51 protein-coding genes (2 of these 51 cut by a window edge) are annotated in these 56,525 nt (G+C 61.7%); 28 read left to right on the top strand and 23 right to left on the bottom strand.

Annotated features, from left to right (window positions below; translation table 11 throughout):
* Positions 1-1,217, bottom strand: the 5' portion of a protein-coding gene (locus PQV96_RS09185; RefSeq protein WP_273625073.1) for a CoA-acylating methylmalonate-semialdehyde dehydrogenase. 307 nt of this gene lie to the left of the window's left edge; the window shows 1,217 of its 1,524 coding nt (coding positions 1-1,217); it begins with the start codon at positions 1,215-1,217; its stop codon lies off the left edge, out of view.
* Positions 1,218-1,384: 167 nt separating this feature from the next.
* Between PQV96_RS09185 and PQV96_RS09180 the strand changes: the two genes are divergently transcribed.
* Complete coding sequence (locus PQV96_RS09180) at positions 1,385-2,284, top strand: LysR family transcriptional regulator (protein ID WP_273625072.1); 900 nt, start codon at positions 1,385-1,387, stop codon at positions 2,282-2,284.
* Between the two features lie 36 nt (positions 2,285-2,320).
* Here the strand turns inward: PQV96_RS09180 and PQV96_RS09175 are convergent, their stop codons facing one another.
* The 9 genes from PQV96_RS09175 to PQV96_RS09135 all read right to left on the bottom strand — a co-directional run bounded on the left by PQV96_RS09175 (position 2,321) and on the right by PQV96_RS09135 (position 14,967).
* Positions 2,321-4,039, bottom strand: a complete 1,719-nt coding sequence (locus tag PQV96_RS09175) for a PAS domain-containing sensor histidine kinase (protein WP_273625071.1) — start codon at positions 4,037-4,039, stop codon at positions 2,321-2,323.
* Between the two features lie 584 nt (positions 4,040-4,623).
* The gene (locus tag PQV96_RS09170; RefSeq protein ID WP_125958944.1) at positions 4,624-5,955 is read right to left on the bottom strand and encodes an IS4 family transposase; all 1,332 of its coding nucleotides are present in this window, start codon (positions 5,953-5,955) and stop codon (positions 4,624-4,626) included.
* A gap of 411 nt (positions 5,956-6,366) precedes the next feature.
* Complete coding sequence (locus tag PQV96_RS09165) at positions 6,367-8,406, bottom strand: ABC-F family ATP-binding cassette domain-containing protein (protein ID WP_198845645.1); 2,040 nt, start codon at positions 8,404-8,406, stop codon at positions 6,367-6,369.
* 205 nt (positions 8,407-8,611) lie between these two features.
* The gene (gene prmB, locus PQV96_RS09160) at positions 8,612-9,520 is read right to left on the bottom strand and encodes a 50S ribosomal protein L3 N(5)-glutamine methyltransferase (protein ID WP_273625070.1); all 909 of its coding nucleotides are present in this window, start codon (positions 9,518-9,520) and stop codon (positions 8,612-8,614) included.
* Entirely contained in the window at positions 9,517-10,710 is a 1,194-nt protein-coding gene (gene dapE / locus PQV96_RS09155; RefSeq protein ID WP_273625069.1) for a succinyl-diaminopimelate desuccinylase, read from the bottom strand. The genes prmB and dapE overlap by 4 nt, the downstream gene beginning before the upstream one ends.
* 39 nt (positions 10,711-10,749) lie before the next feature.
* Positions 10,750-11,910 (bottom strand): PilT/PilU family type 4a pilus ATPase, encoded by a 1,161-nt coding sequence (locus PQV96_RS09150; RefSeq protein WP_273625068.1) that lies wholly within the window; start codon positions 11,908-11,910, stop codon positions 10,750-10,752.
* Positions 11,911-12,006: 96 nt separating this feature from the next.
* Entirely contained in the window at positions 12,007-12,840 is an 834-nt protein-coding gene (gene dapD, locus PQV96_RS09145; protein ID WP_273625067.1) for a 2,3,4,5-tetrahydropyridine-2,6-dicarboxylate N-succinyltransferase, read from the bottom strand.
* 5 nt (positions 12,841-12,845) lie between these two features.
* Positions 12,846-14,051, bottom strand: a complete 1,206-nt coding sequence (gene dapC / locus PQV96_RS09140; RefSeq protein WP_273625066.1) for a succinyldiaminopimelate transaminase — start codon at positions 14,049-14,051, stop codon at positions 12,846-12,848.
* Positions 14,052-14,174: 123 nt separating this feature from the next.
* A protein-coding gene (locus tag PQV96_RS09135; RefSeq protein ID WP_420482192.1) for an IS5 family transposase occupies positions 14,175-14,967 on the bottom strand; the annotation gives its coding sequence in 2 pieces (ribosomal slippage) (positions 14,175-14,708 and positions 14,710-14,967; 792 coding nt in all).
* Positions 14,968-15,097: 130 nt separating this feature from the next.
* Here PQV96_RS09135 and PQV96_RS09130 point away from each other — a divergent pair.
* Positions 15,098-16,585 carry a methyl-accepting chemotaxis protein gene (locus PQV96_RS09130; protein ID WP_273625064.1) on the top strand — a complete coding sequence of 496 codons (1,488 nt, stop codon included), beginning with the start codon at positions 15,098-15,100 and terminating at the stop codon, positions 16,583-16,585.
* A gap of 87 nt (positions 16,586-16,672) precedes the next feature.
* On the opposite strand, the gene rsxB is transcribed toward PQV96_RS09130, so the two are convergent.
* The 3 genes from rsxB to PQV96_RS09115 all read right to left on the bottom strand — a co-directional run bounded on the left by rsxB (position 16,673) and on the right by PQV96_RS09115 (position 20,107).
* The gene (gene rsxB, locus PQV96_RS09125; RefSeq protein WP_082758836.1) at positions 16,673-17,335 is read right to left on the bottom strand and encodes an electron transport complex subunit RsxB; all 663 of its coding nucleotides are present in this window, start codon (positions 17,333-17,335) and stop codon (positions 16,673-16,675) included.
* 32 nt (positions 17,336-17,367) lie between these two features.
* Positions 17,368-18,768 carry a polyhydroxyalkanoate depolymerase gene (locus tag PQV96_RS09120; RefSeq protein ID WP_066697121.1) on the bottom strand — a complete coding sequence of 467 codons (1,401 nt, stop codon included), beginning with the start codon at positions 18,766-18,768 and terminating at the stop codon, positions 17,368-17,370.
* A 265-nt stretch (positions 18,769-19,033) separates the two neighbouring features.
* Positions 19,034-20,107: a GTP pyrophosphokinase gene (locus PQV96_RS09115; protein ID WP_273625063.1), complete on the bottom strand. Its 1,074-nt coding sequence runs from the start codon at positions 20,105-20,107 to the stop codon at positions 19,034-19,036.
* A gap of 295 nt (positions 20,108-20,402) precedes the next feature.
* On the opposite strand from PQV96_RS09115, the gene PQV96_RS09110 reads away from it, so the two are divergent.
* Both PQV96_RS09110 and PQV96_RS09105 read left to right on the top strand, forming a co-directional pair.
* On the top strand, positions 20,403-23,093 hold the full coding sequence (locus PQV96_RS09110; RefSeq protein WP_273625062.1) for a bifunctional diguanylate cyclase/phosphodiesterase: 2,691 nt from the start codon (positions 20,403-20,405) through the stop codon (positions 23,091-23,093).
* Positions 23,094-23,181: 88 nt separating this feature from the next.
* A complete protein-coding gene (locus tag PQV96_RS09105) occupies positions 23,182-24,066 on the top strand; it encodes an HTD2 family dehydratase (RefSeq protein WP_273625061.1) in 885 nt (294 codons plus the stop codon).
* Between the two features lie 390 nt (positions 24,067-24,456).
* Here the strand turns inward: PQV96_RS09105 and dusA are convergent, their stop codons facing one another.
* Complete coding sequence (gene dusA / locus PQV96_RS09100; protein WP_242638258.1) at positions 24,457-25,428, bottom strand: tRNA dihydrouridine(20/20a) synthase DusA; 972 nt, start codon at positions 25,426-25,428, stop codon at positions 24,457-24,459.
* Between the two features lie 327 nt (positions 25,429-25,755).
* Here dusA and PQV96_RS09095 point away from each other — a divergent pair, with 327 nt between their 5' ends.
* On the top strand, positions 25,756-26,343 hold the full coding sequence (locus PQV96_RS09095; RefSeq protein WP_273625059.1) for a lysophospholipid acyltransferase family protein: 588 nt from the start codon (positions 25,756-25,758) through the stop codon (positions 26,341-26,343).
* A gap of 87 nt (positions 26,344-26,430) precedes the next feature.
* Here PQV96_RS09095 and PQV96_RS09090 read toward each other — a convergent pair whose 3' ends face one another.
* The gene (locus PQV96_RS09090) at positions 26,431-26,883 is read right to left on the bottom strand and encodes an Lrp/AsnC family transcriptional regulator (protein WP_273625058.1); all 453 of its coding nucleotides are present in this window, start codon (positions 26,881-26,883) and stop codon (positions 26,431-26,433) included.
* A 168-nt stretch (positions 26,884-27,051) separates the two neighbouring features.
* Between PQV96_RS09090 and PQV96_RS09085 the strand changes: the two genes are divergently transcribed.
* Positions 27,052-28,188, top strand: a complete 1,137-nt coding sequence (locus PQV96_RS09085) for a saccharopine dehydrogenase family protein (RefSeq protein ID WP_273625057.1) — start codon at positions 27,052-27,054, stop codon at positions 28,186-28,188.
* 41 nt (positions 28,189-28,229) lie between these two features.
* Here the strand turns inward: PQV96_RS09085 and PQV96_RS09080 are convergent, their stop codons facing one another.
* Complete coding sequence (locus PQV96_RS09080) at positions 28,230-28,865, bottom strand: GntR family transcriptional regulator (protein WP_273625056.1); 636 nt, start codon at positions 28,863-28,865, stop codon at positions 28,230-28,232.
* 131 nt (positions 28,866-28,996) lie between these two features.
* On the opposite strand from PQV96_RS09080, the gene scpA reads away from it, so the two are divergent.
* The 6 genes from scpA (at position 28,997) to bioB (ending at position 37,929) form a co-directional block, all read left to right on the top strand.
* Positions 28,997-31,168 (top strand): methylmalonyl-CoA mutase, encoded by a 2,172-nt coding sequence (gene scpA, locus PQV96_RS09075; protein ID WP_273625055.1) that lies wholly within the window; start codon positions 28,997-28,999, stop codon positions 31,166-31,168.
* Complete coding sequence (gene meaB / locus PQV96_RS09070) at positions 31,165-32,193, top strand: methylmalonyl Co-A mutase-associated GTPase MeaB (protein WP_207374813.1); 1,029 nt, start codon at positions 31,165-31,167, stop codon at positions 32,191-32,193. The genes scpA and meaB overlap by 4 nt, the downstream gene beginning before the upstream one ends.
* A gap of 46 nt (positions 32,194-32,239) precedes the next feature.
* Positions 32,240-33,772 (top strand): acyl-CoA carboxylase subunit beta, encoded by a 1,533-nt coding sequence (locus tag PQV96_RS09065; RefSeq protein WP_273625054.1) that lies wholly within the window; start codon positions 32,240-32,242, stop codon positions 33,770-33,772.
* A 35-nt stretch (positions 33,773-33,807) separates the two neighbouring features.
* The gene (gene accC, locus PQV96_RS09060) at positions 33,808-35,856 is read left to right on the top strand and encodes an acetyl-CoA carboxylase biotin carboxylase subunit (RefSeq protein ID WP_207374815.1); all 2,049 of its coding nucleotides are present in this window, start codon (positions 33,808-33,810) and stop codon (positions 35,854-35,856) included.
* Between the two features lie 111 nt (positions 35,857-35,967).
* Positions 35,968-36,438 carry a VOC family protein gene (locus tag PQV96_RS09055; protein ID WP_207374816.1) on the top strand — a complete coding sequence of 157 codons (471 nt, stop codon included), beginning with the start codon at positions 35,968-35,970 and terminating at the stop codon, positions 36,436-36,438.
* Between the two features lie 453 nt (positions 36,439-36,891).
* Positions 36,892-37,929: a biotin synthase BioB gene (bioB, locus tag PQV96_RS09050; protein WP_207374818.1), complete on the top strand. Its 1,038-nt coding sequence runs from the start codon at positions 36,892-36,894 to the stop codon at positions 37,927-37,929.
* Between the two features lie 297 nt (positions 37,930-38,226).
* Here bioB and PQV96_RS09045 read toward each other — a convergent pair whose 3' ends face one another.
* From PQV96_RS09045 to PQV96_RS09035, 3 genes are all read right to left on the bottom strand, one after another.
* Positions 38,227-38,580, bottom strand: coding sequence for a carboxymuconolactone decarboxylase family protein (locus tag PQV96_RS09045; RefSeq protein WP_207374819.1), 354 nt, complete (start codon positions 38,578-38,580; stop codon positions 38,227-38,229).
* A 41-nt stretch (positions 38,581-38,621) separates the two neighbouring features.
* Positions 38,622-38,813: a YgaP family membrane protein gene (locus PQV96_RS09040; RefSeq protein ID WP_044394699.1), complete on the bottom strand. Its 192-nt coding sequence runs from the start codon at positions 38,811-38,813 to the stop codon at positions 38,622-38,624.
* Between the two features lie 83 nt (positions 38,814-38,896).
* A complete protein-coding gene (locus PQV96_RS09035) occupies positions 38,897-39,277 on the bottom strand; it encodes a rhodanese-like domain-containing protein (RefSeq protein ID WP_207374820.1) in 381 nt (126 codons plus the stop codon).
* A gap of 103 nt (positions 39,278-39,380) precedes the next feature.
* On the opposite strand from PQV96_RS09035, the gene PQV96_RS09030 reads away from it, so the two are divergent.
* From PQV96_RS09030 to PQV96_RS08980, 11 genes are all read left to right on the top strand, one after another.
* Positions 39,381-39,746 (top strand): ArsR/SmtB family transcription factor, encoded by a 366-nt coding sequence (locus PQV96_RS09030; RefSeq protein WP_242638257.1) that lies wholly within the window; start codon positions 39,381-39,383, stop codon positions 39,744-39,746.
* A 166-nt stretch (positions 39,747-39,912) separates the two neighbouring features.
* Positions 39,913-40,293 carry a response regulator transcription factor gene (locus PQV96_RS09025; RefSeq protein WP_207374821.1) on the top strand — a complete coding sequence of 127 codons (381 nt, stop codon included), beginning with the start codon at positions 39,913-39,915 and terminating at the stop codon, positions 40,291-40,293.
* Between the two features lie 669 nt (positions 40,294-40,962).
* On the top strand, positions 40,963-41,133 hold the full coding sequence (locus tag PQV96_RS09020) for a hypothetical protein (RefSeq protein WP_273625053.1): 171 nt from the start codon (positions 40,963-40,965) through the stop codon (positions 41,131-41,133).
* Between the two features lie 193 nt (positions 41,134-41,326).
* Complete coding sequence (locus tag PQV96_RS09015; protein WP_273625052.1) at positions 41,327-42,541, top strand: replication initiation factor domain-containing protein; 1,215 nt, start codon at positions 41,327-41,329, stop codon at positions 42,539-42,541.
* An 11-nt stretch (positions 42,542-42,552) separates the two neighbouring features.
* Positions 42,553-42,873: a hypothetical protein gene (locus PQV96_RS09010; RefSeq protein WP_273625051.1), complete on the top strand. Its 321-nt coding sequence runs from the start codon at positions 42,553-42,555 to the stop codon at positions 42,871-42,873.
* A 3-nt stretch (positions 42,874-42,876) separates the two neighbouring features.
* Positions 42,877-43,092, top strand: coding sequence for a hypothetical protein (locus PQV96_RS09005; RefSeq protein WP_273625050.1), 216 nt, complete (start codon positions 42,877-42,879; stop codon positions 43,090-43,092).
* A gap of 315 nt (positions 43,093-43,407) precedes the next feature.
* Entirely contained in the window at positions 43,408-43,620 is a 213-nt protein-coding gene (locus PQV96_RS09000) for a hypothetical protein (protein WP_273625049.1), read from the top strand.
* A gap of 32 nt (positions 43,621-43,652) precedes the next feature.
* The gene (locus PQV96_RS08995; protein ID WP_273625048.1) at positions 43,653-43,928 is read left to right on the top strand and encodes a hypothetical protein; all 276 of its coding nucleotides are present in this window, start codon (positions 43,653-43,655) and stop codon (positions 43,926-43,928) included.
* Between the two features lie 115 nt (positions 43,929-44,043).
* Positions 44,044-45,405, top strand: a complete 1,362-nt coding sequence (locus tag PQV96_RS08990; RefSeq protein ID WP_273625047.1) for a hypothetical protein — start codon at positions 44,044-44,046, stop codon at positions 45,403-45,405.
* Position 45,406: 1 nt separating this feature from the next.
* Positions 45,407-45,742 (top strand): DUF2523 family protein, encoded by a 336-nt coding sequence (locus PQV96_RS08985; RefSeq protein ID WP_273625046.1) that lies wholly within the window; start codon positions 45,407-45,409, stop codon positions 45,740-45,742.
* Positions 45,739-47,112 (top strand): zonular occludens toxin domain-containing protein, encoded by a 1,374-nt coding sequence (locus tag PQV96_RS08980; protein WP_273625045.1) that lies wholly within the window; start codon positions 45,739-45,741, stop codon positions 47,110-47,112. The genes PQV96_RS08985 and PQV96_RS08980 overlap by 4 nt, the downstream gene beginning before the upstream one ends.
* A 221-nt stretch (positions 47,113-47,333) precedes the next feature.
* On the opposite strand, the gene PQV96_RS08975 is transcribed toward PQV96_RS08980, so the two are convergent.
* A complete protein-coding gene (locus tag PQV96_RS08975; RefSeq protein WP_273625044.1) occupies positions 47,334-47,684 on the bottom strand; it encodes a hypothetical protein in 351 nt (116 codons plus the stop codon).
* A gap of 797 nt (positions 47,685-48,481) precedes the next feature.
* Here PQV96_RS08975 and gloA point away from each other — a divergent pair.
* The gene (gene gloA, locus PQV96_RS08970; protein WP_066695315.1) at positions 48,482-48,895 is read left to right on the top strand and encodes a lactoylglutathione lyase; all 414 of its coding nucleotides are present in this window, start codon (positions 48,482-48,484) and stop codon (positions 48,893-48,895) included.
* Positions 48,896-49,023: 128 nt separating this feature from the next.
* Here the strand turns inward: gloA and PQV96_RS08965 are convergent, their stop codons facing one another.
* Complete coding sequence (locus tag PQV96_RS08965) at positions 49,024-49,629, bottom strand: isochorismatase family protein (protein WP_207375156.1); 606 nt, start codon at positions 49,627-49,629, stop codon at positions 49,024-49,026.
* A gap of 229 nt (positions 49,630-49,858) precedes the next feature.
* Between PQV96_RS08965 and PQV96_RS08960 the strand changes: the two genes are divergently transcribed.
* The 4 genes from PQV96_RS08960 to PQV96_RS08945 all read left to right on the top strand — a co-directional run bounded on the left by PQV96_RS08960 (position 49,859) and on the right by PQV96_RS08945 (position 55,444).
* The gene (locus PQV96_RS08960; protein ID WP_273625043.1) at positions 49,859-50,443 is read left to right on the top strand and encodes a C40 family peptidase; all 585 of its coding nucleotides are present in this window, start codon (positions 49,859-49,861) and stop codon (positions 50,441-50,443) included.
* A 186-nt stretch (positions 50,444-50,629) separates the two neighbouring features.
* Positions 50,630-51,250, top strand: a complete 621-nt coding sequence (locus PQV96_RS08955) for a hypothetical protein (protein WP_273625042.1) — start codon at positions 50,630-50,632, stop codon at positions 51,248-51,250.
* A 9-nt stretch (positions 51,251-51,259) separates the two neighbouring features.
* Positions 51,260-54,067, top strand: a complete 2,808-nt coding sequence (locus PQV96_RS08950) for a DEAD/DEAH box helicase (RefSeq protein ID WP_273625041.1) — start codon at positions 51,260-51,262, stop codon at positions 54,065-54,067.
* A 195-nt stretch (positions 54,068-54,262) separates the two neighbouring features.
* The gene (locus PQV96_RS08945; RefSeq protein ID WP_273625040.1) at positions 54,263-55,444 is read left to right on the top strand and encodes an HPP family protein; all 1,182 of its coding nucleotides are present in this window, start codon (positions 54,263-54,265) and stop codon (positions 55,442-55,444) included.
* Between the two features lie 11 nt (positions 55,445-55,455).
* Here PQV96_RS08945 and PQV96_RS08940 read toward each other — a convergent pair whose 3' ends face one another.
* Positions 55,456-56,010, bottom strand: coding sequence for a DUF3592 domain-containing protein (locus tag PQV96_RS08940; protein WP_273625039.1), 555 nt, complete (start codon positions 56,008-56,010; stop codon positions 55,456-55,458).
* A protein-coding gene (locus PQV96_RS08935; RefSeq protein ID WP_207375162.1) for a DUF3592 domain-containing protein crosses the window boundary here: on the bottom strand, positions 56,007-56,525 show its 3' portion. The gene runs 78 nt beyond the window's last position; only the last 519 of its 597 coding nucleotides appear in the window; the start codon falls outside the window, past its right edge; the stop codon is at positions 56,007-56,009. Before PQV96_RS08935 ends, PQV96_RS08940 begins: the two co-directional genes overlap by 4 nt.

Here is a 56,525-nt window from a genome sequence, read left to right as displayed (position 1 = left end):
TCCAGCGTGTCGGCAGCGGCCAGGCACAGCACGGGGCCAAAGATTTCCTGGTCGTAGATGGACATGCCGGGCTTGACTCCGCTGAATATCGTGGGGCCTACAAAGTTGCCGTTTTCGTAGCCGGGCACGCTGGGGTTACGGCCATCCAGCTCCAGGGTGGCGCCGTCGGCAATGCCGCGCTCGATCAGGCCCACCACGCGGTCGCGGGCGGCGCAGGAGATCAGCGGGCCCACATCGGTGCCTTTTTCCGTGCCGCCGCTCACCTTGAGGGTCTTGGCCTTGGCCACCAGTTCGGGAATCCACTTTTGCGATTCGCCCACCAGAATGACGACCGACAGGGCCATGCAGCGCTGACCTGCGGCACCAAAGGCGGCACCGGCCAGGGCGTTCAGGGTCTGTTCCTTGTTCGCATCGGGCACCACGATGGCGTGGTTCTTCGCGCCCATCATGCACTGCACGCGCTTGCCGTTGAGGCTCGCGCGGTTGTAGACATGGGTGCCCACCTTGGTGGAGCCGACGAAGCTGATGGCCTTGATATCGGCGTGGTCGCAAATGGCGTTCACTGCGCCTTCACCGCCATGCACCACGTTGAGCACGCCTGGGGGGATACCGGCTTCGAGCGCCAGTTCGCACAGGCGCATGGTCACCATGGGGTCTTGCTCGGAGGGCTTGAGCACAAACGTGTTGCCCGTGGCAATGGCCATGGGGAACATCCACAGCGGGATCATGGCGGGGAAGTTGAAGGGGGAGATGCCCGCGCACACGCCCAGGGGCTGCAGCACGGTGTAGGTGTCTACGCCGTTGGCCACGTTGTTGGCCAGCTCGCCCAGTTGCAGGTTGCCAATGCCAGCTGCGTGTTCCACCACTTCCAGGCCGCGGAAGACATCGCCTTCGGCGTCGGGCAGGGTCTTGCCTTGTTCGGCCGTCAGCTGCGCGGCCAGCTCGCTCATGTTTTCACGGATCAGCTGCTGCAGCTTCAGGAAGATGCGCGAGCGGGTGCCGATGGGGGTCTTCTTCCAGGTCTTAAACGCTTCCTTGGCGCTGGCCACGGCTGCGTTGATTTCTTCGGGCGTGGCGAAGGGCACGCGGGCCAGCACTTCTTGCGTGGCGGGGTTCACCACGTTGCGCCACTGCGTGGTTTGGGATTCGACAAACTGGCCGCCAATGAGCAGCTTGACGGTGGGGGCCAGGACGGCCGTGGATGTGGGTGCGTTCATGTTGTCTCCTCAAAGGGGTGCTTCAGGACAGCAGTGCGTTAGCAAAGCCAGCTGCCGCATGGTATGTGTGCAAAAAACAAATAACAATATGGATTTGTGCACTTTTGATCTGCAAAAATGCACATCATTGGCGGTGCGTGAAACTGCCGCGATAGAGGACGACCGGTATGGATTGGGACAACCTGCGCTATTTTCTGGAGCTGGCTCGCGCGGGCACGCTGGCTGCGGCAGCCCGGCGCCTGGCGGTGGAGCACACCACGGTGTCGCGCCGCATCCAGGCGCTGGAAAAGCAGATGGGCGCAGCGCTGTTTGCGCGCGAGGCCGGAGGCCACCGGCTCACCGAGGCTGGGCGCCAGTTGCTGCCGGTGGTGGAGGCGATGGAATCCGCCGTGATGGGCGCAGAACGCGCCGCACCAGCATCGCACGAAGGGCCCTCAGGCTTGGTGCGTGTGGGGGCAACCGAAGGGTTCGGTACGTTGATACTGGCGCCACACCTCGCCCAGCTCACGCGAAAGCACCCGCATTTGTCGATTGACCTGCTGGCGCTGCCGCGCATGCTGCTCCTGTCGCGGCGCGAGGCGGACATTGTGATATCGCTGGAGCGGCCCACACGCGGCTCGGTGATCGTGAGTCGGCTTTCTGACTACAGCCTGTATCTGTACGGCCAGCGTGAATACCTGGCCCGCAAGCCGCTGGTGGCCACGCGTGAGGATCTGCGTCACCACGCGTTTGTCAGCTACGTGGACGATTTGCTGTTCACCAAAGAGCTGCAGTTTCTGGACGCTTTGCACCAGCCCGAGCGCTTCGCGTTTCGCAGCACCAGCATTACGGCGCAATACGAAGCCGTGCGCGCGGGGGCAGGCCTGGCGGTGTTGCCTTCGTTTCTGGCTGACCGCGACCCGGTGCTCACGCGCGTCTTGCCGCAAGAGGGGCAGTTCACCCGCACGTTCTGGATGAGCATGCCGTCTGAATCCAAGCACCTGGCGCGCATGCAGGTGACCTGGGCATTTCTGCGCGAAACCGTGGCCGCGCAGCAAGAGTTGCTCAAGCCCAAGGCTGTACGTTAGGCGAGCGCTGGGACCCCCCTGCGACCCGGCTGAGGATTAAGCGGGAGTAAGACCTGTTGGAGGAGTGGCGTCGCCCTGGCTCGGCGCGCTTGGCAAGGTCAACTCAACCCAGAAGCAGCTGCCCTTGCCCAATTCGCTCTCCACGCCCACGCGTCCGCCCATGCCTTCCACCAGGCGCTTGCAAAGCGCCAGCCCCAGCCCCGCACCTTCAAAAGAGCGCGTGACCGATCCGTCCATCTGTTCAAAGATCGTGAAAAGCCTGGGCTGGTCTGCGGCGGCAATGCCAATGCCCTGATCGATGACCCGCAACGACCAGGTGGTGCGCCCGCCCGCTTCCTGGGCATGGATCTCCAGGCGGATGGCGCCGCTGTGGCTGAACTTCACGGCGTTGTCGAGCAGGTTCAGCAGCACTTGCTGGATGCGTTCTGCGTCACCCAGATGCCACTGTGCGGGCAGGCCTGATGCGGGCACGAGTTCCAGCGACAAGCCTTTTTGTGCCGCAAGCGGGGCGATCAGCCTTACCGAGCTGGCAGCCACCTCGGGCACGGACAAAGGCTCTTGGCGGAAGGGGACCTGGTGTGCCTCTAGCGCCGCCAGGTCGATCAGATCGTTGAGCAGCACCATGAGCTTTTTCGCGGCCGTCTGCACTTCTTGCAGCATGGGCCGTACATCGGCTACGGCCGCACGCTTCAGTGCCAGTTCCGTCATCCCCATGATGAGTGTCATGGGCGTGCGTAGTTCGTGCCCTATATTCGCCAAGAACAGGGTTTTGGTGCGCAATGCGGCTTCGGCAGCCTGCTTGGCCACAGAAAGAGCAGACGTGCGCTCCTTGACCCGCTCTTCGAGCAATTGCCGCTCTTGCTGCAGCACGCTCTCCAGGCGCACACGCTCTGTCACATCGCGGCCAATGCTGTGGTACCCAGCGGGCCGGCCACGGGCGTCGAAATAGGCCCGGCCAGTCATTTCAAACCAGCGGATTTCTCCGTTCTTGCAAGGCAGCGGCAGGATGGCCAGCCGTTCTTTCTGGCGAAGGGCCTGGTCCAGGCGCTGCGCGCCCTCGGCCGTCAAGATGGCGGAGATGGGCCGCCCAACCACTTCATGCGCAGGCACGCCGCGCAGCCGCTCGTCGGCAGAACTCACATCTGCCACCGTCATGTCTGGGTTGATGCGCCAGATCACGTCCTCGGCCCCTTCAGTGAGCAGCCGGTACTGCTGCTCGCGCTTGGACAGGTGCTTGTACAGGCGCTGGCCGTGCGAAACGAAGATGTAAAAACACATGCTGCACAACAGGGTTGCCAGCGTGAAAACGATCAGCGCGTGCTGCGTGTAAGGGTGGGGTTGGATGCTGTTGGTACCCAGCACCAGTGCCAGACTGGCAAACGTGTAAGCAATACCCGCTCGCTTGCCCAGCAGGATGTAACCAGTGCCTACCCCCGTGAGGAACCAGAGGGCTCGCAGCTCATTGGCCTGAGATTTCGTGAGTGCATAGGTGAACAGCAACAGCGCCGCCACCGTCATCACGATAGAGACCGCGGCGTAGTGCTGGGGGGCTGTCCGCACAATCGCCCACAACGCCAGCATGAGCAATATGCCCCCAATCAGCACCTGGCTCCAATAGGGCGGCGGCACGATGAGCGGCGTCAGCCCCAGAACTAGCAGAACCAGGCTGAACCCCACATTGGCCAGAAGTATCCAGTTGAGCAGGCGTATCTGGAACGCACGCATGCTGATGACGCTGGGCAGGGAGAAGGGCATGGTGCTCGCCACTTTGAGATGAAGTCTATATTTTATGTTTTTATCATAAATTTTTTTCAAATAAATCAAATTTTATGATTGCAAGCCGCGGCACATTTGGCTTGGTGCTGGGAAGAAGCAGCGCGCTGCCCCGGTGTCGCACTGTGTGTGCGTGGGGGTCTGCCCAGCTTTCCACTGCGGTGGGCTTGCAGGCGGCGCCATGAAAAAAGGGAACGTGACAATCACGTTCCCTTGGTAATTTGGGTGTATCGGCGGTAGGAGATTCAGCGTTTTTCTACACCTAGGGTGAGCATTTCATGGGGCTAAAAAAGACCCACATACCGAATGCTCAACATGCCAATCAAAGCGCTGCCGGTGCGCGTTTGCGGTCACGTTCGTCGTCGGGCCAAGCGTTCAAAATTGTGGTGTTCATGGGGAAAAGCTCCTGAGATAGTCAGTCAACGCACTTACCGGATGGGTGGTTGACAGCATCGCCTTCACAAACACAGAAACTTGCACAGGTTTCGGTCAGAGATGGAGTGGGGGATGCGCCACCTTCCAGAAACTCCCAAACAGAAAAAAGCCCCGGAGTGTGGCAATGCCGCTCAGTTAAGTCTGAGCGGCATTTTTTTGACGGGATACTGGGTCTTGGTCATACGAACCTCACGCGGATACCGCCTGTGGGATCTGCGAGGCGGCAGCACGAAGCGGCGGATGTTCTTTCTCATGGCCGCAAGCTTGGCCGGGATGGCCCCAGGGGTGTGTGATCCTGAACTCCACAGCCACTCATCCACGATGTAGCGCAGCGCCGTGATGAAGCTGATGCGACAGGGCTGCACTTTGGCCTCGTCTGCGATGCGCGTGATCTCCAAGCGGATCAGGTTGTACATCAGCAAGGTTGCCCACAGCTCTTGCTTGACCCCATCGGGTTGCTGGCTGCGCAACGTCATCGCCTGGCCCAGCATGTCCGTCTTCATCTCTCCATAGGCCAGCTCAATCTCCCAGCGTTCGTGGTACAGCGCGAACACCTCCTCGGCCTTGTAGCGTGCCGGATCCATCAGGGACGTGAACAAGGTTCTGGGTTTGCCATCGAGTTCACGGGTGATGGCGCGCACCTCCCACGTGAGCGGCAAGCCGGGGTCTTTCTTGCGAGCTTGGGGCGAGACCTTCATGCGCAAGCTCACATCGCCAGGGCCATGCGTTTGCACCACCTCGCCCCTGAGTCCGGCACGCGCAGGGATCAGCCAGTGACGTCCCTGGCGGTGTTGCAGCGGCCACAGCAGACTTGCCGAGTAAAACCCTTTGTCCACAATCACCAGCGAGTCAGGCGGCAACTTCGGCCACAAGCGTTCAGCCAATGCGTACTCACTGGTGTCGTAGGCATCCAGGCTGGCATCTACCAATAAACGAGCTCTGGCATCGAGCAAGCAGGCCATGCGCACCAGGGGGAAGGGACTTTGGTGGTCTGCGTGGTTGCGCTGGCAACCAAAGTGCTGGCGGTTGTCTTGTGTGTCGGGGGTACGCCAGACCACGCCATCCAATGCGTACAGCGCCAAGCCTTGCCAGCGGTGGCGAGCGGCCTGCTGGTGCGCCCAATGGGCAGCAGTGTGGCGAAACAGCCATTGCAGGGGCTCACTGCCCAGCCGTTGGCGCGCCTGGCTCAGCGCGCTGGAGCTGATGGGTTCATTGTGCTGCCCAGGCAGTGCCAGCTCCAGTACCTCGGCCACGTTCACGATGGAGCGGTCTCTAAGCAAGGCCACACCCAATACCAGCCAAAGTGCCTGCTCCATGGGCAGTCGCCGCTTGCGCAGCGTGGCTACACCCGTCATCTGCAAGGCCTGTTCAATCCACTGCTGGGGTATGTTGCTTTGAACGACACCCCATTGTTCGGGGCTCGCAAACTCATGGGTATCGTTCAGGTACTCTTGCAGCAGCATTGGCTATCGCTTGACCTCTATGGCCAAAGCTCAATTGATCAAGCCTGCACTGTACAAACAACAAAGACCCCGAAGGGCCTTTGCTTAACTTACTGGCATTGCCGGAGTGTGGGGCTTTGAAAGAGGAACCTTGAGATGCGACGCCAATGTCGCCTGTTGCTCAGCAGCGGGCTGGAGCGCGTTTGCGATCGCGTTCGTCGTCGGGCCAAGCGTTCAACATGTGGGTGGTGTTCATACTGGAAAACTCCTGTGATGGAACCACAACGTGTGCCGTGCATGCCCGGTTGACACCATGATCCAAAAAATTTCTGTTTTTTGTATGGCTTGATTTGCTCCTGAATTGATAGCTGCTAGCGCTTTCTGGGTAAGCGCTAAGCCCAGAAATCGTCAGCAGTAGCCGGTGATGCTCATTCAAGCAGGGCTGCTGGCACCCATGTCTTCCAGGGCCGCAGAAATCTCCAGCCACCGCTCTTCCAACTTCTCCGTTTCGTCCTGCCCTTGCTTGAGTCGTTTGCCGCAGTCGGCAATTTCCGCAGGGGGCAGGGGCTGGGTGAGCCGGGTTTCCAGTTCAGAACGCTCGGCCGCCAAGGTGGCCAAGCGTTTGTCGATCTGCTCCAGCTCTTTCTTGAGCGGGCGGGCTTTGTCTGCCAGTTGCTGGCGCGCCTGGGCATCCAGGCGGCGCTGTTCTTTGCTGTCCTTGATCTGAGGCGCGGGGGCCGCAGCCGCAGATGGAGGAGGCGCCGTTTCTGGCGCGGGGGTGGCTGGGGCTGCTGCTGCGATGCGGGCGGCGGCCTCGTCCTGGCGCGTTTGCTCGCGCAGGCGCTTGGATTCTTCCAGCAGGTAGCGCTGGTAGTCGTCCAGATCCCCGTCGAAGGGGCCGACCACGCCACGCCCGACCAGCCAGAATTCGTCGCACACCGCGCGCAGCAGGGCCCGGTCATGGCTGACCAGCATCACGGTGCCCTCGAATTCGTTGAGAGCCATCGACAGGGCCTCGCGTGTGGCCAGGTCGAGGTGGTTGGTAGGCTCGTCCAACAGCAGCAGGTTGGGGCGTTGCCAGACCATCATGGCCAGCACCAGGCGGGCTTTTTCGCCGCCGCTCATGGTGCCCACGGCCTGCTTGACCATGTCGCCGCTGAAGTTGAAGCTGCCCAGAAAGCTGCGCAGGTCCTGTTCGCGGGTGGATTCGCGGGCATTGGCGCCCATCTCGCGGGCCAGGCGGATCATGTGCTCCAGCGGATTTTCGCCAGGGCGCAGCACGTCCAGTTCCTGCTGGGCGAAGTAGCCGATGGACAGGCCCTTGCCCTCCGTCACCGTGCCAGCCAGTGGCGCCATTTCGCGGGCGATGGTTTTCACCAGCGTGGATTTGCCCTGGCCATTCGCACCCAGGATGCCGATGCGTTGCCCGGCCAGAACCGAGCGGTTGACGCCTTGCAGAATGGTTTTGTTGCCGTCGTCGGTCTGGTAGCCAAACGAAGCATCGCTGATGGCCAGCATGGGATTGGGCAGGTTGACCGGCTCCTTGAACTCGAAGGTGAACTCGGCCTCGGCCAGCAGGGGCGCGACGCGTTCCATGCGTTCCAGCGCCTTGACACGGCTTTGCGCCTGCTTGGCTTTGCTGGCTTTGGCCTTGAAGCGGTCAATGAACTTCTGCAGGTGCGCAATCTTGTCCTGCTGCTTGGCATAGGCGGCCTGTTGCAGCTCCATTTGCTGGGCACGCAGCTCTTCAAATTTGCTGTAGTTGCCGCCGTAGCGCGTTAGCTTGGCGCTGTCGATTTGCAGCGTGACGTTGGTGACGGCATCCAGAAACTCGCGGTCATGGCTGATGACGATCATCGTGCCGGCGTATTTTTTGAGCCAGGCTTCGAGCCACACCAGCGCATCCAAGTCCAAGTGGTTGGTGGGCTCGTCCAGCAGCAGTAAGTCAGAAGGGCACATCAGCGCGCGTGCGAGCTGCAGCCGCATACGCCAGCCGCCCGAGAAGCTGTTGACCGGGCGGTCAAGCTCATGCGCCTGAAAGCCCAGCCCCAGGATCAGCGCCTGGGCGCGCGGCTCTGCATCGTGGTCGCCTGCGTCAGCCAGGTCGGTGTAGACCTGGGCAATGGCCATGCCGTGTTCTGGGTCGTCGTAGCTGGCGTCGCTGTTCTCGAGTTGCAGGCGCTGGGCGTGCAGCTCTGCCAGCCGGGTGTCGCCCGCCAGCACGAAAGCCGTGGCGGTTTCGTCGGTTTCCGGCATGTTCTGGGCCACCTGGGCCATGCGCCATTGCCTGGGAATGGAGAAATCGCCGCCGTCTTCGTGCAGCGTGCCATTGAGCAGGGCAAACAGGGTGGATTTGCCTGCGCCATTGCGCCCCACCAAGCCGACTTTTTCACCGGGGTTGAGTGTGACGGAGACGTTGTCCAGCAGCACCTTGGTGCCCCGGCGCAGGACGATATTTTTGAGAGTGATCATGAGAATGCGGGCAGGGCGGGGGCTGCGCAGTGCGTTGCCCCGTCCACCCTGTGTAGGGTAGGCCCCTGGCCCATCAACGCGGCACACGGTGAGTGTGTGCGGTGGGCTGGAGGCAGCCTTCTATTATCGGGGTTTCAGTGCCCAGGGGGTCTGGGCGCGTTTTCGGGAAGAGGGCGGACGCTCAAGATGCGCCGCCCACGTGCCGTCAGCCTTGCCCCAGCAAAGCCTGGCGGGTGACCAGCAGCACCTGGTCTTCACCGGCGCTGGTTTCGATCCAGAACACGGGCAATGTTGGAAAGGCAGCTTCAAAAAATTCCCGTTCGTTGCCGATTTCCAGCACCAACACGGCGTGTTCGCTCATGCGTGCGGGCGCATCGCGCAGCAGCTTGCGAATGAAATCCATGCCGTCGGTGCCGCCTGCCAAGGCCAGTTCAGGCTCCGCCCGGTATTCAGCAGGCAGGTTCGACATGCTTTGCGCGTTGACGTAGGGCGGGTTGCACAGAATCAAGTCCCACGGGCCGGGTAGCGACTCCATGCCATCCGAGATTTGCAACTGCACGCGCTGCGCCAAGCCGTGCTTGTCCACGTTGATGCGCGCAACGGCGAGCGCATCAGCAGAAATATCTGCGCCCGTGACTTCTACTTCGGGATACGCCATGGCGGCCAGGATGGCCAGGCTGCCATTGCCAGTGCACAGGTCCAGCACACGGCGGGTGTGCTCCCCCAAAAAGTCGTCAATGCTGCCGTCGGCCAGCAGTTCAGCGATGAAGCTGCGGGGCACGATGGCGCGCTCGTCCACGTAGAACGGCACGCCTTGCAGCCAGGCCTCATGCGTGAGGTAGGCCGCAGGTTTGCGCGTCTGGATGCGCTGGTCGATCAACGCATCGACCGCAGCCGCTTCTTCGGCAGTCACGGTGCGGTGGGCGATGGAATCTGGCGCGTCAGACAGGTCGCTGTCCAGCGGCAGTCCCAGGCGCCACAACACCAGCCATGCGGCTTCGTCTTCGGCGTTGGTCGTGCCGTGGCCAAAAGCCAGTCCGGCAGAAGACAACCGCTGAGCAGCCCGTGCGACGGCGGCAGCGACGGTCAGGGGTTGGGTGGGGGTGTGGCTCATGCTGCCACCGCCATGCGTTCCAGCGCTTGCTGACGCAGGTTTTCCAGCGTGCGGCGATAAATGTTCTTCAGCGGTTCAATGTCGGCCACCACCACATACTCATCGATCTTGTGGATCGTGGCGTTGGGCGGGCCCAGTTCAATGACCTGGGGGCAGATCTGGGCGATGAAACGCCCGTCGCTGGTGCCGCCCGTGGTGGACAGTTCGGTCGAGAGCCCCGTTTCGCCCGCAATGGCTTGCTGCACTGCGGTGACCAGCTCACCGGGCGTGGTCAAGAAGGGCTGGCCGCCCAGCGTCCAGCGCAGGTCGTATTCCAGCCCATGGCGGTTGAGCACGGCGTGCACCCGCTGCTGCAAGCTTTCGGCGGTGGATTCTGTGCAGAACCGGAAGTTGAAGTCCACCACCACGTCGCCGGGGATGATGTTGGTGGCGCCCGTGCCCCCGTGGATGTTGCTGATCTGCCAGCTGGTGGGCGGGAAGAAGGCGTTGCCTTGGTCCCATACGGTGGCCGCCAGTTCGGCTAGCGCAGGCAGGGCCTGGTGGATGGGGTTGCGGGCGAGTTGGGGATAGGCGATGTGGCCCTGGATGCCGCGCACGGTGAGCTTGCCGCTCAAGGTGCCGCGGCGGCCGTTCTTGATCATGTCGCCCGTGCGCTCGACGGAGGTGGGCTCACCCACGATGCAATAGTCGAGAGGCTCACCACGCGCGCGGAGTTGCTCCACCACGACCTTCGTGCCATCCACGGAAGGGCCTTCCTCGTCGCTGGTCAGCAGGAAAGCGATGTTGAGCGGTGCATCAGGGTAGGCAGCCAGAAATTCTTCCACTGCCACCACAAACGCGGCAATGGACGTCTTCATATCGCTGGCGCCACGGCCGTACAGCTTGCCGTCCTTGTGGGTGGGGGTGAACGGGTCACTGCTCCACTGGGCCAACGGGCCTGTGGGTACTACGTCTGTATGGCCTGCAAATACTATGGTTTTGATAGCTGCTGGCGCTTGTCCAGATTGCGCTGCAGGCCTTTTTGCCCACAAGTTGCTGACACGGAAATCGGCAGGCCCGCTGTCCAGCCGTTCGCACACAAATCCCAGGGGTTGAAGGCGCTGCGCGAGCAGTTCCAGGCATCCTTCGTCCAGCGGAGTGATGGATGGCAGGGCGATCAGTTGTTCAGCAAGGTGCAGGGTTCGGGTCATTGGCAATCACAGGTTTCAAGCGCGCTGGGCCCAACGGGCTCAGCTGCCTTTGACGTCCAGCACGATCTCGGTGAATGAGGGCTGGTCGTCGGGGGTATCGCGGGCTTCTTTTTGCGCTTTCGCGGCATTGGCCGCCTGGGCAAAGTCGTTTTGCAGGCGCCACATCAGGTTGGTGGGCGAATCGGCATAGGCCATGCCTTCCTTGCGGTCGATCTTCTTTTCCATGATCAGGCGCGCGAGGTCTTCTTCAAAGGTTTGCGAACCTTCGGCCATGGACTTCTCCATGGCGTCCTTGACGCCGGAAAAATCGCCTTTTTCCACCAAGTCAGCCACCAGCTTGGTGTTGAGCATGACTTCCACGGCAGGAACGCGTGCGCCTTCCACCGTGCGCACCAGGCGTTGCGAGACGATGGCCTTGAGGGACGAAGCCAGGTCGCCGAGCATGGTGGGCCGCACCTCGGCAGGGTAGAAGCTCAGAATGCGGTTGAGCGCCTGGTAGCTGTTGTTGCCGTGCAAGGTAGCCAGGCACAAGTGGCCCGACTGCGCATACGCGATGGCCGAGGACATGGTTTCCCGGTCACGGATTTCGCCGATCAGAATCACGTCAGGGGCTTGGCGCAATGCGTTCTTGAGGGCGGTCTGCAGCGATTGGGTGTCGCTGCCGATCTCGCGCTGGTTCACGATCGACTTCTTGTTGCGGAACTGGTATTCCACCGGGTCTTCGATGGTGAGAATGTGCCCCGACATCAAGGTGTTGCGCGTGTCGATCATGGAGGCCAGGGTGGTGCTTTTGCCAGAGCCCGTAGCGCCCACCACCAGGATCAGGCCGCGCTTTTCCAGAATCAGTTCGGTCAGAACGGGCGGCAGGTTCAGCGATTCAAAATCGGGCACCTGCTGCGAGATGAAGCGAACCACCACGGCATAGCTGCCGCGCTGGCGCATGGCGCTGATACGGAAGCGCCCGACGCCTGAGAGCGGCACGCCCATGTTGAGCTCGCCAGTTTCTTCCAGTTCTTCAATGCGCTCGGCGGGGACGATTTCAGACAGCAGGTTGCGTGGAGCGTCTGGCGGCAGCACCTGGTTGTTGATCGGTATGCACTCGCCGTTGATCTTGATCAGCGCCGGGGCGTTGGCAGACAGGTAAACGTCTGACGCTTTCTTTTCGCTCATCAGGCGAAGAATCCGCTCCATCGTACTCATGGGTATCTCCCTCTCGTTCTGGGTCTGCCAGCGGCCTAGGCGGCTCTTTTCAAGGCAGGCCGGCGCGGCGCGCGCGCCAGCCCTGGGCCTGCGCGATCAGTCGCGCAGCAGATCGTTGATGCTGGTCTTGGAACGCGTTTGCGCATCCACTTGCTTGACGATGATGGCGGCATACATGCTGTAAGGCGCGCCGTTGGCCGCCGTCTTGGGCAGGTTGCCGCTGACCACCACAGAGCCTGCGGGCACACGGCCGTAGCTGATTTCGCCGGTAGCGCGGTTGAAGATGGGGGTGCTTTGGCCCAGGTACACGCCCATGCCCAGCACGGAGTTTTCTTCGACCACCACGCCTTCCACCACTTCGGAGCGCGCACCGATGAAGCAGTTGTCTTCAATGATGGTGGGGCCTGCTTGCAGCGGCTCCAGCACGCCGCCAATGCCCACGCCGCCCGACAGGTGCACGCCAGCGCCGATCTGTGCGCAAGAGCCCACGGTGGCCCAGGTGTCCACCATGGTGCCTTCGCCCACATAGGCGCCGATGTTGACGTAAGAGGGCATCAGGATCGCGCCCTTGGCGATGTAGCTGCCGCGGCGCGCCACGGCTGGGGGCACCACGCGCACACCGGTCGCCTTGAGCTCGTCTGCGCTCAGGTGCGCAAACTTGGTTTGCACCTTGTCGTAGAAGGTCAGGTCGCCCGACTGGATGACGTCGTTGTCCTTGAGGCGGAAGGACAGCAACACTGCCTTCTTGATCCACTGGTGCACTGTCCATTGGCCCACCGCCTCACGGGTAGCCACGCGCAGCGTGCCGTTGTTCAGCTCGGCAATCACTTGCTCGACAGCATCCACCACTTCCTTGGGGGCAGAGGCGGGGGACAGGTTGGTGCGGTTTTCCCAGGCGGTTTCAATGGTGTTTTGCAGTTGTTGGCTCATGTTGTTCAAGCAGTATGGGATTGGATGAATTGGACGATGCGCAGTGCGGCTTCCACGCATTCTTCAGTGTCGGCCACCAGGGCCATGCGCACGCGCTGGGCGCCGGGGTTGCTGCCCTGCGCCTCGCGGGCCAGGTAGCTGCCGGGCAGCACGGTGACATTGTATTGAGCCAAAAGGGCCTTCGCGAACTCGGCATCGGTCATGCCCAGCGCGTCGGGCACCTTGGCCCAGAGGTAAAAACCTGCATCGGGCAAGGCCACATCCATCACGCCTGCCAGCATGGGGGTGACTTGTGCGAACTTCTTGCGGTACAGGGCCCGGTTTTGTGCCACATGTTCCTCATCGCCCCAGGCCGCGATGCTGGCCTCTTGCACGATGGGGCTCATGGCGCTGCCGTGGTAGGTGCGGTAGAGCAGGAAGTTCTTGATCATGGCCGCGTCGCCAGCCACGAAGCCGCTGCGCAGGCCAGGCACGTTGCTGCGCTTGGACAGGCTGGTGAAGGAGATCAGGTTCTTGAAATCGTGCCGCCCCAGCTTCTTGGCCGCCTCCAGGCCACCCAGCGGTGGCTCGTCGCGGAAGTAAATTTCGCTGTAGCACTCGTCCGATGCGATGACGAAGCCGTAACGGTCGCTCAGGGCAAACAGCTTGTGCCACTCGTTCAGCGGCATGACGGCACCCGTGGGATTGCCGGGCGAGCACACAAAGATCAGCTGGGTGCGCTGCCATACGTCCAGCGGCACGCTGTCCCAGTCCACCGCAAAGTTGCGGGCCGGGTCGCTGGGGGCGTAATAAGGCTTGGCGCCCGCCAGCAGGGTTGCGCCTTCGTAGATTTGATAGAACGGGTTGGGGCAGACCACCATGGGGTCTGGCTGGGCCGCGTCAATGACTGTTTGGGCAAATGCGAACAGTGCTTCGCGGGAGCCGTTGATCGGGAGCACCTGCGTGGCGGGGTTCAGGTCGAGCTGATAGCGGCGCTGAATCCACTCGGTGAAAGCGGTGCGCAAGCGGATGTCCCCTGCGGTGGCCGGGTAGCTGGCCAATCCCTCCAGGTGGCTGCAAAGCGTATCTTTGATGAACTGGGGTGTGGGATGGCGGGGTTCGCCCATGCCCAGGCTGATCGCGGAATAGTTGGCCGGGGGCGTCACCTCGGCAAACAGTTGCTTCAACCGCTCAAAAGGGTAGGGCTGCAGGAGAGAGAGCAGGGAATTCATGGGGTTGCATTATGGTGGATGCCCGTACTACCGTGGGCTACCAAGGCACGGGTGCAACCTGTGCTTTCGACGTGGTGGTTACCCTGTATGTCGGGCTGTCGTCAACGCAGCGTAAGAGCCTGTTCAAGATCTTTTGAGCAGCAGAGCCAAGAATGCCAGATGGATGAACTGCAAGCTGGTGTTCAGCAACCTCTCGCAGTTCTTCCACAACCGCCTGTTCTTCTCCAACCAGGCAAAGCTGCGCTCCACCACCCAACGCTGGGGCATCACCTTGAACGTATGCAGTTCACTGCGCTTGGCGATCTGTACCGCGACGTGTCCGCCCAGAATGTCTTGGACGCCCTGGGCAAACGGCCCGCCCACATAGCCGCTGTCACACAACAGAGCTCGCACCCGGCTCAAAGCAGGTTTGCAGCGCTGCAGTGCCTGCAAAGCCCCTTTGCGGTCCGTTACCTGCGCCGTGGTCACCGCAATAGCGTGCGGCAGCCCCTGTGTGTCCACTGCAATATGGCGCTTGATACCCGAGACTTTCTTGCCCGCGTCATAGCCCTTGCTGCCCGCCGTGTCCGTGTTCTTCACGCTCTGCGCGTCCACAATCAAGAACTCGCTTGAGGCGTTGCGCCCCAGTTTCTCTCGGGCCGCGCCAACCTGATTTTTTTAAAGCCTGCTCCAGCAGGCTGCCTCCCTCACGCGGCTCACTCCAGATGGCAAAGTAAGCATGCACCGTGCGCCACTTGGGAAAGTCACTGGGCAACGCCCGCCACTGGCAACCGGTGCGCAGCAAATAGAGCACTGCGCAGAACACCTCATACAGATCAACACTGCGTGGGCGCGTACTCTTGCGGGCACTCTCCAGCAAGGCACGGATTGGGTCAAATTGCTCGGGGCTAATGTCGCTGGGGTACTTGGCTCTCATGGAGCACGCAGCTTAGCTTCAGTCACAGTCAGCCTGCTATCAGTACCTCATCGGGAAAAGATTTTGAACAGGTTCTAAGAGCCGGCCCCTAGCATGGGTTAGATACAAATAGAAACAGGAGACAAGAGACATGGTGGCGTTTTCACCTTTGCGGCCGGGGGCATGGCTGATGAGGCGGCTCAAGCTGCCCGGAAAACTCGGCTGGTGCGCTGCCCAGTCGCTGGTGGCCGTGGTGCTTGCCGTGATGGCGGCGCCCTGGTGGCTCACTGCGGTGGCTTGCGTTCTGATGCTGTATGTGCAGCTGGTGTTGTGGTTGACTCTGTCGCACGACATGGCTTTGGTGGCGCGGTCGATGCAGCAAACCACGCAGGGTGATCTGACCGTGCACGCCAGCCTGCAGGGGCATGACGAAATGGCCGAGATGGCCCGTTCGCTGGACCAGATGGTCTACAAGCTCTCTGCCATGGTGGCTGACATTCGCAGCAACGCAGCCCTGGTGGCCCATGCCGGCCAGAGCCTGGCGCATGGCAATCGGGCGTTGGCCGACCGGACTGAGCAGCAGGCAGCCAACCTGGAGGAGACGGCCGCCAGCGTGGAAGAGCTTTCGTCCACCGTGCAAAACAATGCCCACACCGCCTTGAGCGCCGACCAGAAAGCCGCACAAGTGCGGCAGGCGGCGGACACCGGCGCGCAGGCCATGGCCCGTGCGGTGCAGTCGGTGGAAGCCATTCAGCAAGGCGCGCGGCGCATGAGCGAAATCATTGGCGTGATCGATGGCATCGCCTTTCAAACCAATATCCTGGCGCTCAATGCCGCAGTCGAGGCAGCCCGGGCGGGTGAGCAAGGTCGAGGGTTTGCCGTGGTGGCATCCGAGGTTCGCATGCTGGCGCAGCGTTCCGGCGAGGCAGCGCGCGAGATTCGCGACTTGATCCAGACGTCGGTGGGGCAGGTCGAATCCAGCGCGAACCTGATCCGTTCTGCAGGCGATGGCATTTCGGCGATGGCTGGAGGCATCCACAGCGTGGCCGCCAGCATGAGTGAAATCGCCAGCTCCAGCAACGAGCAGAGCACGGGCCTCAAAGAAATCAGCGGCGCGGTGCAGCAGCTTGACCAGATCACACAGGACAACGCCCAGATGGTGGGGCTGGCCGTGCAGCAGGCCGAAGCTCTTGAGCAGCGAGCCAGTACGTTGAACCGCGCGGTGGCCGCATTCCGGTTGCAACAGGGCACCGCGGAAGAAGCTGTGGCCCTGGTGCGCAAGGCGGTTGAGTTGCACCGCTCCACATCCCGAGAACAGTTTTTGGGTCGCATTACCGACAAGGCGGGCGGTTTTCATGACCGCGACATGTACGTGTTCGTGCTCGACGAAACCGGTCGCTACCTGGCATTTGGTGGCAACCCCTCCAAGGTGGGCACCCGTGTGCAGGACATTCCGGGAATCGCAGGCGATCAACTGGTGCACGACATCGTGGCGCAGGCGCAGCATGGGCCTGGCTGGGTGGAATACGACATCACCAACCCTTCTACCGGCGTGGTGCAAACCAAGATGTCTTTTGTGAGCCAGGTGGATGCGGGATATGTGGGTTGCGGCGTCTACAAGACGCTTGCTGCGCGCTGAGAGGCACTAGGCAAGGCTCTGCACGCACAAGCCCCAAGCGCCCGCCAGCCCAACCGCTGGGCGTGCGTTGCGGGCTTGGCTGAAGGCTTAGCTTCGCGCCCGCAATTGCCTGGCGCGCTCCATGGCGGCGGCAATGGCGGCGCGGCGGGCCTCCGCAGCGTCGGCCGCCGGTGCAGCAGCAGCCGGCTGCGGTGTTGCGCTGGCAGGTTCCGGGTCGCAGAGCGTTGCTACATCTTTATCCGCTTCTGGTGCTGTGCGCTCCAGCCGCAAGGTTCGGGCTGCGTAACGTTGTCTGGCTTCGTCGGCTTGCTCTGCACTCCAGGCCGCCCAGCCTGTGCGCGAGCCCGTGGCGTTCTCCAGCTGAATGCAGTCCACCGGGCACACCGGCACGCACAACTCGCAGCCGGTGCAATGTGATTCCATCACGGTGTGCATCAGCTTGTTGGCACCCACGATGGCATCGGTGGGGCAGGCCTTGATGCACAGCGTGCAGCCTATGCACCAGTTTTCATCAATGAACGCCACGGCGCGTGGCGACTCGACGCCGTGTTCTGGGTTGAGCGCCACCACTGGAAGTCCCGTGATGGCCGACAGCCGCACGATCCCCTCAGCGCCGCCGGGAGGGCACTGGTTGATTCCTGCTTCACCAGCCGCGACTGCGCGCGCGTAGGCCGCGCAATCGGGGTAGCCGCAGCGGGTGCACTGCGTTTGTGGCAAGGCAGCGTCGATCCGGCGGGCCAAATCGGTCATCGGGGTGCCCGCCGTGGCGGGCACTTCAGGGCTCAAGCCTTGCGCGCCGAGGATCGACGCGGGCGCTGCGCGGGGCTGGCTGACACGTTGGCCGCAGCCATGGCGTCTGTATCCGATGGAGCCACCTCGGCAGCAGCGCCCGATTTACCAGCAGCTGCCGGTTTCAAGCCTGCCTGGTGTTCCAGAATGAAGGCCTTCACCTGCGGGTACACCAGTTCGCGCCAGCGGCGGCCACTGAAGATGCCGTAGTGCCCGGCACCCTTGGCTTCCAGGTGGCGCTGTTCCTTGCTCACAATGCCGGTGCACAGGTCGTGGGCGGCCTTGGTTTGGCCCGAGCCTGAAATATCGTCCAGTTCACCTTCCACGGTGAACAGCGCCGTGGTGGTGATGTCCTGGGGACGCACGCGCTCGATCTTGCCTTCGGGCGAGCGCACATCCCAGGTGCCGTGCACCAGCTTGTATTCCTGGAACACCGTCTTGATGGTTTCCAGGTAGTAGTCGGCGTCCATGTCGAGCACCGCGTTGTACTCGTCGTAGAACTTGCGGTGGGCTTCGGCGCTGGCGTCGTCGCCCTTGATCAGGTTCTTGAAGTAGTCATAGTGGCTGGTGGCGTGCCGGTCAGGGTTCATTGCCACAAAGCCCGTGTGCTGCAGAAAGCCTGGGTACACACGCCGGCCAGCGCCGGGGAAGTTGTCTGGCACGCGGTAGATCACATTGTTTTCAAACCACTCATAGCTGCGGTTCATGGCCAGGTTGTTCACGGCCGTGGGCGATCGGCGCGCGTCAATGGGGCCGCCCATCATGGTCATGGTCAGCGGGGTGGTTTCACCGCGGCTGGCCATCAACGACACCGCTGCCAGCACAGGCACCGTAGGCTGGCACACGCTGATGACGTGGCAGTTGCCGTACACGCCCTGCAGGTAGCGAATGAACTCCTGCACGTAGTTGATGTAGTCATCCAGGTGGAACTCACCTTCGGACAGCGGCACCAGGCGGGCGTTTTTCCAGTCGGTGATGTAGACCTTGTGGTCCTTGAGCATGGTGCGCACGGTGTCGCGCAGCAACGTGGCGTAGTGCCCGGAAAGCGGTGCCACCACCAGCACCACTGGCTGGTTCTTGATCTTGGTCAGCGTGGCGGGATCGTCGGAAAATCGTTTGAAACGGCGCAATTCGCAAAAGGGCTTGTCCAGCTCCACCCGTTCATGGATGGCCACGCCCACGCCGTCCACTTCCACACTGGGGATGTCAAAGGTGGGCTTTTCGTAGTCCTTGCCCAGCCGGTACAGCAGGTCGTACCCCGCAGAAATACGCTGTGCCATCGGGATCTGGTTGAATGGCGACAGGGGGTTGCTGAACAATTTGGACGCGGCTTGCGCGAAGTCAGCAAAAGGCTCCATCAAGGAGCGCTGGGTTTCGTAAATCTGGTAGAGCATGGGGCGAAACTCCGTTATGTTGCAGTGCAATATAGCAGTACTCCGTAACAAAAGAATGGAGTAGAACCACCAATCTGCAGTCGCCTTGGAGACAGGTTGGGTGCGTTCGACGGCACTGGCTTTGACATCTCAAAGCCTTTGAAAACAACTGATTTGCTATCAATAGAATAGCTGCTGGCGCTTTCTGAAAGGGCGCTAGAGCTGATTTTTACTCTATTTTCTGCCAGGTCCGCAAAGGCGCTTCGGCATTGCAGTCAGAAGCCCATCAAACCTGATTTTCTGCCAGCCAGGCTTCAAAGGCCTGGCGGGCCACGTTGCGCAGCGCGGTACGGAACAGCTTTTTGTCCCCCAGGTACAGGCAATGCCGAATCACGGTGAAGGGGTTGAAGGACGCGTCAGGGTTTTGTTCCTCGAAGTGCAGCTTGTACTTCTTGACCGTGCCAATCGTGTGGCGCAACAGCTCATTGAGCTGGGCGCGTGTCATGCCCGGCTGCCACTGGTGGATGTCGGCCACAAAGCTGTCTACCTTGGAAGGCTCGAACTCGAAGTCCTTGAAAAAGTGGTTGGCAATCTTGAGGAAGGTGAACGCGTTGAGCTCGCTGCCCAGGCTGGGGGATTTGGTGGGCTCCAGCGGATCGGTCTGCGTTTCTGGTGCGGGCTCGGCGGTTTCGTCCGGGGCCTTGAGCAGCTCGGCAGCGGTGGCGTCGCGAATCTGCAAAAACTCCCGGTCAGCCAGCTCGAAGAGGGCAGACAGCACATTGATACGGCGTTTGAGCTGCCCGGGAATGGATTTCTTGTACTTGATCTTGTGGTCCAGCACGCTCCACGAATCCTGGATGATGGTGCGGATCTGCAGCTCAAAAGGCCACGGGGCTTTTGCTGCGTGTTCGGGCGTGGCAAGCTGTGCCTTGTTCCAGCGCAGATCCAGGTGCAGGCCTTTGTAGCCAAATTCCGCTTCGGTGGACTCAACGGCTGCCACCTTGTCGGTCACTTCAATCACATCAAAGTGCGATTGCATGAGGTGGGCCACCTTCTCGATTTCGTCTTCGTACAGGCAGACCACGCGCACACCGATCAGGTCCGTGATCCAGTGCTGGATCTCGTAGGGCGTGTTGCGCTCTTCCAGGGCTGCGCGGTATTTGCGGCGGAATTTGCGGATGCACTCTTCCACGTCCTTGACGCGGCCCTCGACCTTGGAGATTTCCAGCCCCGGCGCAGCCTCGACCAGTGCCCGAACCGTGCTCACGACCCGCGCGCACGCGGCTTGCAGTTGCGTAAGGTGGTCGGCGTAGAAGTGGCGGAACTGGGTTTCTTCCAGCTCCAGGGGGATCTGGGCCATGGGTGTTTACAGGGTAGTGCAGCTGGGGATTTGCCGCCCGAGGGGGCGGTACCAGGCGTGGATTGTCCACCACACCCCAGGTGTCAGGCGCAGAAAAAGGTGTTGTGCGGGCGCCGTCACGGGGCTTGAAAATCGTTAAAAAGCATGTCGCACACCGTTTCCCCCGTTGATAATGGCCCTCGCTTTTGTGCCACCCGTTGGGCGGGCACGCCTTGAATGCACGATGCCTGTCCCTGACGCTCCTTTTGCACTGCCAGAATCTACCGGACTGTTACAGCGCCGGTGGGGATGGCTGTTGGCGCCCATTCTGTCGCTGGTGATGCTTAGCCTCACGTTCGCCCACTGGCGCAGTGAAGAGCGGGCGAGCAGCGAGCGGCGCGAAATTGACCTGCGGGTGGCTGCCGATCGCATGGCCTACAACCTGGCAGACCGCATGGCGTCGTACGAGCTGGTACTGCGCGGTTTGCGGGGGTACTTCGAAGGCTCGGAACGCATTGACCGCGAGGAGTTTCAGACCTACGTGAGCTCTCTGCAGCTGCAAGAGGTACGGCCGGGCCTGCGGGGCATTTCGCTGATTCTCAAGTTATCGCAGGAAGAGCTGCCCGCGCACATCCAGGACATGCGCCAGCGCGGCTTTTCTGACTACACCGTCCGCCCACCCGGGGTGCGGCCCCTGTATGCGGCCGTGACGCACATTGAACCCCTGGATGCTGACAACCAGCGTGCGCTGGGGCTGGATGCCTACGCCATCCCAACGGCCCGAGATGCCCTGGAGCGTGCTGCCGACACAGGTGTGCTGGCAGTATCGGGAATGCTGGCCCTGGAGCAAGACACTTCTGCCGCACCCAAGGGACTGGTGATGTACCTGCCTATCTATGCCAAGGGTGCTGCGCCGGAAAGCGCCGAGCAGCGCCGCAACGCTTTGCGCGGCTGGGTGTCGGCCCCGTTTTACATGGCCGATGTCATCGCCGGGCTCTCGCGCGAATTTGAATCCGACATTGCCCTGGATGTGATCGACGGCTCAGCCCCTGAAGGCCGGCAGCAGCTTTTTGCCGACCCGCGGGTGCAGTCCGTCAACACTCCACGCCAGCTGTTTCGCCAAGTGCAGTTTGGTGGCCGCACCTGGACGCTGCGCATGAGGCCACTGCCAGCCTTTGAAGACCGCTACGAGTACGAAACGCACCATATCTCTGCGTTGTTTGGCGTGGTGCTCAGCATCGTACTGGGCTGGTTTGCGTGGTTGCTGGCCACTGGCCGCACCCGGGCTGAAGCCCTTGCTTACCGCATGACGGCCGAGCTGCGCGGTACGCGCGACGAACTGGCCAGCACCCTCAACGCCATTCCCGATCTGTTGATGGAAATCGACGAGGAAGGCCGCATTCTTCACTGCCGTAGCGGCCACCAGGCTTTGCTGGCCGAGGTGGCAGACAGTTTTGAGGGCCAGCGGCTGCAAGACATCGTGGCGCCGGAAGCCGTTGCGGGCTGCCGCGCCACGCTGCAGGCGGCCAGCGCCACAGGGTATTCGGCAGGGCACCAGTTCGCGTTGAGCCTGCAGGGGCGTCCGTACTGGTTTGAACTCTCGATTGCCAGAAAGTCCGGGCCCAGCGAGTCGATCCAGCGCTTCATCGCGCTGTCGCGGGACATCACGGAGCGCAAGCAAGCCGAGGCGCGCTCGCACCATCTGGCGTATTTCGACGCGCTCACGCAGTTGCCCAACCGCCGCATGCTGCTCGACCGCACAGAGCAAGCCGTGGCCGGTGCCCGCAAGTCGGGGCAAATTGGCGCCTTGCTGTTTGTGGACCTGGACAACTTCAAGCAAATTAACGATGCACGCGGGCATGCCGTGGGTGACGTGATGCTCAAGCAGGTCGCACAGCGCCTGCTTGGTTTGCAGCGCCCGGGGGACACCGTCGCCCGGCTGGGGGGCGATGAATTTGTGATGTTGATTGGCCAGCTGGGGCTGGACATGGAGAGTGCAGGGCGCACTGCGCTGCTGGCGGCCGAAGCCATCCGCACCGCGCTGGATGTGCCCTACAACATCCAGAACCACCACTACAGCAACACCTGCAGCATCGGCATTACGCTGTTCCCCAAGCAGCAGGAAGGTGCCGAAGACCTGCTGCGCGAGGCCGACACGGCCATGTACCGCGCCAAGGACATGGGGCGCAACCGCATTCGCTTCTATGAAGCGGCCATGCAGGCCGATGTGCAGGAGCGCCTGGCGCTGGAGCAGGACCTGAAAAAAGCCAGCGCCGAGGGCCAGCTGGCCGTGTTCGTGCAGTCGCAAGTGGATGCGCGCGGCGCAGTGGTGGGCGGCGAGTTGCTGATGCGCTGGAACCACCCCGAGCGTGGCAATGTGCCACCCAGCCGCTTCATCCCGGTGGCCGAGGCCTCAGGCCTCATCCTGCGCATGGGCGACTGGATGATTGGCAAGGCCTGCGAGGCCTTGGCCCAGCTTCAGGCGCAGGGGCTGGAATACACCATCTCGGTGAACGTGAGCGAGCGCCAGTTCCGGCAAGAAGATTTTGTGGAACGCATCCGCAACGTGCTCTCGGCCACCGGAGCGAAGGCAGAGTTGCTGATTCTGGAAGTGACCGAGAGCCTGCTGATTGAAAACCTCAGTGACACCATCGCCCGCATGACCGAGCTGGTGCACCTGGGCGTGCGCTTCTCCATTGATGACTTTGGCACCGGCTATTCCAGCCTGGCCTATCTCAAACGCCTGCCGCTGTACGAGCTGAAAATCGACAAGAGCTTTGTGCAGGACGCGCCGGACGACCCGAGCGACACGGCCATCGTGCAGTCCATCCTGGCGGTGGCCAACCACCTCAAGCTGCGCGTGGTGGCCGAAGGGGTGGAGACGCAGGCCCAGGCAGATTTCCTCATCCAGAACCATTGCGAATGCCTGCAGGGCTATCTTTACAGCCGCCCGCAACCGCTGCAGGGATGGTTGAGCGCGCAAATTGCTGCCGCTGGGCCTCGTTGAGCCTGTTTTGTCTTGTCGTTGCGCAAGGCCCAGCCTTTGCCAGCACCCCGCATTACCCATTGCTACCACTTGCCGGACAGCGCCGCCCATGACCGAAGAACTCCGCACCGTCGACGCCGCCTTGCTGAACCACTTGCAAACCTGGCAGGGCAGGGCCGAAACTTTGCACGACACCATCACCAGCGCCCCCGTCAGCGGCCTGTCGGCCACGCTGGACCGGGAAGACCCCCATCCTGTGCCCGGCACTGCGCTGCCGCCGTTATGGCACTGGCTCTATTTTTTGCCCCAGGTGCGCCAAAGCGGTCTCGGGCCCGACGGCCACCCGGCGCGCGGCGGCTTTCTGCCCCCGGTGCCGCTTCCGCGCCGCATGTGGGCAGGTGGGCGTTTGCGGTGGGAAGAGCACAACCCCCTGTTGGTGGGCGATACGGTGCAGCGCACCTCGCGCATCGAATCCGTCACGCACAAGGCGGGCCGCACGGGCGATTTGGTGTTTGTGCTGGTCAAGCACGAGATTTCCAATGCCAAGGGCCTTGCGCTGACCGAAGAGCACGACATCGTCTACCGCGCTGCTCCCCAGCCGGGTGACCCAGTGCCAGCGCCGATCGCTGCGGAAACCGGCGCGCCCTGGCACCGCAGCATCACGCCTGACGATGTGCTGCTGTTCCGCTATTCCGCGCTCACCTTCAATGGCCACCGCATCCATTACGACCGGCGCTACGTCACGGAAGTCGAGGGCTATCCAGGCCTCATCGTGCATGGGCCGCTGATTGCCACGCTGCTCATTGACCTGCTGCGCCGCCAGTGCCCCAGCGCCCGCGTAAAGAGTTTTCACTTCAAAGCCGTGCGGCCCACGTTTGACCTGCACCCGTTTGGCTTGAATGGCGCGCCATCGGCCGATGGGAAATCTGTGCGCCTCTGGAGCAATGACCATGAAGGCTGGCTCACCCTGCAGGGCACGGCCGAGCTTTTTTGAGTTTCGTCTGGTGCAAGCCCAGGATACGGGTCACCCGGCTGGCGTGTTGCAGGCGATTCACGGCACTGTCTGCGTGAACCCCATGGCTTGCCCCGGCCACCACTGGGGTTCGCTACCGCAAGGCGACGGTGGATTGGTTTGCTATTGAATCAATAGCTGCTGCCGCTGATGGCGTTTGGCCTGGATGCCGATTGGGCTTCAATTCAGGTGAAAAATCACCCCATTCGTCAGCACCTTTTCGCAGAGGGAATCAAAGCCAAATCAGGCTGTAACCTTCACCACGCAAGCGCCAGCAGCTATGCTTTTTGAAGTGATTGGCCTCAAAGGCCCAGGCGCTTGCGGGTTGGCGTGGTCGGTGGATATGGCTCCTGCCGACCAGCGCTCGCCGCCTCAGTGTTCCTGATGGTTTGCCAACGACTCGGCCACGGCCTGCTGTGCCAGGTGATACACCTCGCGGGCGGGGCGGTCTTTGAGCAGGTGGTTGCTCCACACCTGCCGCCAGATGCGCGCACCGGCCAGGCTGTGGCGCAGGCCCAGCATGTGGCGTGCAATGTGCGCCCAGGGCGTGCCGTACTGGGCGGCTTCGCGCTCCATGTACTCCACCATCGCCAGTTCCACCTCTTCACGTGTCAGGGGGCAGGGCACACCACCTTGTTCGCCGTAGTAGAGCGCGTCCCAGCGTGCCAGCCACCAGGGGTTGTGGTACGCCTCGCGGCCCACCATCACGCCGTCCAGGTGCTCCAGCTGTTCCTGCACCGCCTCGTCGGTGGTGAAGCCGCCGTTGATGGCGAAGGTGAACTGCGGAAAGTCTGCCTTCAACTGGCGCACCACCTCGTAGCGCAGGGGCGGAATGTCGCGGTTTTCCTTCGGGCTCAGGCCCTGCAGCCAGGCATTGCGCGCGTGCACGATGAACACGGTGCAACCTGCATCCGCCACGGTGCCCACAAAGTCGCGCACAAAGCTGTAGCTTTCTTCCTTGTCGATGCCAATGCGGTGCTTCACCGTCACGGGCACATCCACCACGTCGCGCATGGCTTTCACGCAGTCGGCCACCAGTTGGGGCGCCTTCATCAGGCTGGCGCCAAAGGCTCCGCGCTGCACGCGGTCACTGGGGCAGCCGCAGTTCAGGTTGATTTCGTCATAGCCCCACTGGGCACCCAGCTTTGCGGCCTGGGCCAAGTTGGCGGGTTCGCTGCCGCCCAGCTGCAAGGCGACAGGGTGCTCTTCGGCATTGAAGCGCAGGTGGCGCTCTGTGCCCCCGTGGATGATGGCGCCGGCGTTCACCATTTCGGTGTACAGCAGGGTGTGCCGGGTCAGCAGGCGGTGAAAGTAGCGGCAATGGCGGTCGGTCCAGTCCATCATCGGGGCGACGGACATGCGCCAGGGGCTTGTGGGGGAGGGCACGGGGTGTAGGGTAAGGAAAAGGGTGGGCGGGGCAAGCGGCTGGCACGGGCCAGCGGCCTTGCGGGGGTGGGATTATCCCATTGGCGCTCTGAACGCGTCGTGTAGCGGGCTTGCCCACCGCGCGGCCTGAGCCGATGGGCCGAACCTGATTTGATAGCGAACATCAGCAGGGTTCATTTTTTGCATTTCTTGCCGAGGCACCACGGTTTTTGGGCAGAATGTAGTGAAACGTATCTGCCGCTTTCCTCGTCGCCCCTCTTCTGGCGTCTTTTCCCTCCCCTTTTCATGCACCGCACCATTTTTGACACACCGGTGGTCAACACCTTCCTGCGCGCGCTTTCGCGAATCACTTTGCGCCTGACGGGGTGGACGGTGGAGGGCCAGTTGCCCGACAAGGCGACCAAGAGCGTGCTGATTGCCGCGCCCCACACCAGCAACTGGGACTTGCCATACACGCTGATGCTGGCCTTTGTGCTGCGCCTGCGCGTGTTCTGGATGGGCAAGCACAGCCTGTTCAAAGGCCCGCTGGGGCCGGTGATGCGCTGGCTGGGGGGGATTCCGGTGAACCGTGAGCAGGCCAACAACCTGGTGGCCTCGTCGGCAGAGGCCATGCGCCTGGCCACCGGGCCCATGCAGCTGATCGTGCCGCCCGAGGGCACGCGTGGCAAAACCAAGCGCTGGAAAACGGGCTTTTATTTCATTGCCCAGCAGGCGGGCGTGCCCATCGTGCTGGCGTTTGTCGATTACGGCCGCAAGGTGGGGGGCCTGGGGCCGGTGTTTGAGCCCACTGGCGACCTGGAGCTGGACATGGCCGCCATCAAGGCTTTCTACGCACCCATTCGCGGCAAGAACCCGACACAGTTCGAGGTGTGAGTCTGTTTGGCATCAAAACAGGTTCTAACGCCCGAAAGATAAGCGCAGGCAGCTCCTTTTTCAGGAGTAAATTGTTCGCACGTTGTCTTACCCATCCACACTGCGTCTGTCGATTTTGCGGCTGAGCACGATGCTGGTCTGGGTCTGGTGCACCCCTTCGAGCTGGCCCACCTGATCGAGCAGGCGATCCAGCTGCTCATGGCTGGTGCAACGCAAGAACACCAGGTAGTCGAACGGCCCGCTCACGGCCGATACCTCTTCCACCTCGGGCATTGCGCCCAGCGCCCGCAGCACGGCGGGGCCCGCCTTGGGCATCACGCTCAAGCTGCACCAGGCGCGTACGGTGCTGGCGTCCAGCCGCGCGCCCAGGCGCACCCCGTAACCCGCCACCACGCCCGAACGTTCCAGCCGCGCAATGCGGGCTACCACCGTGGTGCGGGCCAAGCCCAGCTTGCGCGCCAGCAGGGCCGTGCCTTCGCGGGCGTTGGTCTGCAGCAGGCTGAGCAATTGGCGGTCAATATCGTCCAGAGAGGTGTTCATGGCAGGGCGCAGAAGGCTGGTTTGGTCGTATCGATGCAGGCATTCGACGGTTCGGCAGATATTAGCTCTGCTTTCGACGATTTGCTCACTACACATTGACAGAGCCCTTGCCTACGATGGCGGCACCGAATCGACACCGTGCCTGCCATACCTACAAGGAGACTTCACATGACCACCCGACACCCCGCCCATGCCTCTGCCGACCTGGATGTCACCATTCTCGGCGCGGGCCACATCGGCTTTGCCATAGCCTTGCTGCTCAAACAGGCCGGTGGCTACCGCCTGACGGTGGCCGACCGGGACCCCTCGCGCCTGGCCGAGGCCGCAGCGCTGGGCGTGCACACCCAGTTGCTCTCGGATGAGCCCAGCCTGCAAGCGGCGGTGCAGGGCCGCTTTGCCGTCCTCAACGCCCTGCCATACCACCGCGCGGTGTCGGTGGCCACGCTGTGTGTGCAGGCAGGCGTGCATTACTTTGACTTGACGGAAGACGTGCAAAGCACCCACGCCATCCGCCGCCTGGCGGCAGAGGGCAGGGCGGGCGGTGTGGCGCAGAGCGTGTTGATGCCCCAGTGCGGGCTGGCCCCAGGGTTCATCGGCATCGTGGGGCAAGATCTGGCTTCGCGCTTTGACACGCTGCACACACTGCGCATGCGTGTGGGCGCCTTGCCCCGCTACCCGCAGGGAGCCTTGCGCTACAACCTGACGTGGAGCACCGAGGGGCTGATCAACGAGTACTGCAACCCTTGCGAAGCCATTGTGGACGGTGTGCGCACCACGGTGCCTGCGCTGGAAGGGTTGGAAACCTTTGCGCTGGATGGGGTCGAGTACGAGGCCTTCAACACCTCGGGCGGGCTGGGCACGCTCACCGAAACGCTGGCGGGCAAGGCCAGGCAGGTGGATTACCAGTCCATTCGCTACCCCGGTCACTGCGCCATCTTGAAACTGCTGCTGAATGACCTGCGCCTGCGCGACCGGCGCGATTTGCTCAAGGACCTGCTGGAAACCGCCATTCCGACCACCGACCAGGACGTGATCGTGGTGTTTGCCACCGCATCCGGGCTGCGCGGCGGGCGGCTGGTGCAGCATTCGTATTCAGCACGCATCGTGGGCGCGCCCGTGGCGGGCCACACGCTCAGCGCCATCCAGCTCACCACGGCGGCGGGCATTTGCACGGCGCTGGACCTGGTGGCCCAGGGGCGTTTACCGCAAAAAGGGTTTGTGGGTCAGGAAGCCGTGCCGCTGGCCGACTTTTTGGACAACCGCTTTGGCGTGGCCTTCGCCGGGGGCGCCGTGGCGGTGGCGTAAGCAGCAGGGGACAGGGCGCCGCCGCGTTTTCGATCAGATCGTTAGGTGGCGGCTTGCAGCCCTCGCGCGAAGTGCGCCTGCATGGCGCGGCGCGTGCCTTCGGCGTCGTGCGCGAGCATGGCGTCCAGAATGGCGCGGTGCTCGCTCAGCGAATCTTCAATCCGCCCTTGCTTGAACAGCGAGTTGTGGCGGTTGAGCTTCATTACCTTGCGCAGGTCGGCCACCATCTGGCTGCGCCAGCGGTTGTCGGCCATGTCGAGCAAGGCCATGTGAAAACGCTCGTTCACTGAGAAAAAGGCTTCCCGGTTGCCAGCAGCCGATTCCAGCTCGGCGTGCAAATCGCGCAGGGTTTGCTGCTGCTCGGGCGTGGCGCGCTCGGCCACCACGCCTGCGGCGTCGCTCTCCAGCAGGCTGAGCAGGTGGTACACGTCGCGCAGGTCTTTTTCGCTCATCTCCGTCACATAGGCGCCACGTCGCACCTTCATCGTGACGAGGCCTTCAGCGGCCAGCACCTTCAACGCCTCGCGCAGGGGCGTGCGGCTGATGCCGAATTCTTCCGCAATCTTGAGCTCGTCGATCCAGCTGCCGGGCTCCAGTTCGCGGCGGAAGATGCGCTGGCGCAATTGCTCGGCAACTTCTTCGTACAGGGCTTTGGGCGTGAGGGTGATGACTGACATGGGCCAGATTGTAAGCTGTGCGGAATATTTTGAATGAATAATTATGAATGATGTAAACTTGCCGCCACATCGGAAACTGCCGAGCGTCGCGTGCGACGACCCCCAACGCCATCTTCGGAGAAGCCTTCGCCATGAGTGACACCCCCCAGAACAACGCCCCCGAGTTCGCACCTGCCTCGCTAGAGGCCTGGGCCAAGGCAGCGGCCAAATCGGCCCCCGGTGGCGATGTGAATGCGCTGAACTGGGTCACTCCTGACGGCATCACCGTCAAACCCCTCTACACATCGGCAGACACCAAAGACCTGCCTTACGCCGATACGCTGCCCGGCTTCGAGCCCTTCCTGCGCGGCCCCCAGGCCACCATGTATGCAGTGCGCCCCTGGACCATCCGCCAATATGCCGGTTTCTCCACCGCCGAAGAGTCCAACGCCTTCTATCGCAAGGCGCTGGCCGCCGGTGGGCAGGGCGTGTCGGTGGCGTTTGACCTGGCTACCCACCGGGGCTACGACTCCGACCACCCCCGTGTGACGGGCGATGTGGGCAAGGCCGGCGTGGCAATTGATTCGGTGGAGGACATGAAGATCCTCTTCAACGAGATTCCGCTCGACAAGGTGTCGGTCTCGATGACCATGAACGGCGCCGTGTTGCCCGTACTGGCGGGTTACGTGGTGGCAGCGGAAGAGCAGGGCGTCTCACAAGACAAGCTCAGCGGAACCATTCAGAACGACATTCTGAAAGAGTTCATGGTGCGCAACACCTACATCTACCCGCCCAAGCCGTCGATGAAGATCATTGGCGACATCATCGAGTACACGGCCAAGAACATGCCGAAGTTCAACTCGATCTCGATTTCGGGCTACCACATGCAGGAAGCCGGTGCCAACCAGGCGCTGGAGCTGGCCTTCACCCTGGCCGACGGCAAGGAATATGTGAAGACCGCCATCGCCAAGGGCATGGACGTGGACGAGTTTGCCGGGCGCCTGTCCTTTTTCTGGGCCATCGGCATGAACTTCTACCTGGAAGTCGCCAAGATGCGCGCTGCGCGCCTTTTGTGGTGCCGCATCATGAAGGGCTTCAACGCCAAAAACCCCAAGAGCCTGATGCTGCGTACGCACTGCCAGACCTCGGGCTGGTCGCTCACCGAGCAAGACCCCTACAACAACGTGGTGCGCACCACCATCGAAGCCATGGCGGCCGTGTTTGGCGGCACGCAATCGCTGCACACCAACGCGCTCGATGAAGCCATTGCACTGCCCACCGAGTTCAGCGCTCGCATTGCGCGCAACACGCAGCTCATCATCCAGGAAGAGACCCACATCACCAACGTGATCGACCCTTGGGCTGGCAGCTACATGATGGAAAAGCTGACGCAGGACATGGCGGACGCCGCCTGGAAGATCATCGAAGAGGTCGAAGCCATGGGCGGCATGACCCAGGCCGTGGACAGCGGCTGGGCCAAGCTCAAGATCGAAGCCGCTGCCGCAGAAAAGCAGGCGCGCATCGACAGCGGCAAGGACGTGATCGTCGGCGTCAACAAGTACAAGCTGGCCAAGGAAGACAAGGTCGATATCCTCGAAATCGACAACGTGAAGGTGCGCGACGGCCAGATTGCCCGCCTGCAAGAAATCAAAGCAAAACGCGATGCAGCCAAGGTGCAGCAAGCGCTGGATGCTCTCACTTCTGTAGCAGAGTCCGGCGAGGGCAACCTGCTTGAGCTGTCCATCCAGGCAATCCGCCTGCGCGCCACGGTGGGCGAAGTGTCTGATGCGCTGGAAAAGGTTTTCGGGCGCCACCGCGCCGATACGCAAAAGGTGACCGGTGTGTACGCAGCTGCCTATGACTCGGCCGAGGGCTGGGAAAAACTCAAGGCCGAAATTAACGCCTTTGCCGAAGACCAGGGCCGCCGCCCCCGCGTGATGATTGCCAAGCTGGGCCAGGACGGGCATGACCGTGGGGCCAAGGTGGTAGCCACCGCCTTTGCCGACCTGGGCTTTGATGTGGACATGGGCCCGCTCTTTCAGACCCCCGAGGAGTGCGCGCGCCAGGCGATTGAAAACGACGTGCACGCCGTGGGTGTGAGCACCCTGGCCGCGGGCCACAAAACGCTGGTGCCCGCCATCATTGCCGAGCTGAAGAAGCAGGGCGCGGACGACATCATCGTGTTCGTGGGCGGCGTGATTCCTGCGCAGGACTACGACTTTTTGTACGAAGCAGGCGTGAAGGGCGTCTATGGGCCTGGCACTCCCATCCCGGCCAGCGCCAAGGATGTGCTGGAGCAGATTCGCAAGGCGGTTGCGGCGTGACCCCTGAAGCGATCCAGCGCGGCATTGTGGGGGGCGATGGCCCCTTGCAGCGCCGCGCCATGGCCAAAGCCATCACGCTGCTTGAATCCACCCGCGCCGATCACCGCGCGCAGGCAGATGAGCTGCTCACGGCGCTGCTGCCCCACACGGGCAAGGCGTTCCGTCTGGGCATCAGCGGCGTGCCGGGCGTGGGCAAAAGTACCTTCATCGAGGCGCTGGGCCTGTACCTGATTGGTCAGGGGCATCGCGTGGCGGTGCTGGCGGTGGATCCTTCCAGCACGGTGTCCGGCGGCTCCATCCTGGGTGACAAGACGCGCATGGAGCATCTCTCCGTCAATGAACGCGCCTACATCCGCCCCAGCCCGAGCAGCGGCACGCTGGGCGGCGTGGCCGAGAAGACGCGCGAGGCACTGCTGGTGTGCGAGGCCGCGGGCTACGACGTGGTCATCATCGAAACCGTGGGCGTGGGCCAGTCGGAGACTGCTGTGGCGGGCATGACGGACCTGTTCGTGCTGATGCAGCTGCCCAATGCGGGCGATGACCTGCAGGCCATCAAGAAGGGTGTGATGGAGATTGCCGACCTGGTGGTCATCAACAAGGCTGACATCGACAAGAACGCCGCCACCCGGGCCGAGGCGCAGATCACTTCCAGCCTGCGCCTGCTCGGCCAGCACGGCAACCCCGAAAACGCCCACCATAACGAAGCCCAATGGCACCCCAAGGTCGTGCAGATCAGCGCGCTGCTGGGGCAGGGCGTGGATGGATTCTGGGCCGCAGTGAGCGAATACCAAAGGCTGCAAACCGCCAATGGCCGCCTGGCCCAGCGCCGCGAAAAGCAGGCTTTGGCCTGGATGTGGGAACGCATCGAGGCGGGCCTCAAGCTCGCCTTCCGCCAGCACCCGCAGGTGCGCACGCTGCTGCCGCAGTTGCAGCAAGACGTGGTGGCGGGGCGCATCGCGGCTTCTACTGCTGCAAGAAATCTGCTGCTGGCGCAGTCTGGACAAGCGCCAGCAGCTATTGAATAAATAGCAAATTCATTCCAACGAGACAGCATTTCACCGAAGGACGACCATGCAAGACATCCTGGACCAACTGGAGAAAAAGCGCGAACTTGCCCGCCTGGGCGGGGGCCAGAAGCGCATCGACGCCCAGCACAAGAAGGGCAAGCTGACTGCCCGCGAGCGCATTGAGTTGCTGCTGGACGACGGCACCTTTGAAGAATGGGACATGTTCGTGGAGCACCGCTGCACGGACTTTGGCATGCAGGACAACAAGGTGCCGGGCGACGGCGTGGTCACCGGCTACGGCATGATCAACGGCCGCCTGGTGTTCGTCTTCAGCCAGGACTTCACCGTGTTTGGCGGTGCTTTGAGCGAAACCCACGCCGAGAAGATCTGCAAGGTGATGGACCAGGCCATGAAGGTCGGCGCACCCGTCATTGGCCTCAACGACTCGGGCGGTGCGCGTATTCAGGAAGGCGTGGCGTCCCTGGGCGGCTATGCCGATGTGTTCCAGAAGAACGTGCTGGCATCGGGTGTGGTGCCTCAAATCAGCATGATCATGGGCCCCAGCGCCGGTGGCGCCGTGTACTCGCCCGCCATGACGGACTTCATCTTCATGGTGAAGGACAGCTCGTACATGTTCGTGACCGGCCCCGAAGTGGTCAAGACCGTGACGCACGAAGAAGTGACGGCCGAAGAACTGGGCGGCGCCATCACCCACACCACCAAGAGCGGTGTGGCCGACATGGCGTTCGAGAACGACGTGGAGGCGCTGATGATGCTGCGCCGCCTGTACAACTACCTGCCGCTCAACAACCGCGAAAAGGCCCCCGTGCGCAAGAGCAACGACCCGGCCGACCGCATGGACCGGAGCCTGGACACCCTGGTGCCCGAGAACCCCAACAAGCCGTACGACATGAAGGAGCTGATCCTCAAGACGGTGGACGATGGGGATTTCTTTGAACTGCAGCCCGAATACGCCAAGAACATCATCATCGGCTTTGCCCGCATGGAAGGCCAGACCGTGGGCATCGTGGCCAACCAGCCGCTGGTGCTGGCCGGCTGCCTGGACATCAAGTCGAGTATCAAGGCCGCGCGCTTTGTGCGCTTCTGCGATGCGTTCAACATCCCCGTGGTCACGTTTGTGGATGTGCCAGGTTTCATGCCCGGCACCAGCCAGGAATACGGCGGCATCATCAAGCACGGCGCCAAGCTGCTGTACGCGTACGCCGAGTGCACCGTGCCCAAGATCACCGTCATCACCCGCAAGGCCTACGGCGGCGCATACGACGTGATGGCGAGCAAGCACCTGCGCGGCGACGTGAACCTGGCCTGGCCCAACGCTGAAATTGCGGTGATGGGCGCCAAGGGCGCGGTGGAGATCATCTTCCGCGAAGACAAGAACGACCCCGTGAAGCTGGCTGCGCGTGAGGCCGAATACAAGCAGCGCTTTGCCAACCCGTTTGTGGCTGGTGCACGCGGCTTTATCGACGACGTGATCCTGCCGCATGAAACCCGCAAGCGCATCTGCCGCTCGCTGGTGATGCTGCAGAACAAGAAGATCGAGAACCCCTGGCGCAAGCACGGGAACATTCCCCTTTGAGCGGCACTGCCACAGCCCTTGGAAAGAGACAAAACATGTTCACCAAAATTTTGATTGCGAACCGTGGCGAGATCGCTTGCCGAGTGATCGCCACCGCCAAGAAAATGGGAATCGCCACCGTCGCCGTCTATTCCGACGCCGACAAGGAAGCACGCCACGTCAAGCTGGCCGACGAGGCCGTCAACATCGGCCCCGCACCCAGCCGTGAGAGCTATCTACAGGCCGAGAAGATCATTGCTGCCGCCAAGCAGACGGGCGCACAGGCCGTGCACCCCGGCTATGGCTTCCTTTCAGAAAACGAAGCCTTTGCCCAGCGCTGCGAAGACGAAGGCATTGCCTTCATCGGCCCAAAGGCGCATTCGATTGCGGCCATGGGCGACAAGATCGCATCCAAGAAACTGGCCAACGAAGCCAAGGTCAACACCATTCCGGGCTACAACGATGCCATTGCTGGCCCCGAGCAGGCGGTGGAGATTGCCAAGGGCATTGGCTACCCCGTGATGATCAAGGCATCGGCGGGCGGCGGCGGCAAGGGCCTGCGCGTGGCCTACAACGACAAGGAAGCGTTTGAAGGCTTTGCCAGCTGCCAGAACGAAGCCCGCAACAGCTTTGGCGACGACCGCATCTTCATCGAGAAGTTTGTGCAGGAGCCACGCCACATCGAGATCCAGATCCTGGGCGACAGCCACGGCAACGTGATCTACCTGAACGAGCGCGAGTGCTCCATCCAGCGCCGCCACCAGAAGGTGATTGAAGAGGCGCCATCGCCCTTCATCAGCGACGCCACGCGAAAGGCCATGGGCGAGCAGGCCGTGGCGCTGGCCAAGGCCGTGAAGTACCAGTCCGCAGGTACCGTGGAATTTGTGGTTGGCAAGGACCAGGATTTCTACTTCCTCGAAATGAACACCCGCCTGCAGGTGGAGCACCCGGTGACGGAGTGCATTACCGGCCTGGACCTTGTGGAGTTGATGATCCGCGTGGCGGCGGGCGAAAAGCTGCCCTTGACCCAGGCCGATGTGAAGCGCGACGGCTGGGCCATTGAGTGCCGCATCAACGCCGAAGACCCGTTCCGCAACTTCCTGCCTTCCACCGGCCGCCTGGTGCGCTTTCAGCCGCCGGAGGAGTCGATGTTCCAGTCCGATACGACCAAAAAATTGGGCGTGCGGGTGGACACGGGCGTGTACGAGGGTGGCGAGATCCCCATGTACTACGACTCGATGATCGCCAAGCTCATCGTGCACGGCACGGACCGCAACGACGCGATTGCCAAGATGCGCGCGGCGCTCAACGGGTTTGTGATTCGCGGCATCAGCAGCAACATCCCGTTCCAGGCGGCGCTGCTGGCACACCCCAAGTTTGTGTCGGGCGACTTCAACACCGGCTTCATCGCCGAGAACTACGGCAAGGGCTTCCACGCCGAAGATGTGCCGCACAGCGACCCGCTGTTTTTGGTGGCGCTGGCGGCTTTCATGCACCGCCGCTACCGCGCCCGCGCCTCGGGCATCAGCGGGCAATTGGCTGGGCATGAGGTCAAGGTGGGCGAGCAGTTTGTGGTGGTGACACTGGGCGCCGAAGGGCAGAACCAGCACCACGAGGTGATGGTGTCTGACTTTGAAAACAAATCGGGCTCCAGCGCAGTCACGGTAAGCGGCAAGAGCTATCAAATCAGTAGCAATGCCACGCTGGGCCAGATCCGCGTGCAGGGCGCCTGCAACGGCCAGGGCTTCACCGCCCAGGTGGAGCGGGGTGCGGGCAAGAACCCGCTGGCTCTGCGCATCCAGCACAACGGCACGCAGATCGAAGCCATGGTGCTCTCGCCCCTGGGCGCGCGCTTGCACCAGCTCATGCCTTACAAGGCGCCGCCAGATCTGTCCAAGTTCCTGCTCTCGCCCATGCCCGGCCTGCTGGTGGATGTGGCGGTGCAGCCCGGTCAGAAGGTGCAGGCGGGTGAGAAGCTGGCCGTGATCGAAGCCATGAAGATGGAGAACATCCTCTTCGCCGCGCAAGACGGCGTGGTCGGCAAGATTGTGGCGGGCAAGGGTGAGTCGCTGGCGGTGGACCAGGTGATTCTGGAATTCCAGTGATCTGCCGCTTGGTTTGCCAGGCATTCCAGAGGGGCCTTGCGCCCCTTTTAGTCTTTTTGGCCTCTGGCGCTTGATGGATAAGCGCTGGCAGCTATTAAATCAGGAGCATTCATGAGCACAACCCAACGCCCCTTCAAAGTCCTGGGCATCCAGCAAGTCGCCATTGGCGGCACCGACAAGCAACGCATGAAGACCTTGTGGGTGGACATGCTCGGCCTCACGCAGACCGGCACCTTCCAGAGCGAGCGCGAGAACGTCGATGAGGACATCCTGGCCATGGGCAAGGGTGCCTTCAAGGTGGAGGTGGACATCATGCAACCGCTGGACATTGACAAAAAACCCGCCGTGCACACCACGCCGCTCAACCACATCGGCCTGTGGATCGACGACCTGCCCAAGGCCGTGGAATGGCTCACCGCAAAGGGCGTGCGCTTTGCTCCCGGTGGCATCCGCAAGGGCGCTGCCGGCTACGACATCACGTTCTTGCACCCCAAGAGCAATGACGAGTTTCCGATTGCCGGGGAGGGCGTGCTGATTGAACTGGTGCAGGCCCCGGCGGATGTGATTGCGGCGCTGGGCTGAACCACCGCCCTGGGACATGGTCCCAACGGCAGACAGGGGGATTGAGCAGACGCCCCGAAACAGCCAACCCTTGAGGTTGGCTTTTTTTCGTCTGCATGGCGCAGATGTCTGCCGTTAAAAGCGCTCATTTTTGGAAGACTGGCGCGGGAGTTTGCCGGCAATAGACAGCAGATGAGGGTGGGTTGCGTGTAGCAGAAAAAGTGACTTTTCGAATGCTGTCAAGTTCGGCAAAAAATCATCAAAAGCCTTCTAACTGCTTCTAATTAATCTTCAATTTGCCGTCTTTTGCTGCACCTTTTTTATGATGGTTTTTATGGCCCTGATGGCTGGATTTACGCAATTTTTTGAACCAGAATCCGCCCTATTGCAAGCCCAGAGGCCCGGCACCACACATGGCGTGGTGACCGCCAAGGCCCAGGGGCGATTTCCAGATACACCGTTCAAGGAGCAAGCATGAACCCTGGCACGACGCCCCAAACCGTCCACATCCACCGCCCCTCGTCGCCTCAGGCTCGCCAGGCGGGCCCGTGGTCTGTCGAAGCCATTCAGCAATTGCTCGACAAGCCTTTGCTGGATCTGGTTTTCGAGGCCCAGACGGTGCACCGCCAGCACTGGCCTGCGGGCGACATCGAACTGGCCACACTGCTGTCGGTGAAAACCGGTGGCTGCCCTGAAAACTGCGGCTACTGCCCGCAGGCGGCCGAGTTCGACACCGGCGTGAAGGCCGAAAAGCTCATGGAAGTGGAGGAGGTGGTACGCGCCGCCCAGGCCGCGAAGGACGCAGGCGCCACCCGCTTTTGCATGGGCGCCGCCTGGCGCGCACCCAAAGACCGCGACATTGAAAAAGTCAGCGCCCTGATTGGCGCCGTGAAGGGCCTGGGCCTGCAGACCTGCGCCACGCTGGGCATGCTCGAGCCGCACCAGGCACAGGCATTGAAGGACGCCGGGCTGGACTACTACAACCACAACCTGGACACCGCCCCCGAGTACTACACCGACGTGGTGAGCACCCGGGCCTATCAGGACCGGCTGGACACGTTACAGAACGTGCGCGCTGCAGGCATCAGCGTGTGCTGCGGCGGCATTGTGGGCATGGGCGAGGCGCCGGTGCACCGTGCGGGCCTGATTGCGCAGCTGGCCAACCTGCAGCCATACCCTGAATCGGTGCCCATCAACAGCCTGGTGCGCGTGCCCGGCACGCCGCTGGCCGACAGCGAACCCATCGACCCGTTTGACTTTGTGCGCGTGATTGCGGTGGCCCGCATCACCATGCCCAAGGCGCGCGTACGCCTGTCGGCCGGGCGCCAGCAAATGGGCGAAGCCGTGCAGGCGCTGTGCTTCATGGCCGGGGCCAATTCCATCTTTTACGGCGACAAGCTGCTGGTGACAGGCAACCCCGATGTGGATGCTGATGTGCAGTTGCTGGCCAAGCTGGGCCTGAACGGCCACCGCACCACAACCACCCAAGACGACCACGCCCTCGCTGCCTGAGGCGCGCCCCTGCCGCGGCGGGCGTTGCCAGGGCAGCATGGCCGAGCTGGCTGCTTCAAAGCGGCTCGTCGCGCGATGTCAGTTCAATGCGCTCCATGGGCAGATCAGCGGCCAGGCGGTCTACCTCGGCCAGCCTTGCGGGATCTGCGTCGGCAAACTCCTGGGCGATGCGCCGGTGGACAAGGAAGCGGGGGAGGGTCTTGGGATGAAGATTTCTTGCGCGCCGCCCTTTGTGGCGCCACGTGCTTTTGCTGCGCCAGGCCGGAGAGGATTTGTCGCTCCCCGGTGGCATGAAGCTCAAGCGGTGGCTGCGGCCATGGTGCCCCAGGCCTTCAAAGCTTCGGCCGTGTACATCAGTGCTGGGCCGCCCCCCATGTAGACGCACACGGCTAGCATCTCTTCCAGCTCGGTGCGGGTAGCGCCCAGCTTTTGCAGTGCCTTGACGTGAAAACCGATGCAGCCAGAGCAGCGCTGGGTGACGCCGATGGCCAGGGCAATCAATTCTTTGTGCTTGCTGCTGAGCGCGCCCTCGGCCATGGAGGCCTGCGCCAGTTGTGAAAAGCCTCGCATGGTCTCGGGCTGGGCCTTGCGGAAAGTAGTCAGGCTCTCGTTGATGCCCTGGATCAGGCCTGCGTGGTCAAAAGTACTCATTGCATGTTCCTCGCGGTACGCGCGGCAGTGCCGCGCTGGGGTTACTTCTTCAGTGGGCAGGTGTTGATGCCCAGCAGGGTGTACGCGGGGCAGAACCTAAACAGCCCGGTGGCAAGAGGTATTACCCCCAGCCAGCCCCACCACCCTACGGTGCCAGTCGCCGCCAGGGCAATGAGCACGAGACCGGCAACGATCCGCAATACGCGATCTATGGTTCCGACGTTGAATTTCATGGTTCCTCCAGAGGGTTGTGGTGCCCCACCATGAGGCACCTTTGGGACAAGGGAAAAATTAGGTGGCGTGTACGGCCTGTTGTCTATTCAAACGATGGCTGCTCTGCCCGCGCTACCGACTTGCCGGCAGTCACCCATGCATCAAATCCGCCAGCAATGGACTGCACGTTCAAGTAGCCCATGCTTTGCAGCGCGCAGGCTGCCAGCGCGGCGCGGCCGCTCGTCTTGCAATACAGCACGATTCGGGTGTCACGCGCTGCCAGAGCAGGGGTGCCGCTGAGTTTGAATTCCAGCACGCCGCGCGCCATGTGCACCGCACCCGAAATGTGCCCAGCCATGTACTCGTCGGCTTCACGCACATCGATCAGCACGTCCGCCTGCTGAATGGCTTTTTCCGCCAGATCCAGCGGCACCTCCTGCACGTGCAGCTTGGCGTCTTGCACGAGGTCGTGGGCATTTTTCATGGGTGTTTCCTCAAAGATGAGTAGTTGGACGGGATTGGTCTGGCTGAATGAACTAGCGTATAGTATGTTGACGTATATATTGTTGATCAATAGACTATAGTCAATGAAATTGAATATGGAGTCGATGGAAATGGACGTTGACGGCACCACTGCCATGGACTTGGCAACCATGCGGCGTTCGGCAGATACGGCTTGCAGGCTGATGAAGGCGTTGTCCAACCCCGACCGCTTGCTTTTGCTGTGCCAACTCACCGAGGGCGAGAAGCGGGTAGGGGAGCTGGAGGAGCTGGTCGGCATTGGTCAGCCTACGCTGTCGCAGCAATTGGGGGTCTTGCGGGAAGAAGGCTTGGTCAGTACCCGCCGTGAGGGCAAAAACATCTATTACCAGATCGCCAGCCCACAGGCCTTGGCCGTCATGGGCGTGCTGTTTCAGCAGTTTTGTGTGCCTGAAACCAGTGAGATCGCATAGGCTTCGCTATGGGCCTTGGACTGATTGCTTGGGCGGGGTGCCGAAGCGCCGCCAGGGTTTCTTGCCAAGTCACTTCCCATCGAGGAAAACCGCAAAGTCTTCTTGAATCGCACCTTGATGAAGGTGCTTTTTCTTTTTCCTCGGCAGGCAAAAAATTAAATACACGATGAGCGCACGCATTCTGATCGTCGAAGATCATGCCGATCTCCGCCATTTGATTCGAATGATGCTGGAGTTCGATGGCTATGAAATCTATGAGGCTTCAGATGCGTCTGAAGGTTTAGAGATGGTTAACCGAGTGCGTCCGCATCTACTGGTGCTGGACATCATGCTTCCGGGTGGCATGAACGGCCTGGACTTGTGTCGTCTCTTGAAAACCAATCCTGCTCTGGGACTGCCTGCGGTGGTGTTGGTGACAGCGCGTGGTCAGCCCCGAGATATTGAAGCGGGGCTTGCTGCTGGCGCTGATGCCTATCTGGTGAAACCCTTCAATTCCATGAAGCTTCTTGAAATCGTGAAGCGTCTCTGTGAAAAGTCCGCACATTAATGTGTTGGGTTGGCTGAGAGAAATTTTGCCGTCCAACACATTCGTTGAAGCGTCCTGCAGATCGGTACGTCGCCAGTTCCGGCAGTCAGCTCGGCGCTGGCCCTAGAGGCAAGCACTAGATCCTCAGCAGTTGATGCTGGGAGTACAAAAGGCATATCTCCGCCGTACACCTAATTGTTTTCGATGTTTGTTGCTACGTTATTTAACATAATATACATCGTATCAAGTCGAACAGGCTCTTAGAGGTGGGTGAAAAGATCGCCGCAGCGCTTGCTCCACTTGTAGCGACTGCCGCGCCAGTCGCTACCAAGAACTTTCCCAAGACCCGCGCCAGCTGGTCGCCTTTCTCCGTTCCCTCGTGCTTTTCGATGTGCGCACGAACGAGGGTTTGTATCGGATCAATTCCCGCAATTGCAGCTATCCGCGCCTGATCTTCTGGCGGGCATGGCTTCGTCCCGTTCTTCCACATCGAGACCATGGCGGGCGGTATCCCTAGCGCTTTTCCAAGCGCTGAGACTGTTCCTGTTTTTTCTAAAGCCCTGTCGATTAGCTCGGGTATTTGTTTCATGGGTGCTACCTTCTTGGTATAAACGCTACCAGTTTGGTATTACCTGCTTGGTATTACCTTTTTGGTCACCCCTAAGTCTAAACCTGCAAATCTGATTTGTCATGAAGTACCACATTGACCTCTATGACGAGCCTTTTTTTTGCCCCGCCTGCGGTTGGGAGGGCACCGGCCATGAGGCAGACGATATGGATGGGTACGACGGCTGCATAGACATGGATGTAAGCCACATGGTTTGCCCACGCTGCGCCTCTGACGTGGAGTGCGCCGAATGAGAGTCGTTACGCCGCGCAACCGGGATCAATGGCTGAGCATCGCTCAATTTTTGGGTGGCTTCGTGCCTTCCTTTGACCAGGCGGCGCTGTCCGCAGAAGGGGCCCCGCTCCGCGGGGAAGTGGCGGATTGCGCCGCCCTCTCGCAACCCCTCCCCGATGGTAATCACGGGGAGAACCTGAACGAGGCACAAGCATGACTCGAGCCAAGAAAACCGATCTGGTCTTGGACGGTAATGAAGTCAAGCTCCGTTTGACTGCTGAGCGGCAGAAGACAAAACAGGTTGTTCATGTCGATTGGGTGCGCTTCACCTGCAACCTCCGCGCAGCTCCTGCCCCGACTGTTGATGACCTTTTTCCCCTTCACGATTCGCCTCGCTTTTCTGACGACGTGGACAGGACAAAGCGCCTCGCTCAGGCTCTGCGCGAATTGCCTGACCCCGACTTTGCAGCCAGCGCCCAAGCCAAAGCCTTGGCCGAACAAGTCTGCGAAGCCCTCGGCCCTGATTTCTCCGTGTACCCCGAGATTCGCAAGGGTCACGACTTTTACCGCTTCCGCTGGTCGATCGTCCGCAACGAAGTTGAATGCGGCTGGGTCGGCTACTTGGCATCGGGCGACAGCCCACGCCAAAACGCCCAGGCCAAAACCATTCACTGTAACCTCTACGGAACCGCCTGCACCTTCGCAGAGACCGGCTTTAATCACGGCCTTGCCAACATCGTAGAAGCCACTTGCGCGACGATCACCCGCGTTGATCTGGCGCTAGATTTCTTCGACGGTTTCAGCGGCGGCATGGATCGCGTGAAGTCCGAATATCAGGCGGGCCTGATGGATCACTGCGGCAAGCAACCTAAGTGCAACCTGGTTGGCGACTGGTGCAACGGTCGTGCACGCTCTTTCTATTTCGGTAGCAAGGAAGCGGGCAAACAAACCAACGTCTATGAGAAGGGCCACCAGCTATTCGGCCCCAAGGACGATAGCCCATGGATTCGCGCTGAATTGCGCTGGGGCAACAAGCTCCGCGTGCTCGAGTCCGACATTCTCCGCCGCCCTGCTGACTTTTTCGCAGGTGCCAGCGAATGGCATTCCCGCCTTCTCCGTGAAGCCGGTGCCCAGGTCACTCCCGAGCCTGTGCCCACCACAAAGCGCCTCGCCGCTGAAACCATCTGCGCAGAAGTTAAGCGCAATGTGCAATGGCTCATGGACACGGCTGCACCCAGCATCGCGCTTTGTTTCGAGCACCTCGGCAATACCGACTTCATCGAAGAAATCCTCTTCAACAAGAAGGCCCCAGGCCGCTTGCAGAAGTTCAGCAAGCAAGAGATATCCGGCGCGTTTGAACGTGCCTTCGCTCGCGTTCTCGCCCCCCGCACTGGCCATGCGCGGATGGCATCAACATTGGCCGTTTAGGAACCTCAATCATGAAGATGAAAAACACCGCCGTGCTCCACGGCATCAAGTCCAGCAAGGGCGAAATTGAAGGGCGTGGGTTTGATTCCACTACCTTTCACCTCTCGGTGGATATCGCGTCCAGCCAGTCCGGTGACTCCATCGGCGTTGTTACCCGCCCTTTCAAGTTTGGCGACTCCACCGAGTTCCAGAAGTGGGCACACCTTAAGGACAAATGGCCCCTCGGCGGCATCCTCTGCGACTGTGAATTCGACGTCGTTGCCGGTGCTGACAACAGCGTCAAGCTGACCCTGTTGGGCATCAAGCCAGCCTCCACTAAGGCCCCTGCCTAAGTCATGCGCTTCGTCATCCAGTCGCGCACTACGGGCGCATTTCTCGCCCCCAATCCAGACGATGGGCAGCCCGAATGGGTGATGTTGCTCACTGAGGCTGCAACGCTGGATGACCTCGAAACCTGCGCCCAGCTTATCGAGGATCACACCGAGCCTTTCCACCGTCCCCAGGTCATTGACTTGGACAACCTCTATCAACAGGCAAACACAAATGGCTAATTTCGCTTGCGGCCTTTGCGGGCATGAAGGTCACCTTATCGAGTTCAAGACGGGATCACATGAAGTCTTCGACGCTGACATTGAGGAACTGATTGAAGTCGATGAACTCGAGTGCCCCGAGTGTGGCAATCCAGAGCCTTACGAAACCTGAGGCCCACCCATGTGCACCCCAATCGAGTGCTACGCCTGCGGTTTCGTTGGCACCGAAGCGGATTTTCAGCCCCGCTCTGACGAGGCTGCAAACGCTGCTTTGCCTGAGTGTCCTGAATGCGAATCCATCCTTGCTGGTGAAGACTACGAGGGCATTTTTTAATCATGCTTGTTCTCACCTGCACCACTGAAACAAACCCCTGCCCCCCTTCTGAGCAGGTCTGGGTCAGCCTGGAAGCCTTGCTTGATCCTGCCTTGGTCGGCATCACACCCGAGCTTGTTTTGAAGGTCATCTCTTGGGGTTTTGGCTTCGTGTTTTCAAGTTTCCTCATTGGCTGGCTGCTATCCATTGCCGTTGGCATGGTGCGCAAGCTTTGAGAGTCCACAGCGTCAAGGCTTCGGCCTTCGCGGTGTCGATTCCCGATACCTTTTCAACAACTTTTTTCAAGGAAAAAATCATGCGCTTCAACTTCAAAAACAAAGTTTCTCAAGCTTTCCTGGCTGCTGGCGTGATGGTCGCCAGCGCGGTGCCTGCCCACGCTGCTTCTGACTGGAACGCCTTCATCGATGCGGTTGATCTCTCTGGCATCGCCGCTAAGGTGGTCGCCGCTGGCCTGCTGATCATTGGCGTTGCCATCGCCTTTAAGGGTCCCGACCTCGCTAAGCGCATCGTGCGCAAGGTCTAAGAAATCAAGGTTTACCCATGATTTCCGGCGCCCTCGTCGCTCTGTTCTTTGCCCTTATGGGCATGCTCGGCGGCTTGGGTGCCGTCTGTTTTGTGCTTGGCTTCCGGTCGAACCCATGATCAAAAAAGCCCTCATTGCTGCTGCTGCCCTGTTTGCTCTTTCTGCTCATGCTGGATACGCCCAGCTTGCTGCACCAGCTGGCTATGCTGCCGCCTCTGGCGGTCACACCTATGCAGCCGCCGCTAACGATCAGGTTTTTGGCCGCGTCGTCCACCAGCCCGGTGGATTGACTGCCAACGTAGGCGGCCAAGCCGTCAAGATGCCAGCAGCCTATCGCCTCGCCGCCAATGCGCCGCGTGTCGCTGCTGCCGTTATCTTTATGCATCCGGGCGTTCGTACAGCAGTTGGCATTGCGGGATGGTTGTTGACTGCAAAACTTGTATGGGATGAGGCAAGCCAAACATGGCGCGAGAAGTCCGATCCGGTGGACGGTACCGAGTACGGCGTTTATGTCCACCCGACCGGGGATAAGTGGTTTACTAGTGCATCTTCTGCTTGCAGCTACTGGAAAGGTGCAAGCGGTATCACTATTGGCACTGCAAGTGTCGAGGGTTCAACTTGTTCCGTCGTTTACGTCGATGCCCAAGGCACTAAATGGCCCCAAGGCTCCACAACCATCAACACCCGCACGGGCCCGGGCGGCTGTCCATCCAACACCGAAGCAACTCCGGGCGGTTGCTTGAGTCCAGCACTCACGCAGCCCCAATTTGTGGACATTCTGAACCCTGCAAACAATCCGGGGTGGCCCATGCCCAGCACCGTCCCGCTGGAACTGCCGCGCCCTACGGCGCTCCCTGTTGAACAGCCGTTCATTAACCCAGCACCCGGCGAAAATCCCGCCAATCGTCCCTTGCGGGTTCCCACTGGCGAACCTCAGCCAATTCCCAACACCAATCCCCAGCAGTGGCGGCAACCGTATGTTGATATCGTTCCAGCACCAACCCCGGAAAGCCCTTGGCGCGTCGATGTAAAGCCCGGCGAAGTCACCAGCACCGATCCAAACCCGGTTCAGAACCCAAAGCCTGACGCACAAGAGAAGCCAGCAGAAGAGAAGGATAAAAGCCTCTGCGAAAAGTATCCAGAAATCGCCGCCTGTGAGAAGGTCGAGGTAACGGATAAGCCGTTGCCAGATCAGCCTAAGCTCTACGAACCCAAATACCCAGACGGAATAACCGGCGTGTGGAATTCCAAGCTTCAGGAAATAAAGGCAACGCCTTTATTTAATCTCGCTCCCTCTCTGCTGCCCAACGTTTCCGCCGGCACTTGCCCATCGTGGAAAGTCGATCTCAGCATTGACGGTTGGACGAACGCAGGGTTGCAAGACGTGAGTCCCCCATGTTGGGTGTGGGACGTTGCAAAGCTGGTCATCATTGCCAGTGCTCTTTTGCTGGCGCGTCGTTTGATTTTTGGCGGTTGAGATGGGCAAATTCTTTTCAATGCTGCTCGAGAAAATCACGGCTGTTATTGCGTGGTTTTCTGATTTGGCCGTGGCCGTTTTTAAGGCCGCGTGGGATTTCGCAAAAGATGTAATTTGCTGGCCTCTTGACCAGTTCCTCTCCATCATCGTCGGCCTTTTTCAGGGTATGCAGTTTGACGCCATTACCGCGAACCTCGGTGCCTGGTCGTCCATGCCTGCGGAAATCATCAACATCTTGGGCTTGCTCGGCGTCGGCCCTGCCTCCGGCATCATCGTTGCAGCTATTGCTATTCGCCTTGTCCTTCAGCTCATTCCCTTTACTAGGCTCGGCTCATGATCAACGGTCTTGAAGGCATCCCCGGCTCTGGCAAAAGCTATGAGGCTACCGTTTATCACGTGTTGGCTGCTCTCCAGACTGGTCGCCTTGTTATCACAAACTTGCCTCTTAATGTCGAGGTGTTTGCGGCCATCGATCCCGCTTATCGTTCTTTGATCCAGATTCGCCGCAGGCCTGCCCCTGTCCTCGGCGTTTGGGATGCAAACGCAATCGACGATAACGGGGACGGACAAGCGTTCAAGCTCTTTTCTGAATCCACTTCACTCAGTGAAGTTGTCCACGTCGCTGACCATCAATCAGCCAAGGCCTCAGCCCCTGTCTTTGGTTCTGTCTGGGACTATCACACCACATGGAAGCACCCAGAAACCCGCCAGGGCCCCCTCTACGTCATTGATGAATGCCACGTGTCGTTCCCCAAGCTGGGAACTGATCCCCAGGTGGTCGAGTGGTTCAAGCTCCACCGGCACTTCAATGCCGATGTGTTGTTGATGACCCAAAATTTCCGCGACATAAACCAGCCCATTGCTGGGCTTGTTGCGATGCTCATCAAGGTCAGGAGCGCCGACATTTTGGGCAAGAAGGGGCGTTACATACGCAAGGTGCATGCGGGCTACCGTGGCGCTGTCATCACCACCGAAGAGCGCGAATACAAGCCCCAATATTTCCCGCTCTACAAGAGCCACACCAACGGCAATTCAGTTTCTGAAAGTGCAGCTACGGACGTTAAGAGTGAGTACCGCGCGTTCATGCTGTTTTCGCGTGCCTTCTATGTCGTCGCTGCCCTGGCTTGCATTTGGGCCTTCTGGCCTTCAGAAAAGCCGCAGAAGGCTACCAGGCCCGCTCCCCCTGTCGATGTGTCATCCCTCCCCCAGGATGACCTAATGCGCGCTGCATTTCCACCGTCTCAGCCAGTCCAAAAGCCTGCCCCTGCACCTCTCCAAAACAGCCAGGAGGAGCCGTCCCAGGTCGATGATCCTGAGCCATATGCAACCAAGGGTTTGCACCTCACCGGCCGAATCACCATGGGGGATAAAACGGTATATACCTTTTCAGTCAGTAGTTCCGGCCAGCGCATTGCCACCTTGGATAGTCGAGAGTTGAAAGCCGCTGGCTACACCTGGGAACCCCTGACCGACTGCGCCGGTATTCTTCGTTTCAAGACCAAAGCTATTGCCATCACTTGCGATGCACCCGCCATGGCTTCCGGGTCAAACGATAAGCCTCTGGTGCTTGAAGTCCCTGAGGGCGGCGACGCTCCTACTGGCTCCAGTCGCACTACCCCGCGCACTTCCGCAAGCTTTCAGCCTCCACCAGCTCAGCAGCCATATTCAACGCCTGCTGATGTTGTCGCGGCATACCGCCCAAGGTAGCCTTATCTCTCGCGCCTGTACCTTTTGGGCGTGTACACCGTCTGCACCGGCTTGAAGTCCGCTTGTGCCTTTGCAGACCTCATGAGCGGGCGGCTCCGCCTGCGCATCCTGCGCAAACCGCTGAACAAGGCAAAGATGGCCAGCACTGCAAAGGTGCTGGCAGTCCACGGGTTAGAAGCGGCCCAGGCCGCGATGGCTGCAAGGTTCATGCGGCCCTATTTTTACATCTCGCTCCAGCGCACCATTTCTATATCGATCAGCCGCGCTTTGAATGGGTTGCAGTTGCTCGTATCTTTGGTAAACACCAGACCTAGCGACATGCACGACTGGCGAACACTGCGGGCCAGCTCGCGGGCCTTCCGTGCCGCTTCCTTTGCCCAGCTCGGGGTGCTTTTCTTCTCGGGGTACTTAACGCGCCCTGCCGCCTTGAACGCAGCGCCCCGAGCTGCCCGAATCGCGCGCAAAACCCGCGTGGTGGGCCTGCCTGTAGCCCACACCAGCAAACGCCCGAACTGCAACGGGAGTTGCAGGGCCAGTGCTTCCGGGTGCTTTCTGTAGTTTGCTGCGATCATGGTTATCTGCCTTTCGTGTACCGGGCCCCTAGATTCCGAGCCGGGACAACTGTTGTCTGTTGCCCGTGCAAGCTGCCCTCGCTTGCACCGTTCCCCTGAGTTCTTCGCCGTGCCATAAGGAAACCCAGGGGGTGCCCCCGGAAATGGGAGGGTTTGTCAATCGCAGATTTACGGATACCCATTGCAGGGGGCACCCCCTGGGTTACCGTTGGCCGAAGAGGCGAAGAAATCAGGGGAATGGTGTAGGGCGCACTGGTTGACGGGCAACGGACGGCGCGCGCCGAGCGCCTTAAGCAAAGGAACTTTGCTCTAGCTAGGCCCAACGGGCCGGTATTAGGTGAGGCCAACAGGCCGAGGGCAACGCCCTTGCGTTAGGGATCGTTAGTGCGAATAACTACCCTAAAAACAACAACTGTTGCAAAAAAGATACGCAATAAAAAAGCCCCTTGACGGGGCCTACTTTGATAAACTGTATCTATGGAAATGCGAAAAGTGATTTAACTTTACTATACATCGTATCTAGTAATATAGCTGTGCTGCGATGGGGCCAGAATCGCTACTTCGTTGGTACCACTTTGGACGTTAAACCTGCCACACGCATCACCCGGCGCAATGCTGAGGCCGGTTCCCAGCGCATTCTCTTCCGGCGTTTCTGTAGCAACCGACCTCACATCCGTTTCAACCCTGCGGTACACGTCTGAGCAATGCAGCCACATTGCCCGATTCGGCGGTCGCACGCTGTACGCGCATGCCACCACCACCTGCTTGGTTTTTGACGTGCCGGCACAATCGAAGGCATGAGATTCCTTCACACCATGCTGCGCGTTGGCAACCTTCAACGCTCTATCGACTTCTACACCAAGGTGCTGGGCATGCAACTGCTGCGCCAGTCTGAAAACCCCGAATACAAGTATTCGCTGGCGTTTTTGGGATTTGAGGGGGGCAACCCAGGCCAGGCAGAAATTGAACTGACCTATAACTGGGGCGTGGAAAGCTATGACCACGGCAACGCCTATGGTCATATCGCGCTGGGCGTTCCTGACGCGTATGCCGCCTGCGAGAAGATCAAGGCCGCTGGCGGCAACGTCACGCGCGAAGCGGGCCCCGTCAAAGGCGGCACCACCGTGATTGCCTTCGTCACCGATCCAGACGGGTACAAGATTGAATTGATTCAGCGGGCTGAGGGCGCTGCAGGCGCTGGCTTGCGCTGACCTGAACCTGGTCACCAAGCGCATTGGCAACATGCCAGCCATCTTGCCAATTACTCTCAAAATGATAGCTGCTAGCGCTTGATGGATAAGCGCTAGCAGCTATTTTTATTGAAATTTTCTCGGCAGGATTACTTCACCAAGCCCAGCACTTCCTTGAAGTCAGGGTGCTCGCAAGTGCGCAGCCATTCAAAGGCCACCATTTCGGTGGTGACCAGCTCTGCGCCCGCGCCGGCCAGCCGGTCAAACGCTGCATCGCGGTTGCGCTCGGTGCGTGAACCGCAGGCGTCGGTCACCACCCACACTTCAAACTCATCTTCCATCAAGTCCAGCGCTGTTTGCAACAGGCAGACATGGGCTTCGCATCCGGCAATCACAATCGTGCCGCGCTCAGGGGCCTGTTGCGCTGGCTTTTGCAGGTGCTTGGGCAGGCTGCGGGCATTGCCGCCCTGCTGGGGCTTGGCGGGTGGGCGCAGCCATTCGCCCAAACCTTCTTCCGCAGCGCTGAAGTGCATTTTTGCCAGGGTGCGGTTGCACAGCGCGCGCAAGTCGGCATCGTTGGCACCCAGACGCGATGGATTTTGCTCGGTGCCCCACACCGGCACGCCCAGCGTGCGCGCCACACGGGCCAGCAAGCGGGCGTTGGCCAGAACGGCCGGTCCATCGTGGATAGCGGGCATCAGGCGTGCCTGGTAGTCCACCAGCACAAGTTGGGATTCGTCAGCGTCGAGCAGCATGGTTGTATCGCCCAGGGTGGCGTGTTTTCTGAAACAGGCCGCATTGTCGCAGCAGACGCAGCGGCAGCTGAAGACCGCACCTCATGCAAAGCAGACCCGGTTGCGATGCAAAATTGCAAAACATTGTCACAAAAATGACAGTACTTCCCTAGGCAAGAGCCTGATGTAGGTCATGTGCCAGCCTTCCCGTAGGCCGTTTTCGCCAGCGAGCGTGGTACCCTTCGCCCCCATGTCCAAATGGCTTTGTTCAATCCTCATCGTTTTTGCCACCGCCGCGCATGCCGCGCCCCCAGAAGCTAACACCGACGAAATCGACCGTTTGCTGGCAGACAAGGGCTTTTTGTCGCAGTTGGAACAGGTTCGCCACAGCGTCTCGGACAAGGCACACACCGTGGCAGGTAGGGCTTCTGACCTGGTGGTGAACGCCATGGGCTTCTTGGGCGTGCCCTACAAGCGCGGCGGCAACAGCGCAGAAACCGGTTTTGATTGCAGCGGCTTTGTCCGGGCGATCTACCAGCAAACCGTGGGCATGGTCTTGCCCCGCCGTGCGGACCAGCAAGCGGCATCCACCCAGGTGATCGACAAGAAAGAACTGCAGCCGGGCGACCTGGTTTTTTTCAACACCATGCGCCGCACCTTCAGCCACGTAGGCATTTATGTGGGCGACGGCAAGTTCATTCATTCCCCCCGCAGTGGCTCGGAAGTGCGCGTGGAAGACATGCGCCAAAGCTACTGGCAGCGCCGCTTTGATGGCGCCCGCCGGGTGGCGCCAACGGCTGGCACCCAGGTCGGCCAGGTGGACGACATCAAGTAAGCGTGCACAGGCGGCTTGCGGGCCGCCTCGGTTTTCGCGCTGTCCCGGTCGTTGCAAAATGGGCGCTCTACGCTTGAGTGCCCTAAGACCTTCCCCCTCCCTCCTTTCAAAACGTTTCCAGCAATCGCCTGGTGCATTGCCCTGGCTGGGTTGAATTGCGCCCTGCCAGCAGCGGCCGAGTCGCCCATGTACACGGATGACGCGGGCACCCTTGCCCAGGGCGGAGTGAAGCTGGAAGCCGTTGCGTTCCGCGACGACAAGACCCGGGGCGTGGATTTGGTGGTGGGCGCAGGCGTTCTTCCGGGTCTGGAGATGGAAGCCGTGCTGGGCCGTGCCAAAGACAGGCAGTACGAACCCGCCACCACCTACCGGGGCCTGGGCTTTGGGCTGAAATGGGTGCCTTTGCAGAGCGACACCGGCTGGTCTGCAGGCGGGCGGCTGGATTGGGGGCGCACACGGGTGCGGGACGATGCCACCCCCGGGCGCTGGACCGAGCGCGAATTTACCTTAACCGCCCTGGCCACCTACCGCATTGCCAGCGGGCAAGCGCTGCACTTGAACGCGGGGCGCAAGGTGGTGAAGGCGCAGGGCGCAAGCCAGAGCGCAGCCACCTGGGCGGCGGGCTACGAATGGCCGCTGGCGCAGCAACTTCAAGCCACCGCCGAGGTGTACGGTGAACAACGCTTGCGGCCCGACAAAGCGATGGGGCTGCGCTACGAGATTGCCGAGGGCTTGAAGGTGTCGGTTGCCGCAGGTCGTGGCAATGGCCGTACTTTTGGCCAGGTGGGCATGGCCTGGGAGTTCTAAAAGCGGCCTATGGCGCCATCAGGCAAGCCAAACGCTGATGCGGCACTGCACCGGTTGGACCGGGCGGCGGTGATTCAGTCGTGGGTGCAGGCGCTGCGCGATGGAGCCAGCGCCGCTCAATTGCGGGCCATGGCCCCGCTGACCGACAGCGAAGCCGCGCAGGCGATGGCGTTGATGCGAAGCGCTGCCCCCGCAGTAGCGCACTCGGGCGGCGCAGCTTCCTCAGAAGTGGCCCCAGGCCAGTTCCGCCCCCGGCTGACTTTGATGACCCTGGGCCGTGGTGATGGCTTGCTGGGCATGCAACCCCAGGGCAAGTTGGGCCCACGCGGCGACAGCGTGACGCTGGCGCAGATCGACTGGACGTACCGCACCGAGAGTGGCGCCACCTGGGCTACGCCTGCTCCCACTTCCGTTCTGGGCGCCCGCCCTGCCCCCGTGCAGGAGCTGTTTGACACCGGCGGCCCCGTGCTGCGCATGCAGCGCAACCTGGCGGCCGAGGCCGACGCCATGGACCGCGTGTGGGACCTGGGCCTGATGCCTGTGGACGCCAGCAAGCTGCAGTGGCGCCACCGCGCCGCCGCCAGCAGCCTGGGCCCGGTGTGGACGCTGGCGCAGGAGGCGCATTTCGGCGACTTCTGGGCCGACGTGGTGCCACAGCTGCGCGCCGAAGGCTGGAGCGTGGTGGTGCGCCCCGGCTTTGCGCACGAAAGCGTGCCCGTGCAGCGCTGGAAGCTGCACATTGCCCCTGACACTGGCGAGCTGCTGGGCAAGGAGGTGGATGGCCCGTTGGCCGCGCGCGAGCGCCCCGTGCAAAAGCTCATGCTGCCCGAGCGCGAAGGCGCCTGGCTGCTGACGCTGGGCATTGAGATCGACGGCGAAATCCTGGATCTGGCCCCGCTACTGGCCGACCTGCTGCGCCGCGATGCGCGCTGGCTCAATGCGCAGCAGATGGCCGCCATCGACAATCTGGCCATCATCCAGCTGCGCGCCCCTGGCGGCAAACGCATCGAGGCACCCGCCGGGCCGCTCAAGGCCATCGTGGGTGCGATGGTGGACTTGCTCACCGACCCCACACGCAAGCAGCGCCAGGAAGGCGACCCACTGCGCCTGGGCGCGTGGGAGGCCCGCCGCATCGAGGCCCTGCGCGCCGGGCTGGTGCAGGCCCACCGTGTGGGCACCGTGAATGGCTGGAGCAACGACTGGCAGCTACAGGGCGACGCCGGCCTGGCACAGCTGGCCCAGCGCCTGCGCCGCATCGGCACGCCCCAGCCGGTAGCAGCGCCGCAAGGGCTGCAAGTGCTGCTGCGCCCCTACCAGCTGGAGGGCCTGGCCTGGCTGCAATACCTGCGCGAGCAAGGCCTGGGCGGCATTCTGGCCGACGACATGGGCCTGGGCAAAACCGCACAGGCCCTGGCCCATGTGCTGGCTGAAAAAGAGGCCGGACGCTTGAAGCGCCCCGCGCTGGTGGTGCTGCCCACCTCGCTGCTCTTCAACTGGCAGGCCGAGGCTGCGCGCATGGCGCCTGGCCTGCGCGTGCTGGCGCTGCACGGCCCCGGCCGCGCCCAGCGTCACCCGCACATTGGCCAGCACGACCTGGTGCTCACCACCTACCCGCTGCTGTGGCGCGATGTAGACGCGCTGGCTGAGCAGCCGTTTCACCTGCTGATCCTGGACGAAGCGCAGATGGTGAAAAACGCCGGTAGCCGCAGCGCCCGCGCCCTGCGCAAGCTGCAGGCACCGCACCTGCTGTGCCTGACGGGCACGCCGCTGGAGAACCACCTGGGCGAGCTGTGGGCGCAGTTCGACTTCTTGATGCCCGGCTTTCTGGGCGATGTGCGCAGCTTCAACGCCCGCTGGCGCAAGCCCATCGAAGAAAACGGCGAAACCCTGCGCGCCCAGTTGCTGTCGCAGCGCGTGCGCCCCTTCATATTGCGACGCCGCAAACAGGATGTGGCCACCGAGCTGCCGCCGCGCACCGAAACCATCCTGCGCGTGCAGCTGCAGGGCAGGCAGCGCGAGCTGTACGAGGCCGTACGCACCACCGCCGACAAGCAGGTGCGCCGCGCACTGGAGCGGCAAGGCTTTGAAGGCTCGCAAATCGCCATCCTCGATGCTCTGCTGAAACTGCGCCAGGTCTGCTGCGATCCTCGCCTCGTCAAAGGAACCACGAAGACCGCCCAGACGATGGAGCGCGCCAAGCTCGAACTGCTGGCCGACCTGCTGCCCGCCCTGGTCGATGAAGGCCGCCGCGTGCTGGTGTTCTCGCAGTTCACCGAAATGCTGGCGCTGGCGGCCGAGCTGCTCGACACCCTGGCCCTGCCCTACCTCACCCTCAACGGCCAGACCCCGCCGCGTGAGCGTGGGGCCGTGGTGAAGCGCTTTCAGACACAGGACGAAACCAGCGCGCCCATTTTGCTGGCCAGCCTCAAAGCAGGCGGTGTGGGGCTGAACCTGACGGCTGCCGACACCGTGATCCACCTCGACCCCTGGTGGAACCCTGCGGTGGAAGAGCAGGCCACCGCCCGCGCCCATCGCATCGGGCAAGAACAGCCTGTGTTCGTCTACAAACTGGTGGTGGAAGGCAGCATCGAGGAACGCATGCTGGAACTGCAGGCGCGCAAGGCCGCGCTGGCGCATGGCGTGCTGGGCCACGATGCCGAGGGCGCGGTGAAGTTCAGCGAGGCCGACCTGCACGCGCTGCTGGCGCCATTGACCGAGCCCGCCAACAACCCGCTGGGCATTCCAGGCGACGATGCACTGCGCTGGGGCGGCACCGGCCAGCGGCGGCCTCGGCCGCTGCAGCCGCCCGAAAATTAGGTTTTTTTCGCCCCCAGCGCTTTACTGACAAGCGCAGCAAGCTATCAATAAGATAGCAAATCTGCAGCGCGGGCGACGGAAACCCTACTGCCGCGATGGCGCGGCCTGAGCGGTACCATGTGCGCCCGCCCCAATGTGGTGCGCCACGGCGGCAAGCGTTCGTCCCTCCCCCAGCCTTCCTGCTCTTCGTTTCAAGTGCACAAAAGAATAAACGCCTGGTTCCACACCAGGGTGTTGAGCAACACCCTTTCCCTATCGAGCAGTGAGCGGTGGAAAGCCAGCCTGGGTGCACTGCTGTGCCTAGCGGCCTGCGGGTTGCTGCTGCGCAGCCTGCCGCTGGACGCGCATTGGCCGCTGGCGCCCGTGGGGGCCAGTGTGGTCATTTTGTTTGTGCAGTTTCACAGCCCGCTGGCCCAGCCGTGGCCGCTGCTGGGCAGCTACCTGATTGCCACCGCCACGGGGCTGGCCTGCTCGCACTGGGTTACCCAGCCCATTTTGGCGGCCGCCCTGGCGGTGGCGCTGACCATCTGGCTCATGGCCTGGCTCAATTGCGTGCACCCGCCGGGGGGCGCGCTGGCGTTGTTGCTGGTGCTCAACGGCCCGTATTCCAACGCCGACATGGTGGCGGTGGCCGAGCTGATTGCCATCAACGCAGGCGCCCTGCTGCTGGTGGCGCTGCTCATCAACCGCATGCTGCTGCGCCGCCGCTACCCGCACAGCAGCACCCCGCCCGGCCCCAGCCACCGCACGCAAGACCGGCCGCCGATTGAGCGCATGGGGCTGAACCACACGGACCTGGAAAGCGCCGTCAAAGCGCTCAACACCTTTGTGGACGTGCAAGAGGATGAGCTGGTCGAGATCTACAACCTGGCGGTGGACCACGCCTTTGGCCGCCATGTGGCGCTGACCTGCGCCGACATCATGTCGCGCGACGTGATCACCGCCCACTTCGACACCGAGCTGGCCCAGGCCTGGAGGCTGCTGCGCCAGCACAAGATCAAATCCCTGCCCGTGGTGGACCGGTTTGAGCGGGTGATCGGCATCGTCACGGTGGCTGACTTTCTGCGCCAGATTGACCAGCAGTCCACCCCCAAAGACCTGGCCACGCGGATTCAGGTGCTGCTCAAGCGCACGCCGGGCCTGTTTGCGCAAAAGCCCGAAGTGGTGGGCCAGATCATGAGCGCCGACGTTTTCACGGCCACGCCGCAGACGCCCTTGTCGGAGCTGATTCGCCAGATCTCGCAACGTGCCCTGCCCCATGTGCCGGTGGTGGATGAACAGCGCAAGGTAGTGGGCATGGTCACGCAGTCGGACCTGCTGGTGGCGCTGTACAAGAGCATTGCACTGGGCCAGGCCAGCCAGGCGGCCAAGCTGTAACCACCCCGGCGTTAGCCCGGGGGCTGTGTGCGCAGCCGGACCCACATCGTGCGCCCCATGCGCACCAAAAGGTGGCCGCCAAAGCCCCCAAACGCCAGGGCCAGCCCCAACTGCAAGGCCAGCAGGCCGGGGCGCAGGCTGCGGTCCACGATCGACTCGGTGGGCTGCGCGGGGTTGACCCACACCGTCACTGGCTCGCCCGTGCGTTCGGCGCCCTGCAGGCGATGGCCCAGCTGCTCTTGAAAGCTGCCGATGTTGTCGGCGCGCGTGGTGAGGGAGGCGCGGCTTCCCGTGTATTCCACCCCGCCCACCTGGTAGCGGTAGCGGATGGCGATGCTGTGGGCGGTGCCCCCTTTGCTGGGCTTGTGGCTTTGCAGCGTGGCCGCCTCCACCTGCGCTGGCACGCTGTGCCAGGCTTGCATGCGCGCCCAGTCATACACCATGGGCGCCGTCATGAAGAGCAGAATGCCCAGGCCCGCCGCGTCAAATGGCACGGCCAGCACAGCCCCAATGAGTAGCCCGATGAGCGTTTGCTTTCGCTCGGCGGCAGAGAGTTGCTGGGTCATGACGCTGACCTGGGAAGACTGCCCCGGCGCTGGCTGCGCCAAATGCGCAGCAGCACCCACCACACGCCCAGGCCGCAGCCCGTGAAGCCGAGCGCTACCACCAGCTCCAGTGCCAGCAAATCCAGGCGCAGGCTGCGGTCTGCCATCGATTCGGTGGGCTGGGCGGGGTTGACCCACACCGGCACCGGTGTGCCTGTGCGCTGCGCGGCTTCCAGCCTTTCGCCCAGTTGTTGGTAATACAGACTGGCGTTGCCATTGCCTATGTGCAGTGATGCCCGCTGCCCGCGGTATTCCTGGCCCGCCGCGGTGTAGCGAAAGCGCACCTCCACCCCGTAGGCTGCCGCGCCCAATTGCCCAGGCTCCCACAGGGTGGCGGCAGATTCAACGATGGCCGGGGTGGCCTGCCACTGCTGGGCGCGGGCCCAGTCCACCAGCGTGGGGGCCACACCGAACAGCAGCAGGCTGAGCCCAAGCACCACAAAGGGCAGCATGAACAGCGCCGCCAGGCCGAGCTT

It is taken from the genome of Acidovorax temperans (assembly GCF_028596105.1).
GTDB lineage: Bacteria > Pseudomonadota > Gammaproteobacteria > Burkholderiales > Burkholderiaceae_C > Acidovorax > Acidovorax temperans.
Note: the sequence above shows the minus strand (reverse complement) of the source record. Positions and strands in the feature narration are given on the sequence as shown.

Coding starts and splice junctions, on each gene's coding strand:
- PQV96_RS09180 (WP_273625072.1), top strand. CDS start 1,385: ATGGATTGGGACAACCTGCGCTATTTTCTGGAGCTGGCTCGCGCGGGC.
- PQV96_RS09175 (WP_273625071.1), bottom strand. CDS start 4,039: ATGCCCTTCTCCCTGCCCAGCGTCATCAGCATGCGTGCGTTCCAGATA.
- PQV96_RS09170 (WP_125958944.1), bottom strand. CDS start 5,955: ATGCTGCTGCAAGAGTACCTGAACGATACCCATGAGTTTGCGAGCCCC.
- PQV96_RS09165 (WP_198845645.1), bottom strand. CDS start 8,406: ATGATCACTCTCAAAAATATCGTCCTGCGCCGGGGCACCAAGGTGCTG.
- prmB (WP_273625070.1), bottom strand. CDS start 9,520: ATGAGCCACACCCCCACCCAACCCCTGACCGTCGCTGCCGCCGTCGCA.
- dapE (WP_273625069.1), bottom strand. CDS start 10,710: ATGACCCGAACCCTGCACCTTGCTGAACAACTGATCGCCCTGCCATCC.
- PQV96_RS09150 (WP_273625068.1), bottom strand. CDS start 11,910: ATGAGTACGATGGAGCGGATTCTTCGCCTGATGAGCGAAAAGAAAGCG.
- dapD (WP_273625067.1), bottom strand. CDS start 12,840: ATGAGCCAACAACTGCAAAACACCATTGAAACCGCCTGGGAAAACCGC.
- dapC (WP_273625066.1), bottom strand. CDS start 14,051: ATGAATTCCCTGCTCTCTCTCCTGCAGCCCTACCCTTTTGAGCGGTTG.
- PQV96_RS09130 (WP_273625064.1), top strand. CDS start 15,098: ATGGTGGCGTTTTCACCTTTGCGGCCGGGGGCATGGCTGATGAGGCGG.
- rsxB (WP_082758836.1), bottom strand. CDS start 17,335: ATGACCGATTTGGCCCGCCGGATCGACGCTGCCTTGCCACAAACGCAG.
- PQV96_RS09120 (WP_066697121.1), bottom strand. CDS start 18,768: ATGCTCTACCAGATTTACGAAACCCAGCGCTCCTTGATGGAGCCTTTT.
- PQV96_RS09115 (WP_273625063.1), bottom strand. CDS start 20,107: ATGGCCCAGATCCCCCTGGAGCTGGAAGAAACCCAGTTCCGCCACTTC.
- PQV96_RS09105 (WP_273625061.1), top strand. CDS start 23,182: ATGACCGAAGAACTCCGCACCGTCGACGCCGCCTTGCTGAACCACTTG.
- dusA (WP_242638258.1), bottom strand. CDS start 25,428: ATGATGGACTGGACCGACCGCCATTGCCGCTACTTTCACCGCCTGCTG.
- PQV96_RS09095 (WP_273625059.1), top strand. CDS start 25,756: ATGCACCGCACCATTTTTGACACACCGGTGGTCAACACCTTCCTGCGC.
- PQV96_RS09090 (WP_273625058.1), bottom strand. CDS start 26,883: ATGAACACCTCTCTGGACGATATTGACCGCCAATTGCTCAGCCTGCTG.
- PQV96_RS09085 (WP_273625057.1), top strand. CDS start 27,052: ATGACCACCCGACACCCCGCCCATGCCTCTGCCGACCTGGATGTCACC.
- PQV96_RS09080 (WP_273625056.1), bottom strand. CDS start 28,865: ATGTCAGTCATCACCCTCACGCCCAAAGCCCTGTACGAAGAAGTTGCC.
- scpA (WP_273625055.1), top strand. CDS start 28,997: ATGAGTGACACCCCCCAGAACAACGCCCCCGAGTTCGCACCTGCCTCG.
- PQV96_RS09065 (WP_273625054.1), top strand. CDS start 32,240: ATGCAAGACATCCTGGACCAACTGGAGAAAAAGCGCGAACTTGCCCGC.
- accC (WP_207374815.1), top strand. CDS start 33,808: ATGTTCACCAAAATTTTGATTGCGAACCGTGGCGAGATCGCTTGCCGA.
- PQV96_RS09055 (WP_207374816.1), top strand. CDS start 35,968: ATGAGCACAACCCAACGCCCCTTCAAAGTCCTGGGCATCCAGCAAGTC.
- bioB (WP_207374818.1), top strand. CDS start 36,892: ATGAACCCTGGCACGACGCCCCAAACCGTCCACATCCACCGCCCCTCG.
- PQV96_RS09045 (WP_207374819.1), bottom strand. CDS start 38,580: ATGAGTACTTTTGACCACGCAGGCCTGATCCAGGGCATCAACGAGAGC.
- PQV96_RS09040 (WP_044394699.1), bottom strand. CDS start 38,813: ATGAAATTCAACGTCGGAACCATAGATCGCGTATTGCGGATCGTTGCC.
- PQV96_RS09035 (WP_207374820.1), bottom strand. CDS start 39,277: ATGAAAAATGCCCACGACCTCGTGCAAGACGCCAAGCTGCACGTGCAG.
- PQV96_RS09030 (WP_242638257.1), top strand. CDS start 39,381: ATGAAATTGAATATGGAGTCGATGGAAATGGACGTTGACGGCACCACT.
- PQV96_RS09025 (WP_207374821.1), top strand. CDS start 39,913: ATGAGCGCACGCATTCTGATCGTCGAAGATCATGCCGATCTCCGCCAT.
- PQV96_RS09020 (WP_273625053.1), top strand. CDS start 40,963: ATGAAGTACCACATTGACCTCTATGACGAGCCTTTTTTTTGCCCCGCC.
- PQV96_RS09015 (WP_273625052.1), top strand. CDS start 41,327: ATGACTCGAGCCAAGAAAACCGATCTGGTCTTGGACGGTAATGAAGTC.
- PQV96_RS09010 (WP_273625051.1), top strand. CDS start 42,553: ATGAAGATGAAAAACACCGCCGTGCTCCACGGCATCAAGTCCAGCAAG.
- PQV96_RS09005 (WP_273625050.1), top strand. CDS start 42,877: ATGCGCTTCGTCATCCAGTCGCGCACTACGGGCGCATTTCTCGCCCCC.
- PQV96_RS09000 (WP_273625049.1), top strand. CDS start 43,408: ATGCTTGTTCTCACCTGCACCACTGAAACAAACCCCTGCCCCCCTTCT.
- PQV96_RS08990 (WP_273625047.1), top strand. CDS start 44,044: ATGATCAAAAAAGCCCTCATTGCTGCTGCTGCCCTGTTTGCTCTTTCT.
- PQV96_RS08985 (WP_273625046.1), top strand. CDS start 45,407: ATGGGCAAATTCTTTTCAATGCTGCTCGAGAAAATCACGGCTGTTATT.
- PQV96_RS08980 (WP_273625045.1), top strand. CDS start 45,739: ATGATCAACGGTCTTGAAGGCATCCCCGGCTCTGGCAAAAGCTATGAG.
- PQV96_RS08975 (WP_273625044.1), bottom strand. CDS start 47,684: ATGATCGCAGCAAACTACAGAAAGCACCCGGAAGCACTGGCCCTGCAA.
- gloA (WP_066695315.1), top strand. CDS start 48,482: ATGAGATTCCTTCACACCATGCTGCGCGTTGGCAACCTTCAACGCTCT.
- PQV96_RS08965 (WP_207375156.1), bottom strand. CDS start 49,629: ATGCTGCTCGACGCTGACGAATCCCAACTTGTGCTGGTGGACTACCAG.
- PQV96_RS08960 (WP_273625043.1), top strand. CDS start 49,859: ATGTCCAAATGGCTTTGTTCAATCCTCATCGTTTTTGCCACCGCCGCG.
- PQV96_RS08955 (WP_273625042.1), top strand. CDS start 50,630: ATGTACACGGATGACGCGGGCACCCTTGCCCAGGGCGGAGTGAAGCTG.
- PQV96_RS08950 (WP_273625041.1), top strand. CDS start 51,260: ATGGCGCCATCAGGCAAGCCAAACGCTGATGCGGCACTGCACCGGTTG.
- PQV96_RS08940 (WP_273625039.1), bottom strand. CDS start 56,010: ATGACCCAGCAACTCTCTGCCGCCGAGCGAAAGCAAACGCTCATCGGG.